The organism is Rhizobacter sp. Root1221 (genome assembly GCF_001425785.1).
Taxonomy (GTDB): domain Bacteria; phylum Pseudomonadota; class Gammaproteobacteria; order Burkholderiales; family Burkholderiaceae_C; genus Rhizobacter.
The window spans coordinates 230256-286770 of sequence record NZ_LMDI01000001.1 but is presented as its reverse complement, the minus strand read 5'-3'; the positions used below and the strand labels follow the sequence as shown (position 1 = coordinate 286770).

Below are 56515 nucleotides of genomic sequence, written 5' to 3'. Positions count from 1 at the left end.
AGCAACCCGGCGAGCAGGTCGCCGGACGCCTCGCCCGCGACCATCGCGAAACGCGGAGAGTCGGTCGACATGCCGCGCGGTCAGCGAACGATGCCACGGGTGGAGTCGGCGAGGAAACGGGCCATCAGGGCCACGTCTCCGTCGGCTTCCGGCACGGTGCCGGCCAGCGCGTCGATGCCTTCCCGGGCCGCGTCGAACGTCAGGCCCTGGCGGTACAGCACCTTGTGCATCTGCTTGATGACGGCCACCCGCTCGGGCGAGAAGCCGCGGCGGCGCAACCCTTCGGCGTTGAGGCCACGGATCTCGGCCGGCGCGCCGGTGGTGATCATGAACGGCGGCACGTCCTGCGCGATGGCCGAGCCCATGCCGGTCATCACGTGGTCGCCCACCTTGCAGAACTGGTGGATGTGCGTGAGGCCGCCCAGCGTGACCCAGTTGCCGATCTGGACGTGCCCGGCCAACTGCGTGCTGTTGGAGATGGTCACGTGGTTGCCGAGCTGGCAGTCGTGCGCGAGGTGCACGTACGCCATGATCCAGTTGTCATCGCCCAGGCGCGTGACGCCACCGTCCTGGACGGTGCCCAGGTTGAACGTGACGAACTCGCGGATCAGGTTGCGGTCGCCGATGACCAGCTGCGTGGGTTCACCGCCGTACTTCTTGTCCTGCGGCTCGGCCCCGAGGGAGGCGAACTGGAAGATGCGGTTGTCGCGGCCGATCGTGGTGTGGCCCTGGATGACCACGTGCGGACCGATCTGGCTGCCCTCGCCGATGCGCACGTTCGCACCGATCACGCTGTAGGGGCCGACCGAGACGTTGGCGCCCAGCTGGGCGCCCGGTTCGATGACGGCGGTAGGGTGGATCGTTGCCATCGCGGTTCTCCCGGTCAAGGCACCACGCGGCGCATCGTGCACATCAGGCCGGCTTCGACGGCCAGTTCGCCGTCGACGGACGCCCGGCCCGTGAACTTGAAGATGCCGGCCTTCGCGCGGTCAAGGGTGACGTCGAGGATCAGTTGGTCGCCCGGCTGCACGGGGCGCTTGAACCGCGCACCGTCGATGCCGGCGAAGTAGAACACCGAATTCTCGTCCTGCTGGACGCCGAAGGTGGCGAACGACAGCAGGCCGGCGGCTTGGGCGAGCGCTTCGACCATCAGCACACCCGGCATCACCGGGCGCGAGGGGAAGTGGCCGGTGAAGTAAGGCTCGTTCGCGCTGACGTTTTTCAGCGCCTTGATGTCCTTGCCGGGTTCGATGTGCAGCACGCGGTCCACCATCAGGATGGGGTAGCGGTGCGGCAGCTTCTTGAGAATTTCGTAGATGTCCATCATGGTGAGCTAGTTCTTCTTTTCCAGGGCACGCACGCGATCGCGCAAGGCATGCAGGTTGCGCAGGGTCGCGGCGTTCTTTTCCCAGGTTGCATTGTCGTCCATGGGGAACAGGCCGGTGTACACGCCCGGCTTCGAAATGGAGCGGGTCACGGCAGTGCAACCCGAGATGTTGACGTGGTCGGCGATCTTCAGGTGGCCCACGATCATCGCGGCACCGCCGATGGTGCAGTGCTTGCCGATGACCGTGCTGCCGGCCACGCCGGCACACCCGGCCATGGCGGTGAATGCACCCACCTTCACGTTGTGGGCGATCTGGATCAGGTTGTCGAGCTTGACGCCCTCTTCCAGCACCGTGTCGTCGAGCGCCCCGCGGTCCACGCAGGTGTTGGAGCCGATCTCGACGTCGTCGCCGATGCGCACGCCACCCAGTTGCTCGATTTTTTCCCACCGCCCCTGGTTGGGCGCGAAGCCGAAGCCGTCGCCACCCACCACCACCCCCGGGTGCAGCATGCCACGGGCGCCGATGTGGCAGCCGTGGTTGAACGTCACACGCGGGGCAAAACGGGTGTCGGCGCCGATGGTGGACCCGCGGCCCACGAAACCGTGCGCGCCGATCTGCGCGCCCTCGCCGATCACGGCGTCGGCCTCGATGACCACGAACGGGCCGACGCTGGCACTGGCCGCCACGCGGGCCGACGGGTCGACCACGGCGGTGGGGTGCACCCCGGGCGTGACGGGCGGGCGGTGCTGGGCCACCCACCACTGGGTGAGCCGGGCGAACGCGAGGTACGGATCGGGCAGCACGAGCGCGGCCCCGCGGGCGAGCGCCGCATCTCGCAACGCCGGACCCACGATCACGCAGCCGGCAGACGACGACGCCAGCTGGGCCTGGTAACGCGGATTGGAGATGAAGGAGATCGTGTGGGGCGTGGCGCTCTCGAGCGGGCCGACACGGTCGATCGTCAGGAGGGGGTCGCCGGTGAGCTCGCCGCCGAGATGGGCAGCGATGTCACCCAGGGTGATCGTGGCCACCGCGTTCACTTGCCCGATTGGGCGTCGAGGGCCTTGATCACCTTGTCGGTGATGTCGATGCGCTTGCTGCTGAACAGCACCTCCTGGATGACGAGGTCGTACTTCTCGTCTTCCGCGATCTTCTTGATCGCCTTCTGGGCACGCTCGACCACCGAGGCCAGCTCTTCGTTGCGGCGCTGGCTCAGGTCTTCCTGGTATTCACGGCGCTTGCGCTGGAACTCGCGGTCTTGCTCGATCAACTCGCGCTGGCGGCGGACCTTGTCGGACTCCAGCATGGTGGGCTGGTCGCGGTCGAAGCGGTCACCAGCGGCCTTGAGGCGCGCGCCCATGTCGGTGAGTTCCTTTTCCCGCTTGGTGAACTCGACCTGGAGCTTGTTGAGCGCGGCTTTCGCCGGCACCGCATCACGAAGCACGGCGTCGCTGTTGACGTAGCCGATCTTCAACTCCTGCGCTTGCGCCGCCGATGCCGTCCAAGCCAGGCTTGCGGCGGCCAGAACGCACTTCACCAGAGGGCTTTTCATTAGAACGCGGTCCCGATTTGGAATTGGAAACGGCTGATTCTATCGCTTGGCTTGGAGCGGATGGGCGAGCCGTAGCTGAGCTTCAGCGGCCCGATGGGCGACACCCAGCTCAACCCCAGGCCAGCGGACGCCCGCAGGCCGTCGACGTCGACCTTCTCGCGCTCGCCCCAGACGTTGCCCACGTCGGTGTACGCGAAGATGCGCAGCGTGCGGTCGTTGCCGGTGCCCGGCACCGGCAGGTACAACTCGCCGTTCAGGTTGATGCGCTTCGAACCACCCAGGTAGGCGCCGGCAAAGTCCACCTCGCCGAGCGAGCTCTGGTCGAAGGCACGCACCGTGCCCAGGCCGCCGCCGTAGAAGTTCTTGAAGATCGGGTACGGCCGGCCTTGCAGGCCCTTGCCGTAGCCGCCCTCGGCGTTGAACGCGAAGGTGTACTGCTTCGTGATGGGCCAGTAGTGCTGGAACTGCGCGTTCGTGCGCACGTAACGGGTGTCACCGGCGACGCCCCAGTCGATGTTGATGCGCTTGTACTGGCCTTCGTTGGGCACCAGCACGCTGTCGCGGCCGTCACGGGTCCAGCCGAGGGTCAGTGGCACCGATGTGCTTTTCTCGCCGAACTCGCTGCGGTAGCGGCGGTACTGCAACGGCATGCCGAAGTCGCCGCGGATGTCGGTCTGCTCGATGCCGAGACCGAAAAACACCGTGTCGTACTCCGTGAACGGCACGCCGAACCGCACCGACGCGCCAGGGGTCACGAGCTTGTAGTCCTCACCCTGGCTGTTGACCGGGCGGCTGGTGCGATAGAACAGGTCGTACGAACGCGAGATGCCGTCGATGGTGAAGTACGGGTCGGACGCGCTCAGCACCAGGTTGCGGTTCGACTTGCTGGTGTTGACCTCGATGCCGAGGTACGTGCCCGAGCCGAACACGTTGTCCTGCTTGATGGAGCCGCTCAGCGAGAAGCGGTCGGCGCTCGAGAAGCCGGCACCCAGCATCAGGTTGCCGGTGGGTTTCTCGACCACGTTCATGTTCAGGTCGACCTGGTCGGCCGTGCCCGGCACCTCGTTGGTCTCGACGTTGACTTCCTTGAAGTAACCGAGGCGGTCAACGCGGTCGCGCGAGAGCTTGATGCGGCGGCCGTCGTACCACGACGATTCGAACTGGCGGAATTCGCGGCGCACCACCTCGTCGCGCGTGCGGCTGTTGCCCGACACGTTGAAGCGGCGCACGTACACGCGGCGCGCCGGCTCGGCAAAGAGCGTGATGGCCACCTGGCCGCTCGCGCGGTCGATTTCCGGGCGCGAATCGATGCGGGCAAACGCGTAGCCGAAGTTGCCGAACTTCTCGGTGAAGGCCTTGGTGGTCTCGGCCACGGATTCCGCGCGGTAGGGTTCACCCGGGCGAATCTTCACGAGGGCCTTGAATTCCTCTTCCTTGCCCAGGTACTCGCCCTCGAGCTTGACGGCGGTGACGGTGTACTTCTGGCCTTCGACCACGTTGACCGTGATCGTGATGTCCTGCTTGTCCGGCGAAATGGCCACCTGGGTGGATTCGACGGCGAACTCGAGGTAGCCGCGGTTCAGGTAGTAGGACCGGAGGGTTTCCAGGTCGGCCGTGAGCTTGGAGCGCGAGTAGCGGTCGGCCTTGGTGTACCAGTTGAGCCATCCGCCGTCGTTGAGGTCCAGCTGGCCCTTCAGCGTGCTTTCCGAGAACACCTTGTTCCCGGTGATGCGGATTTCCTTGATCTTGGCGGCGGCGCCTTCGGTGACGGTGAACGTCACGTTGACCCGGTTGCGCTCCTGCGGGGTGACGGTGGTGACCACCTCGGCGCCGTAGAGGCTGCGCGTCAGGTACTGGCGCTTGAGTTCCTGCTCGGCGCGGTCGGCCAGCGCCTTGTCGAACGGCATGCCTTCCGAGATGCCGAAGTCTTTCAGGGATTTGCTGAGGGCGTCCTTGTCGAACTCCTTCAGGCCCACGAAGTCGATGTTCGCGATGACCGAACGTTCCTCGACGATCACGACGATCACGTCGCCATCGACCTCGATGCGCACGTCCTTGAAAAGGCCGGTGGCGAACAGCGCGCGCAGCGCGGCGGCGCCCTTGGAGTCGTTGTAGGTGTCGCCCACGCGGAACGGCAGCGCAGCGAACACCGTGCCGGCGTCGGAACGCTGCAGGCCTTCGACACGGATGTCCTTCAGCACGAACGGCTCGACGGCAAACGCCGGAGCGCTAGCCAAGGCGGCGGCCACCGCCATCGCAACGATGGTGGGGCGGGCAAGGTTCGGACAGGACACAGTGAAGGCGGGGGGAGTTCGCATGCGGTGGTCAGTGCTGGCCCAGGTAGCGGGCCACGTCGTTGTAGAAGGCGAGCGACATCATCATGATCATGATGGCGAGGCCGCCGCGTGTGAGCCGGTCGAGCCACACGTCTGAAGGGGGGCGTCCAGTCACTGCCTCGAAAAGATAATACATCAGGTGTCCGCCATCGAGCATCGGCAACGGCAGCAGGTTGAGCACGCCGAGGCTCACGCTCACCACGGCGAGGAAGCCGAGGTAGTACGACAGGCCCATCCGGGCAGACTGGCCAGCGTAGTCGGCGATGGTCAGCATGCCACTCAATTGTTTCCAGGATGCGTCGAAGGTGACCATGCGCCAGAGCATCTTCAGCGTGAGCACCGACATGCCCCAGGTGTGTGAGGCCGCGCGGGTGAGCCCCTCGGCAAAGCCGTAGCTGACCTTCTCCATCTGGGGCGGCTGCCCCAGCACCGCGTGGATGCGGCCGATGCGCTGGTTGCGGTCGAGCACGCTGTCGGGCTTGATGGTGAACGACAGCACCTGGCCGCCCCGTTCCACGCGCCACGCCATGGGCGTGCCGTTGGCATCGCCCCGGATCGTGGCGAACAGCTCGTTGGCGTCGCCCATGGCAACACCGTCGACCGACAGCACGCGGTCACCGGCCTTCAGGCCGGCGTCGAGGGCCGGGCCGGGACGCACTTCCCCCACCACGGGGTCACCCATCCACAGCGAGACCCCCACGCGGCGCATCACCGCTGCATCGACTTCCTTGGTGCCGAGGGTGTCCAGGTCGAGCACGACCGAACGGGCGCCCTGCCCGCGCGCATTGGCCACGTTCAGGTGCAGCGGTTCGGCGTTCAGCACGCCCTGGGTCAGCGCCCAGCGCAGGTCGGCCATCGAGCGCACGTCCTGCCAGGTCAGCCCGTCGGACGACGTGGCCTTGACCCAGTCGCCGGCGCGGAGCCCCGCCCGGTCGGCCAGCGTGGCCGCGACCGGCGTGCCCAAGCGGGCCTGGGGTTCATCGACCCCCATCCAGTTGGACGCGGCATAGAGCACGACGGCCAGCAGGAAGTTCGCGGCCGGGCCGGCCGCGACGATGGCGGTGCGCTGCCAGAGCGGCTTGAACTTGAACGCGACCGCGTGCTGCGCCGCCGGCACCGGCTCCGGGCCGTGCCCCAGCATGCGCACGTAACCGCCGAGCGGCAGCGCCGACAGCGTGAACTCGGTGCTGTCCGGCGTGCGCTGGTAGCGCCAGATGACGGGACCGAAACCGAGTGAGAACCGCTCCACCTTCACCCCACAGGCCCGGGCGACCCGGTAATGCCCGTACTCGTGGAACACCACGAGGACACTGATGGTGACGATGAAGGCGAGCAGCGTGATCATGGCGTCAGCGCCGCGACGATGGCGTCGGCCTGCCGGCGCGCCGTGGCGTCGAGGTCGAGCAGGCCGCCCACGCTGCGGGTGGCGGCGGGGTCGGGCGAAACGGCGTCGAGGCAGCGTGCATTGACACTGTGAATCTGGTCGAAGCGGATGGTTCCCGCCAGGAAGGCCGCCACGGCCACTTCGTTCGCCGCGTTCAGCACTGTGGTGCTGCCCTCGGGCGCGCGCAGCGTCTGCCAGGCCAGGTGCAGGCCCGGGTAGCGGTCGGCACCCGCGGGCCGGAACGTCAGCGCGGACAGCGACGTGAAGTCGAGCAGCGAGGCGCCCGATTCGATGCGCTCCGGGAACGACAGGCCATACGCGATGGGCACCCGCATGTCGGGCGTGCCCAGCTGGGCGAGCACCGAGCGGTCACGGCACACCACCATCGAATGGATGATGCTCTGCGGATGCACCACCACGCGGATCTGCTCAGGTTGCAGGTCGAAGAGCCAGCGGGCCTCGATCACCTCGAGCGCCTTGTTCATCATCGTGGCCGAGTCGACCGAGATCTTGCGGCCCATGACCCAGTTCGGGTGCGCGCAGGCTTCGTCGGGCGTGACGTTGGCCAGCGTGGCCGGATCACGGTCTCGGAACGGGCCGCCGGAGGCGGTGAGCACGATGTGGTCGATGCGCTGGGCCCAGGTGCTGCGGTCTTCGGGCAGGCACTGGAAGATGGCGGAGTGTTCGCTGTCGATGGGCAGCAGCGTGGCGCCACCGTCGCGCACGGCCTGCATGAACAGTGCCCCGCCCACCACGATGGCTTCCTTGTTGGCCAGTAGCAGGCGCTTGCCGGCGCGGGCCGCGGCGATGCACGGCTCGAGGCCGGCCGCCCCCACGATGGCGGCCATCACGACGTCCACGTCGGCATGGGCCGCCACGTCGGACAGCGCCCCGCTGCCGTGCAGCACCTCGGTGCGCAGGCCGGCGCTGCGCAGTTCGCGCTGCAGCGCCTGTGCCGGGCCGGCCTCGGCCACCACGGCAAACCGCGGTTTCCATTGCAGGCACTGGTCACGCAGCTCGGCCACACGGCCGTGGGCGGTGAGGGCCACCACCTCGTAGCGGTCCGGATGGCGCGCCAGCACGTCGAGCGTGTTGGTGCCGATGCTGCCAGTGGCACCGAGGACACAAACCCGCTGGCGGGCCGAGGACAACTTGGACATGGGGAACACCAGGGAAATGACGGCGCCGCGGCGGCTCTCGGGTCAGAGCGAACTGAGCGCCATCGCGATGGGGAAGACGGGCAGCAGCGCGTCGACCCGGTCGAGCACCCCGCCATGCCCCGGCAGCAGCTGGCTGCTGTCCTTGGCACCGGCCGAACGCTTGACGAGCGATTCGACCAGGTCGCCGAGCACACTCATCGCACAGAGGAACACAAGGGCGAGCATAAGCCCGAGCACGTCGAACCGCTGCCAGAGCAGGGTGAACACGCTGGCCGATCCGAGCGGCCAGGTCTTGTCGATCAGGATCCAGGCCGCGGCCAGCAGCATCACACCCACCATGCCGCTCCAGACCCCCTCCCAGCTCTTGCCGGGGCTGATCGTGGGTGCGAGCTTGCGCCGGCCGAAGGTGCGCCCGCCGAAGTAGGCGGAGATGTCGGCCACCCACACGAGGCAGAACACCGACAGCAGGTAGTTGAGGCCCACGACCTTGGCGCTGGCAAGCGCGAGCCAGGCGGTGAACAGCATCGCCACACCCAGCACCCAGCGGGCCGCCCTGGGCAGGCCCGGCCAAGCCGTGGGCCCGACCTTGATGGCGAGCGCGCCACCCAGCACCCAGACACCACAGGCCAGCCACCACGCCGGGCTGGCACCCACGCCGACCCAGCCGAGCTGCAGCGCGGCGGCGCACAGCCCCCCCACGAGCGCGCCCATGACCAGCGACCCCGTGGCACCCGCGCCGTTCAGGCGCCCCCACTCCCAACCGGCCGCGGTGATCATCACCAGCGTGAGCACCGCGAACGGCCACGACACGGGTGCAAACACCGCGGGCAGCAGGACGAGCAACAGGACCACCGCGGTGATGACGCGTTGCTTGAGCATGGATCAGGCCTTTTCGGCGAGGTTGTCGGTGGCCTTCACGCCGCCGAAACGGCGGTCGCGGTCGGCGTAGTCGGCCAGCGCGGCGTCGAGTTGGGCGTCGCCGAACTCGGGCCAGAGGCAGTCGCTGAAGACCAGTTCAGCATACGCCACCTGCCAGAGCAGGAAATTGCTGATGCGCACTTCCCCGCCGGTGCGGATGAACAGGTCGGGATCCGGGGCGAAGTTCATCGCCATGTAGCGCGAGAGCCGGGCCTCGTCGAGTTCGTGGGCCGGCACGCCGTCGCGGATGGCCTGCTGGCAGGCCTGCACGATGTCCCAGCGGCCGCCGTAGTTGAACGCGACCGACAGCGTGATGCGCCGGTTTTGTTCGGTGACACGCTCCGCCTGGTCCCAGGCGTTGCGCACCTTGTCGGATACCTGGGAGCGGTCGCCGACGATGCGGATGCGCACGCCTTCGCTCGCAAGCTTGGCCAGGTACTTGGACACGGCAACCAGCACCAGGTCCATCAGGCCCGACACCTCTTCGGTGGGGCGCTTCCAGTTTTCACTGGAAAACGCGAACACGGTGAGGTATTCGATGCCGCGGTCGGCGCACGCCGCCACGGTGCGCACCAGCGCATCGACGCCCTGCTTGTGGCCGAAGAACCGCGGCATGAACCGCTTCTTGGCCCACCGGCCGTTGCCGTCCATGACGATGGCCAGGTGGCGGGGAATACGAGACTGCGATTCCAAGGGTGGTTTCGAGAAAAACAAGCGGTCGACCCGGACGATGGCCGTCAGACGGCCATGATTTCGGCTTCCTTGGCGGCGATCAGCCGATCGACTTCGGCGATGTACCGGTCGGTCAGCTTCTGCACGTCGTCGAGCGAACGGCGCTCGTCGTCCTCGGAGATTTCCTTGTCCTTGGTGAGCTTCTTGGCCTGCTCGTTGGCGTCGCGGCGCAGGTTGCGGATGGCGACCTTGCTGTCTTCGCCGGCGTTGCGCACGACCTTCGTCAGTTCGCGGCGGCGCTCTTCCGTCAGCGCGGGCATCGGCACGCGCAGCAGGTCACCCTGGGACGACGGGTTCAGCCCCAGGTCGGATTCGCGGATGGCCTTCTCGATCTTCGGGCCCATGCCTTTTTCCCACGGCTGCACGGTGATGGTGCGGGCGTCGAGCAACGACACGTTGGCGACCTGGCTGATCGGCACCATCGAGCCGTAGTACTCGATCTGCACCTGGTCGAGGATGCCCGGGTGGGCGCGGCCGGTGCGGATCTTCTGGAGTTCGCCCTTGAAGGATTCGATCGAACGAATCATCTTCGCTTCGGCATTCTTGTGGATGTCTGCGGTGCTCATGGCTTTTTCCTCAACTCAAACGTGGACGAGGGTGCCCTCGTCTTCGCCCATCACCACACGCTTCAGCGCACCTTCCTTGAAGATGCTGAACACCTTGATCGGCAGCTTCTGGTCGCGGCAAAGGGCGAACGCCGTGGCGTCGAGCACCTGCAGGTTGCGGCTGATGGCTTCGTCGAAGCTGATCTTGCTGTAACGCGTGGCGGACGGGTCTTTTTTCGGGTCGGCGGTGTAGACGCCGTCGACTTTCGTGGCCTTCAGTACCACCTCGGCGCCGATCTCGGCACCTCGCAGCGCGGCCGCGGTGTCGGTGGTGAAGAACGGGTTGCCGGTGCCGGCGGCGAACACCACGATCTTGCCCTCTTCGAGGTACTGCAGCGCCTTGGGGCGCACGTACGGCTCGACGACCTGGTCGATCGCGATGGCGGACATCACGCGGGCGGTCATGCCTTCCTGGCGCATGGTGTCGGCCAGGGCCAGTGCGTTCATCACGGTGGCCAGCATGCCCATGTAGTCGGCGGTGGCGCGGTCCATGCCCACGGAACCACCGGCAACGCCGCGGAAAATGTTGCCGCCACCGATCACGACGGCGACTTCACACCCGAGCCGGGTCACTTCCTGGACTTCACGCACCATGCGCACGATGGTGGCGCGGTTGATGCCATAGGCGTCGTCGCCCATCAGGGCCTCGCCCGAAAGTTTCAGAAGGATGCGTTTGTACGCCGGCATGCGGGGATCTCCCTGTGGTCGATGAACATGGCACGTGGGTGGTGCCGCGTCGAAGTCTATCCGTCTGGATCGGACAAGGGGCATGCAAGCCCCCTGCCCGCGTGGGTCACCGGGAGGTCAGGCGCCCTTGGCGGCCGCCACTTGCGCAGCCACTTCGGCCGCGAAGTCGTCGACCTTCTTCTCGATGCCTTCGCCCACGACGTACAGCGTGAACGCCTTGACTTCGGTCTTGACGCCCTTCAGGTGCTGCTCGACCGTGGCCTTGCCGTCGGCGGCCTTCACGAAGACCTGGTTGTACAGGCTGACTTCCTTCAGGTACTTCTGGACCGAACCTTCGACCATCTTCGAGGCGATGTCGGCCGGCTTGCCGGATTCCACGGCCTTTGCCGTGGCAACCGAACGTTCCTTCTCGATCAGGTCGGCCGGCACGTCGGCGGACGTCAGCGAGACGGGCTTCATGGCGGCGATGTGCATCGCGACGTCCTTGGCGGCCGTGGCGTCACCGTTGAACTCGACGAGCACGCCGATGCGGGTGCCGTGCAGGTAGCTGGCCAGCTGGCCGCCATCCGCGTAGCGCTTGAAGCGGCGGATCGACATGTTTTCGCCGATCTTGCCGATGAGGCCCTTGCGCACGTCTTCGACGGTGGGGCCGAAGGTGGCTTGCGACAGCGGCAGCGCGCCCACGGCGGCCACGTCGGCCGGGTTGTTCTTGGCGATCAGTTCGGCGACGGCCTTCGAGAACGCCAGGAAGTCGTCGTTCTTGGACACGAAGTCGGTTTCGCAGTTCACTTCGACGAGGGCGCCCACGGTGCCGTCCACCGACGCGGCAACAACGCCTTCGGCCGTGACGCGGGAAGCGGCCTTGCCGGCCTTCGTGCCGAGCTTGACGCGCAGCAGTTCCTCGGCTTTTTCCATGTCGCCAGCGGCTTCGGTCAGTGCCTTCTTGCACTCCATCATCGGCGCATCGGTCTTGGCGCGCAGCTCGGCGACCATGCTTGCAGTGATTGCGGTCATCGTGAATCTCCGTGAGGTTTGGCACACACACCCGGGGGCGCGTGCCAGTGAATCATGTGTGAGGTTGAAAAAAAGGGGCTGAAGAGCCCCTTTTCATGCCCGCCCTTTCAGGCGAACCGGGGCCGGAGGCCTCAGGCCGTTTCGTTGACTTCCACGAACTCGTCGCCACCGGCGGACACGGCTTGCACGACCTCGTTCGTCGCGTTGGCCTTGCCTTCGAGCACGGCGTCGGCAACAGCCTTCGCGTACAGGGCCACGGCCTTCGACGAGTCGTCGTTGCCCGGGATCACGTAGTCGATGCCGTCCGGCGAGTGGTTGGAGTCGACCACGCCGATCACGGGGATGCCCAGCTTCTTGGCTTCGAGCACGGCGATCTTGTGGTAGCCGACGTCGATCACGAACATGGCATCAGGCAGCGCATTCATGTGCTGGATGCCGCCGATGTCTTTCTCGAGCTTGGCCAGGTCGCGCTGGAACAGCAGGGCTTCCTTCTTGATGCGGATTTCCGTGCCGGCTTCGATCTGGGCCTGCATGTCCTTCAGCTTCTTCAGCGAGCCCTTGACCGTCTTGAAGTTGGTCAGCATGCCGCCGAGCCAGCGCTGGTCGACGTAGGGCATGCCGGCGCGCTGGGCTTCGGCCGCGATCACTTCGCGGGCCTGGCGCTTCGTGCCGATCATGAGGATGGTGCCGCGGCGAGCTGCCAGCTGGCGGATGAACTTCATCGCGTCGTTGAAGAGCGGCTGCGTCTTCTCGAGGTTGATGATGTGGATCTTGTTGCGATGGCCGTAGATGTACGGGGCCATCTTCGGGTTCCAGAAGCGGGTTTGGTGGCCGAAATGGACGCCGGCTTCCAGCATTTCACGCATGGTGACAGACATGTGAACTCCAAAGGTTGGTTCTAGAATCCGGCTTGAATTGAAAGCCTCTGTTTCAGCAGCGTTTCGTTTGAAACAACCGCCTGGCAGGGTGCATTCAACACCTTTCAACAACCGGATTCGCGATTTCGCAGGATTGCGGTTTCACCGGGACCCCCGACATGGGCGCCCTCAGATAAACCCGTAGAGTGTAGCACGGCCTTCGACCCTTTCTCCATGACCCATGACCTGAGCGCTGCGCGCGAAGCCATCCTCCTCGGCCGCGAAAGCGCCACGGGTGCCCTGGCCCGCAGCACCCTGGCGGCCGATGCCGCCCCCAACACCCACACCTACCTCCAGCGCTTCACCGGTCACGCCGAAGCCACCGCCGCCGCCATCGACCTGCAACACCGCGCCGGCATCCCGCTGCCGCCGCTCGCCGGGCTCGCCGTCAGCATCAAGGCCCTGTTCGACGTGGCGGGTTTCGCCACCACGGCGGCCTCGCTCGCATTGCGCGGCCGCGCCCCCGCCACGGCCGACTGCCCCGCCGTGGCCCGCCTGCGCCGCGCCGGCGCGGCCCTGACCGGCCACACCCACATGACCGAGTTCGCGTTTTCGGGCGTGGGCATGAACCCGCACCACGGCACGCCGGCCAACCCGGCCACGGCACGCCTCGACGCCGAACCGCGCATCCCGGGTGGCTCCACGTCGGGCGGGGCCGTATCGGTAGCCACCGGCGCGGCCTGGGCGGCCCTCGGCTCCGACACCGGCGGGTCCATCCGCATCCCCGCCGCGCTGCAGGGCCTCGTGGGATTCAAGAACACCGCCCGGCTCACCCCCACCGATGGCACGGTGCCGCTGTCCCCTACCCTTGACACGGCCTGCGCCATCACCCGCTCCGTGCGCGACGCCGTGCTGCTGCACGAGGTGCTGGCGGGCCGCACCGTGCGCCTGGCCGGCCGCCCGGTGGCGTCGTTGCGCCTGGCGGTGCCGGCCACCACGATGCTCGACGGGCTCGACACCACCGTGGCCGCTGCGTTCACGCGCACGCTCGAGCGGCTTCGCGCGGCCGGGGCGCGCGTCGACGAGATCGCGCTGGCCGAACTCGCGGAACTGCGCGCGCTCAACGCAATGGGCGGCTTCCCGGCCGCCGAGGCATGGGCCTGGCACCGTCCGCTGCTGGCCCGGGCCGAAAACCAGTACGACCCGCGGGTGGTCTCCCGCATCCGCCGCGGCGAGACCATCTCCGCGGCCGACCACCTCGACCTGATCGCCGCCCGCCGCGACTGGATCAGCCGCGTGGGCACAAAACTCCAGGCGTTCGACGCGATGCTGTCGCCCACGGTGCCCGTCGTGGCACCGGCCATCGCGGCGCTGTCCACCGACGAGGCCTTTTTTGCCGCCAACGCGCTGCTGCTGCGCAACCCGTCGGTCGTGAACTTCCTCGACGGCTGCGCGCTGTCGCTGCCCTGCCATGCCCCGGACGAACTGCCCGTGGGCCTGATGGTGTGGGCGCCGGCGCTCGCCGACGACACCGTGCTCGACGTCTCGCGTGCCATCGCCGACACCCTGTCTGCCGGAGGGGCCGCCTGATGCGGGTCGCCGTGATCGGCGCGGGGGTGATCGGGGTCACCACCGCCTATGAACTGGCGGCCGACGGCCACGAGGTCGTCGTGTTCGAGCGCCGCGGCAGCGTGGCCGTGGAGGCCAGCTTCGCCCAGGCGGGGCTCGCGTCGCCGGGCGCCGTGGGCCCCTGGGCGGGGCCGGGGGCCGCCGGCCAACTGCTGCGCAGCCTGTTCGACCGCCACAACCCATGGCGCATGCCACCCAGCGCCTGGGGCTGGATGTGGCGCTGGTGGCGTGCCGGGCAGCCCGCGGCGCACCGCACGAACCAGCTGCGCATGCAGCGGCTGGCGGCGTACAGCCGGGAACGCCTGCACGGCCTGGCGGCCAACCTGCAACTCGACTACGAACGCAGCGACGGCCACCTCGTGCTGCTGCGCACCCGCAAGGAGCAGGAGCAGGTGCAGCCCGCCCTTGCCCTGCTGGCCGAACAGGGCATCCGCTTCGACACGCTCGACACCGCGCAGTGCCATGCCGTCGAGCCGGGCCTGAACACCGAAACACCCCTGCACGGCGGCATCCACCTGCCCGGTGACGAGGTGGGCAACTGCCGGCAGTTCGCGCTGCTGCTGCGCGCCGAGGCCGAGCGGCTGGGCGCGGAGTTCCGCTTCCACGCCACGGTGCAGGCCATCGAGCCCGGCAAACGCCCGCGCCTGACGGTCGTGCACTCGTCCCACGAGGAAACCACGAGCAGGCTGACCTCCCATGGCGACACCCCGGCCGTGCCGGCATTCCAGCCCACGGTGCCCATGAACGAACCCATCGACGAGACCTTCGACGCCGTGATCGTCTGCGCGGCGCTCGGCTCGAACGCCCTGCTGGCCCCGCACGGCCTGAAGCTGCCGATGGCCGCGGTATTCGGCCAGTCCGTCACCACCCCCATCCGCCACCACGAGGCCCACCCCGACATCGGCCCCCGCTCGGCCGTGACCGACCACCGCCACCGGGTCGTGATCAACCGGCTGGGCTCGCGGTTGCGGGTGTCCGGCGGCACCCGGATGGGTCATGCCGCGAAAGGCCGCCAGCAGGACGAACTCGCTCGCCTCTACAAGGTGCTCGACGACTGGTTCCCCGGCGCGGCGCGCCTGAGCCAGGCGCAACGCTGGAGCGGGGCCCGGCCCATGCTGCCCGACGGCCCGCCGGTGATCGGCACGAGCGGCATCGCCGGGGTGTGGCTGAACCTCGGCCACGGCGGGGCCGGCTGGGCCATGGCGTGCGGTTCCGCGCGCCTGGTCGCCGACACCCTCGGGGGCCGCCCGCCCGCGGTCGACACCGACGGGCTGGGCCTGGAGAGGCTGGCACGATGACCGGCCCGGCGCGCCTGCAGCCTCCGGTGCAGTGCGTGCCGCTGTTCGGGCGCGAGGCCACGCGGCGCATCGAACAGGCCGCCCAGGCCTCCCACCCGCCGTTTGCGCTCATGGCGAGGGCCGGCGAGTCGGTTGCCCGGCTGGCCCGGGCCATCGCGCCCCATGCCCATCGGGCCTGGATCGCCTGCGGGCCGGGCAACAACGGTGGCGACGGCCTGGAGGCCGCGGTACACCTCCATGCCCAAGGCCTCGACGTGAGCGTCACGCTGGCCGCAGACCCCGCCAACCTGCCCGCCGACGCCCGCATCGCACACCAGCGGGCCCTCGCCGCCGGCGTGCGGGTGTCGGTCTCGCTGCCCGCCCATCCCCTGGCCCCCGGCGACCTGGCCATCGACGCCGTGCTGGGCGTCGGCAGCACCCGCGCACCCGGCGGCGCACTCGCCGCGTTGATCGCCCGGCTGAACGCCGCCCCGTGCCCGGTGCTGGCCATCGACCTGCCGTCCGGCCTCGACGCCGACACCGGCCAGCCGTTCGGCCCGGCGTGCGTCGAGGCCACGCACACACTGAGCCTGCTGACGCTCAAGCCGGGTCTTTTCACCGGCGCAGGCCGCGATCACGCGGGTGACGTGTGGTTCGACGACCTGGAGGTGCCAGCCGGCGCCGAACCACCCACGGCCTGGCGCCCCGCACCACCCCAAGGGCGGCTCCGCCGGCATGCCCAGCACAAAGGCAGCTTCGGCGACGTGCTGGTGGTGGGGGGCGGGCCCGGCATGACCGGTGCCGCGGTGCTGGCGGCCCGAGCGGCCCACGCTGCCGGCGCCGGGCGGGTCCACGTGGACTTGCTCGACCCGTCAGCCCTCACCCACGACCTGGTGCGCCCGGAACTGATGTTCCGGCCGGCCGCCCGCCAGCACGACCTGCCGGCCCACGCCACGGTGGTGGCCGGCTGCGGCGGCGGCAGTGCCATCCTGCGGGCGCTGCCCCGCCTGCTCAGCCAGGCTGAACGGCTGGTGCTCGACGCCGACGCCCTCAACACCATCGCCGCCGACACCGCATTGCAGGCCCTCCTCGCGGCCCGTGGCCCGCGCGGGCACGGCACGGTGCTCACGCCCCACCCGCTCGAGGCCGCCCGGCTGCTCGGCACGGACACGGCCACCGTGCAGCACGACCGCCTGGCAGCCGCCCGGCTGCTGGCCCGGCGGTTCCAGGCCGTGGTGGTGCTGAAAGGATCCGGCAGCGTGGTGGCCGCCCCGGGCGAGGCGCCGTTCATCAACCCCACCGGCAACGCCGCGCTCGCCACGGCCGGCACCGGCGACGTGCTGGCCGGCTGGATCGGTGGCCTCTGGGCCCTGGCCGGCGGAGAACCCCTGGCACCCGCGTGCCACGGCACGTGGCAGCACGGCGAGGCGGCCGACCGGTGCCTCACGACACCGTTGCGGGCGGCGGACCTCGTCGAGGCCCTGCACGCCCTGTCGCGCCGTTGAGGCTCAGCGCCGGCGTGGCGCCTTGCTGGGTGCCCCCTTGCGGGCGGCCGACTTCGCCGCCTTCACCGGGTGGCCCGCCACGGACGCCTTGCGGGCCCGCGTGGCGGCCTTCACGGCACGATCGGTCTCCTTGACGTTCGCCAGCTCTTCAGCCGCGCTGGCGGCCTTCTCCACCCCTTTCTCGCGGCCGCGCGCACGCGGGGCCGGTGTCGTGTCCTCACCCTCCTTGACCATGCGGAAGTCGATCTTGCGTCCATCGAGGTCGACGCGGATCACCTGCACCCGCACGCGTGCGCCCACGGTGTAGCGCACGCCGGAGCGATCGCCGCGCAGCTCCTGGCGCACTTCGTCGAACCGGTAGTACTCACCGCCGAGTTCGGTGATGTGGATCAGCCCCTCGACGTACAGCGCGTCGAGTGTCACGAAGAGCCCGAAGCTGGTCACCGCCGTGACCGTGCCCCCGTACTCCTCGCCGAGGTGCTCGCGCATGAAACGGCACTTGAGCCACGCCTCGACGTCACGCGAGGCCTCGTCGGCGCGGCGTTCGTTGGCGCTGCAGTGCGCGCCCGTCACTTCCCATTGTTCGGCCTCGGCGCCGGCGCCCTTCCTGGCCTTGGCCGGCGTCTCGATCGCGCCGGTCAGCAGGCTGTACCGCTTGCTGTGGAGCAGCGCCTTGATCACGCGGTGCACCAGCAGGTCGGGGTAGCGCCGGATGGGGCTCGTGAAGTGCGTGTAGGCCTCGTACGCGAGGCCGAAGTGGCCGCTGTTGGTGCCGGTGTAGATGGCCTGCTGCATGGACCGCAGCAGCATGGTGTGGATCTGCTGCGCGTCGACCCGGTCCTTCGTGGCCGCGGCAATGGCCTGGTACTCGCCGGGTTTCGGGTCGTCGCCGATGGACAGCCCCAGGCCGAGTGCCTTCAGGTAGTTCTGCAGCAGCGTCTTTTTCTCGGGCGTGGGACCCTCGTGCACCCGGTACAGCGACGGGTGCTTGCTGGTGGCGATGAAGTCGGCCGAGCAGACGTTCGCCGCCAGCATCGCTTCCTCGATCAGCTTGTGGGCCTCGGTGCGGGTGCGCGGCACGATCTTCTCGATGCGGCCGTTTTCGTCGCAGACGATCTGGGTCTCGGTGGTCTCGAAGTCGACCGCGCCGCGGCGCGCCCGCTCTTTCAGCAGGGCCCGGTACACCTCGTGCAGGTTCAGCAGGTCGGGCACCAGGTCCTTGCGGCGCGCGGCCTCGGGGCCCCGCGTGTTGCCCAGGATGGCCGCCACCTCGGTGTACGTGAACCGCGCGTGCGAGCAGATCACGGCCGGGAAGAACTGGTAGGCCTGGATCTCACCCGCCTGCGTGATGAGCATGTCGCACACCATCGCCAGCCGGTCCTCGTTCGGGTTGAGCGAACACAGGCCGTTGGAGAGCTTCTCGGGCAGCATCGGGATCACGCGGCGCGGGAAGTACACCGAGGTGGCCCGCTCGTACGCGTCCTCGTCGATGGGCTCACCCGATTTCACGTAGTGGCTCACGTCGGCGATGGCCACCACGAGGCGCCAGCCTTCGAACGCCGACTTGCCGCGCCCAGTCTTGATGGGTTCGCAGTACACCGCGTCGTCGAAGTCGCGTGCGTCTTCGCCGTCGATGGTGACCAGCGGCACGTCGGTGAGGTCGATGCGGTCCTTGCGGTCGGCCGGGCGGATCTTGTCGGGCAGGCCGGCGGCCTGCGACAGCGTCTCGGCCGAGAACTGGTGCGGCACCTCGTACTTGCGCACGGCGATCTCGATCTCCATGCCCGGGTCGTCGATCTCACCCAGCACCTCGGTCACGCGGCCCATGGGCTGCGAGTACAGCGACGGCGGTTCGGTGAGCTCGATGGCCACCACCTGCCCTGCCGTCGCGTTCGCGATGGCGTTCTTCGGCACCATGATGTCCTGGCCGTAGCGCTTGTCTTCGGGTGCCACGAGCCAGATGCCGCTTTCGTGCAGCAGCCGGCCGATGATGGGCGACTTGCGGCGCTCGATGATCTCGACCACCCGCCCCTCCGGCCTGCCCTTGCGGTCGTAGCGGACGATGCGCGCCTTCACGCGGTCGCGGTGAAGCACCGCGCGCATCTCCTGCGGCGAAAGATAGAGGTCGGGCTGGCGGTCGTCGCGGACCAGGAACCCATGTCCGTCGCGGTGACCTTGCACCGTGCCTTCGACTTCATTCATCAGCTCCGTGCCGATTGTTGAAGAAGATTGTTGCGTGGTAGATTTTTTGATGATAGAATCCAAGACTTCCTGAAATGCCCAGGTGGCGGAATTGGTAGACGCACTAGTTTCAGGTACTAGCGGGTAACACCGTGGAGGTTCGAGTCCTCTCCTGGGCACCAAAGCATTGCAAGCCCTGCGCGAAAGCGCAGGGCTTTTTGCTTTGTGCGGCGGCCTTGTCACACAAGAGCGGCAACAAAGGCGCACACAAGAGCGCACGACGCAGCAATGCCGCAGGCGTGTTCGTGTGAAGACCAGGGAGAAGCACCGAACCCGATGCGCGCGCACCGAGGGCGAAGCGGCGCGCGAACGCGCGCCGGGCGAAACAAGGCCGCGACGAGGCGCCTTGCAGAACGGGTGAAACGAAACACAAGCGGGCCGGCAGGCTGCCGGACCGCGGACGAAGCAGCCCGTCTCGGGGCTGCCCAACGAGGCGATCAGCGCGAAACGTGACCGGTCCCTCTTCGTTGTTCATCGTGAAGGCCTGCAGAGTGCGGGCCTTCATTATTTCTGCGTTTGCTCAAATCGCAAACTTCTTGGCCAGGCCGTCGGGCCGGAGTTCGTCGTATTCCTCGAACGGCTGGTGGATCCACGGGCTGGTGGGCAGCAGTTCGACGTAGTAGTCCGGCGTGTACGTGGACACTCCCTTGGTCCAGATCACCGCCGAGCGCAGCTCGGAGATGGCGGGCATGCCCCGCAGGCGATCCACCACGGCCCGCAGCGTCACGCCCGAGTCGGCCAGGTCGTCGACCAGCAGCACGCGGCCGGCCAGCTCGCCCTTGGGCAGGGTGATGTACTTGGCCATGTCGAGCCGGCCCTGGATGGTGCCCGCCTCGGCGCGGTACGAGCTGGTGGACATGATGCCCAGCGGCTTGTCGAACACCCGGGAAAGCACATCGCCCGGGCGCAGGCCACCGCGGGCCAGGCACAGGATCTGGTCGAACTGCCAGCCGGACGCGTCGACCTTGAGGGCCAGGCGTTCGATCAGCATGTGGTATTCGTCCCAGGAGACGTAGAGGTGTTTGCCGTCGTCGGTGAGCATACTGCGGGGTCCTTGGGGTTCAGCTCTGGTACGGATGGCGCAACAGGATGGTGTGGTCGCGGTCGGGGCCGGTGCTCACCATGTCGATCGGCGCGCCGATCAGCTCCTGCACACGCTCGAGGTAGCGGCGCGCGTTGAGCGGCAGCGCATCCCACGACGTGATGCCGAACGTCTTTTCCGTCCAGCCCGCGTACACCTCGTAGATGGGCTTGCAGGCCTCGATGTCGTCGGCATCGAGCGGCAGGATGTCGAGGCGCTTGCCGTTGAGCTCATAGCCCACGCACACGTTGATCTCGTCCAGGCCGTCCAGCACGTCGAGCTTGGTGATGCACAGGCCCGAGATGCCGTTGATGATGACCGAGCGCTTGAGCAGCGCGGCATCGAGCCAGCCGCAGCGGCGCGGGCGGCCGGTCACGGTGCCCCGTTCCTGGCCCACGGTGGACAGGTGGTAACCCACGGTGCCCGGCGTGTTCCAGTCGAGTTCCGTGGGAAACGGGCCGCTGCCCACGCGCGTGGTGTACGCCTTCGTGATGCCCAGGATGTAGTGCAGCAGGTCCGGGCCCACGCCGGCACCGGCGGCGGCGTTGCCGGCCACGCAATTGCTGGACGTGACGTACGGGTATGTGCCGTGGTCGATGTCGAGCAACGTGCCCTGTGCACCCTCGAACAGGATGTTGGCGCCCTGCTTGTGCGCGTTGTGCAGCGCGTAGCCCACGTCGGCCAGCATGGGCTTGATCTGCTCGGCCACCTTCATGGCGTGGTCGAAGATGGGCTGGAACTCGAGCGCCTCGGACTTCAGGTAGCCAGTCAGCGCGAAATTGTGCAGCTCGAGCAACTCGCGCAGCTTCCTGGCGAAACGCTCGGGGTGCTTCAGGTCCTGCACGCGCAGGGCGCGGCGGGCCACCTTGTCTTCGTAGGCGGGGCCGATGCCCTTGCCCGTGGTGCCGATCTTGCCGGCGCCGCTGTCTTCGCGGAGCGCCTCACGGGCCTTGTCGACGGCCACGTGGAACGGCAGGATCAGCGGGCAAGATTCGCTGACGAACAGGCGCGAGCGCACTTCGAGGCCGATGGCCTCCAGGCGTTCGATTTCGCCGAGCAGGTGGGTGGGATCGACCACCACGCCGTTGCCGATGTAGCAGTTGACACCGTCGCGCATGATGCCCGAGGGGATCAGCTGCAGCGCGGTCTTCACGCCCTTGATGACCAGCGTATGGCCGGCGTTGTGACCGCCCTGGAAGCGCACGACGGCCTGCGCGTGGTCGGTCAGCCAGTCGACGACCTTGCCCTTGCCTTCGTCACCCCACTGGGTGCCGACCACGACCACGTTGTGGCCGCTGCGTTTTTGATGCATGACTTTGATTCCGGTTCGAGAAATGGAATGCGAGGACCCGTGGCGCGCTCAGAGGGTGACTCAGAGCGCGCGCACGAGCCATTGACCGTTCGAGGCGACCAGTTCGCGGTCGCAATCGAATTCCTGGCCTTCGTGTTCGTGGCCCGGCAGCACGCAGACGACGGACTCGCCCTGCTCCCTGAGCTGGCGGATCGCCTGGCGCAGCGCGGCGTCTTCGCCCCACGGCGCGCGGATGGCCGGGCGCAGCGGGTGCACCGACGCCAGCACCACCAGTTGCTTGAGGTCGGTGCTGAATCCGACCGCCGGCCGGTTGCGGCCGAAGATGGCGCCAACCTCGTCGTAGCGGCCGCCACGCACCAGCGCATCGCTGGAGCCGGCCGCGAAGATCGCGAAGCGGGCGCCGCTGTAGTACGCGTAGCCGCTCAGGTCGGCCAGGTCGAAGCCGATGCGCACGTCGGGGTAGGCGGCGCGCAGGTGCTGGGTGAGCCATTGCAGGTCGTCCAGCGCGGCCTGGATGAGCGGGCGGGCCGGCAATTCGCGGCGGGCGGCGGCCAGCACGTCGTCGCCACCGTACAGGCGCAGCAGGGCCAGCACCGCGGCGCGCGACTCGGCCGGGAAACCCGTGGTCAGTGCGTCGAGTGCGGGTTGATCCTTGGCGGCCAGCGCGGCGTAGACGGCGTCGCGCGTGGTGGCGTCGAGTGTCACGTCGGCCAGGGCGCCACGCACGATGCGGGCGTCACCCAGGTCGAGCGTGAGCTTCTTGACGCCAGCGCGCTGCAGCGCATCCAGCGCGATTTCCTGGACTTCCAGGTCGGCCTCGAGGCCGGCATGGCCGTAGATCTCGGCGCCGAACTGCAGCGGCTCACGGGTGCCGTGCAGGCCTTCAGGCCGCGTGTGGAGCACCGGGCCGCAGTAGCACAGGCGCGTCACGCCCTGGCGGTTCAGCAGGTGGGCGTCGATGCGCGCCACCTGGGGCGTGGTGTCGGCGCGGACACCGAGGGTGCGGCCGCTGAGCTGATCGACCAGCTTGAAGGTCTTCAGGTCGAGCGCACTGCCCGTGCCCGACAACAATGAATCCAGATGCTCCAGCAGCGGGGGCATCACGAGTTCGAAACCATAAGCCCGCGCCCCGTCCAGCAGATCGCGGCGGAGTTCTTCGATGCGCCGCGCCTGGGAAGGCAGGACGTCAGCGATGTGCTCGGGCAGCAGCCAAGCAGACGACATGTGAAATGACCGGGGGATTAAAAAACAGATTGTACAGGGTGGATGCCGGCCCCCCAGTCGCTTTCGCTCCTGCCCCCGAGGGGCGACCCCGGGTCGGCCGGCGGAGCCGGTCCTCGCGGGTGGCTGGATCTGGCGCTTCGCTTCGCTTGCTTCGGGGTTAGCGCCAAAGGGCCAGCAGGAGGATGCCGGCGACCATGCTGCCCAGGCCGAGGAAGCGGATCTGGCCGTCGGACAGGCGGGTCGCCATCTCGAAGATGCGGCGCCACAGCTTCGGGTTGACGAAGGGCATGAGCCCTTCGAACACGAGCATCAGCGCGAAGGCGCCGATGAGCAGGTCGCTCAGCGAACCGTCCATCGGGCCTGCGGCTTTACTTGCGGCTGCCGGAGGCGCCTCGCAGGGCGCTGAAGAAGTCGGTGTCGGGGTCGATCACCATCACATCCGACTTGCTGCGGAACGTGGCCTTGTAGGCATCGAGGCGGCGGTAGAACTGGGCAAACTGCGGGTCGCGGCCGAACGAGTCGGCGTACAGCGCCGAGGCCTTGGCATCGCCATCGCCCATCACCTTCTGGGCGTCGCGGAAGGCTTCGGCCAGGATCACGTCGCGCTGGCGTTCGGCGTCGGCCTTGATGCGTTCACCCTCGGCCTGGCCGGTAGCGCGCACCTCGGCCGCCACACGCTTGCGTTCCGAGTCCATGCGCTGGTACACGGCCGTCGTGATGTTGGCGGAGAAGTCGACACGCTTGATGCGCACGTCGACGATCTCGATGCCGAACGACTTGGCTTCGTCGGACAACCGGCTCTTCACGCCCTGCATCACCAGCTCGCGATCGGTGGCCAGCATGGCTTGCACCGTGCGCTTGGTCACCTCTTCGTTGAACGCAGCCTGCACGATGGGGCTCAGGCGGCTCTCGAAGTTGCGCATGTCGGCCGCGCCATTGCTCAGGATGAATTCCTTCGGGTTGATCAGGCGCCACTTGATCAGCCAATCCACCACCAGGCTCTTCTTCTCGGCGGTGAAGATGGGCCGGGTCTCGGGGCTGTCGAGCGTCTGCACGCGGCGGTCGAGGAACACCACGTTCTGCACGGGCGGCGGCAGCTTGAACTTCAGGCCCGGCTCGCTGATGACTTCCTTGAACTCACCCAGCGCGTAGATCACGGCGAACTGCCGCTGGTCCACGATGAACAGGCACGACGATGCCACCATCAGCGCCACCAGGGCGCTGGCCACATAAAAACCGATGCGATTCATGAGTCTTGTTCTCCCGTCCGCTCAGCGGCTTTCCCGGTCACGGCTGCGCTGGTTGTCACGCGAGCGGCTGTCGATGTTGTTGCCGAGCACGCTCGGTGCCGGATCAGGCACCGGCGCGGCCGGTGCGGCACCAGCGGCTGCCGGGACGGCGGCCGTCTGGGCAATCAGCTTGTCCAGCGGGAGGTACAGCAGGTTCGAGTTGCTCTTGGTGTCGATCATCACCTTGGTGACGTTCGAGTACACGGAACGCATGGCGTCCACGTACAGGCGGTCACGCGTGACGGCCGGCGCCTTCTGGTACTCGGTCAGCACCTGGTTGAAACGTTCGACCTCACCCTCGGCCTCCGCGATCACGCGCGACCGGTAGCCTTCGGCCTGCTCCTTCAGGCGCGCGGCATTGCCCTTGGCGCCCGGGATCACGTTGTTGGCGTACGCCTCGGCATCGTTCTTGGAACGTTCACGGTCGGCGTTGGCCTTGGTGACGTCTTCGAATGCGCCTTGCACCTGTTCCGGCGGCTGCACGCTGCCCACGTTGACGTTGACGATCAGGATGCCGGTGTTGAGGCGGTCGAGCTGGGCCTGCAGGGACTTCATCAGGTCGGTGGCGATGGCGTCGCGCTTCTCGTAGAGCACGTCGTTCATCAGGCTGCGGCCCACGATCTCGCGCACGGCCGACTCGGCGGCCTGCACGACAGCCGGTTCCGGATCGCGGTTCTCGTAGAGGAACGCGCGGGCATCCTTCAGCCGGTATTGCACCGTGAAGCGGATGTCGATGATGTTTTCATCCTGCGTGAGCATCGACGATTCGCGCAGCCCCGTGCTTTGAGCCACGCTGTTGCGGCCGATCTCGACGGTGCGCACCTGCGTGAACGCGACGATCTCGTGCGCCTGGAACGGGTACGGGAAACGCCACGTGAAGCCGGCGTTGGCCGTGTGGTCGTACTTGCCGAATGACGTGACGACGGCCTGCTGGCCTTCCTGCACGATGAAGAAGCCGCTGCCGGCCCAGATCAGCACCACGACACCGGCGATCAGGCCGATGCCGACCCCCGCGTTGCGCATGTCGGGCTGGAAGTTGTTGCCGCCGTTGCCCGGGCCCGTGGGCCGCGGGCCGCCGCCCTTGCCGCCAAAGAGGCCGCTCAGGCGACGGTTGAAGTCGCGCCACATTTCTTCCATGTCGGGCGGGCCGTCGCCGCGGTTGCCGTTGTTCAGGATCGGCTCGGCGCGCCCGCTCAGGCGCCAGCGTGCTTGGGTCGCCAGGCCGGCAATCAGCGCCTTCAGCGCCGTTGCCACACCGGTGGCCCGGGCCGTGAGGCGGTCAGGCGATGAGGAAGATCGGCTCATGGTCATTGTGGTTGTGATGGGTGATGTTCCCCGGACGGCTCGATGAGCTCATCCGAAGGCGCCGAAGACGGTGCAGTTTGCACCGCCGCTTGTTCCGCCGCTTGCGCCGCAGGGTCCCAGATGGAGGACGTATGCATCGAGTTCAAGTGGGCCGGCAAGGTTCCCGCCGCCGCTGAAGCAAGCAGCCCGCGCAGTTCCGCCATGCCCCGCCCCTGCAGCGCGCTGACGAACACACGCGGCACGCGCACACCCCCCTCGAGCTCGAGGACGTCGGTGAGCTCGTGGGGCTGGCGGGACGGATCGAGGTTGTCGAGCTTGTTGTAGACGAGCACCTGCGGGATGTCACCCGCACCGATGTCGCGCAACACACGCTCGACCTCGGCGATCTGTTCGCCGATCACCGGGCTCGACGCATCGATCACGTGCAGCAGCAGGTCGGCGTCGGCCGCTTCCTGCAACGTGGCCTCGAACGCGTCGACGAGCTTGTGCGGCAGGTCGCGGATGAAACCCACGGTGTCGGACAGCGAGACCGACCGTGCCGCCTCTTCGATGTAGAGCTGGCGCGTGGTGGTGTCGAGCGTGGCGAAGAGCTGGTCGGCCGCGTACGCGCGGGCCTTCACCAACACATTGAACAGGGTGGACTTGCCCGCGTTGGTGTACCCGACGAGCGAGATGCGGAACGTGCCGCTGCGCTCGCGCGCGCGCCGCTGCGTGCCACGCTGCTTCTTGACGCGGACCAGCCGCTCCTTGACCGACTTGATGCGCTCGCCGATCATGCGGCGGTCGAGTTCGATCTGGGCTTCACCCGGGCCACCACGGTTGCCGATGCCGCCGCGCTGGCGCTCCAGGTGGCTCCAGCGGCGCACGAGGCGGGTGGACAGGTACTGGAGCCGGGCCAGCTCGACCTGCAGCTTGCCCTCGTGGCTCTGCGCCCGCGCCGCGAAGATCTCGAGGATCAGCATGGTGCGGTCGGCCACGGCCACGCCGAGGTGCCGTTCCAGATTGCGCTGCTGGGCAGGCGACAGCGCCTGGTCGAACAGCACCGCTTCGGCGCGGTGCCCCTCGACGAGGGCCTTGATTTCATCGGCCTTGCCCGAGCCCACGAAAAACGCGGGGTCGGGTGCCTTGCGGCGGGCGGTGATGCGCGCCACGGGCAGGTCGCCGGCCGATTCGGCCAGCAGGGCCAACTCGTCGAGGCTGGCGTCGAACGGCGAATCGCCGCCGAAGTCGACCCCGACCAGGATTGCCCGAGGAAGGTCAGCCGCAGCAGTCAAGGTGCGATGGTTCCCGGCGGAGGCGGCCTGGGCGTCAGGCCTGTTCAGGGGCGTCCGCCGTGCTGAAGTTGACCGCACGGCCCGGCACGACCGTGGAGATGGCGTGCTTGTAGACCATCTGGGTCACGGTGTTGCGCAGGAGAACGACGTACTGGTCGAAGGATTCGATGTGGCCCTGCAACTTGATGCCATTGACGAGGTAGATCGAGACCGGTACGTGTTCCTTGCGGAGAAGGTTCAGGAACGGGTCTTGGAGGAGTTGGCCTTTGTTGCTCACGATATGCTCCGTGTTTGAGAGAACGAGCGATGAGAGAGGGAGGAGACTGCACGTTAACACAGTGATGCGCTGCACCAACCCGGTTTGCGCAATGGACCTCAGTCTTTGTCGGTGAACGGGTTCTGCGACGACTTCATTTCGATGCGCAACGGGGTACCGCTGAGCTTGAAGTGTTCGCGGAAGCGCCCTTCCAGGTACCGCTTGTACACCGCCGTGACGTGTTCCAGCGAGTTGCCGTGGATCACGATCACCGGCGGGTTCATGCCCCCCTGGTGCGCGTAACGCAGCTTCGGACGGAACGCGCCGGCCCGCTTGGGCGTCTGGGCCTCCACCGCCTCGTGCAGCAGGCGGGTGAGCACCGGGGTGGTCATCTTGCGGAACGCCGAGGCATGGGCGTCGGCGATGGATTGCCACACGGGACCCAGGCCCTGGCGGCGAATGGCTGAGATGCGCAGCACCGGGGCGAACTTCAGGAACGCCAGCCGCTGGGCGATGGAGCGCTCGAGCACTTCGCGCTGGTAGTCGTCGATGGCATCCCACTTGTTGACGGCCAGCACCACGGCGCGGCCGCTTTCCAGGATGTACCCGGCGATGTGGGCGTCCTGCTCCGACACACCCTGCGTGGCGTCGAGCAACAGCAGCACCACGTTGGCGTCGGCAATGGCCTGCAGCGTCTTGACCACCGAGAACTTCTCGATGGCCTCGAACACCTTGCCCTTGCGGCGCAGCCCGGCGGTGTCGATCAGCTCGAATTTCTGGCCGTTGCGCTCGAACGGCACCGTGATGGCGTCGCGCGTGGTGCCCGGCATGTCGAAGGCCACCAGCCGTTCTTCACCGAGCCAGGTGTTGATCAGCGTGGACTTGCCCACGTTCGGGCGGCCGGCCACGGCCAGGCGGATGGGCTTGTCTTCTTGCGGGGCGGGTTCCTCGCCCTCATCCTCGTCTTCGTCGAAGAAGAAGTCGGCCAGCACCACGTCCAGCAGGCTTCGGATGCCCTGCCCGTGCGCCGCGGAGATGGGGTGCGGCTCGCCCATGCCGAGCTCGTAGAACTCACCGAGCAGCGGCGATTCGGCCATGCCCTCGGCCTTGTTCACGGCCAGGAACACCCGCTTGTTCACCGAGCGCAGGTAGCGCGAGATGTCGTGGTCCTGGGCGGACAGCCCACTGCGCACATCGACGACAAACACCACCGCATCGGCCTCGGCCACGGCCTGGCGCGTCTGCTTGGCCATTTCCTTGACGATGCCGGTGGAGCTGTCTGGCTCGAAACCGCCGGTGTCGACCACGATGAATTCGCGGTCCCCCAGGCGGCCGTCGCCATAGTGGCGATCGCGGGTGAGGCCGGAAAAGTCCGCGACGATGGCGTCGCGGCTCTTGGTCATCCGGTTGAACAGCGTGGACTTGCCGACGTTGGGTCGACCGACCACGGCAATGACGGGTTTCATCAGATCAGGCTCCGGTTCATTCGGACCGGAAAGCGTACAAACCGCCGCCGCTGGTCACCACGAGCGTGACATTGCCCGCCCGTGTGGGGGCCACGACGATGGCGCTGCCATCGGTGGCCTGGCGTGCCACGGCCGTGCCGCTGTCGCGGCCGAACCAGTGCACGTACCCTTCGCTGTCGCCGAAGACAACGGACAGGCCCGCCATCACCGGGGACGACAGCCCACGGTACAGCAGGCTGTCACCTGACCACGCGACGGAACCGTCGACGGTGCGCCAGGCAGTGATGCGGTCGATGTTGTCGGCGCCCACCACCATGCGGTCGTCGCCGGCCACGCCATCGCTGCCGGAGGCATTGCGGCTCCACATCGAGGTGCCACGTTCAGCGTTCACGCAACCCACGGCCACCTGGAACGCGCGCACGCAGACCTGTTCGCCGAAGCGTGCGCCCGGCCCAACGAGGTCGGCAAGGCGCTCCACTTCGTTCGTGCCCCGCGGCGACGCCACGGTGGACTCCCAGCGGACCTGTCCGTTCAGCGGATCGAGCCCGGCGAGCTTGCCGCCCTGCCCCACGAGCAAGGTGTCCCGGAACGGCTGCAGCACACTGGCTTGCGACAGCGTCAGCGCGTCGCCCGGCTTCTGGTACGTCCACAGCTTGCGGCCGTCGAAGGCATCGAACGCGTTCACGGTGCGGTCCACCGACACGACAAAGACACGCTCGCCGGCCACGAGCGGCGACGTCACCACACGCGACGGCAGGGTCTTGCGCCAGGTGACCACGCCCTTGTCGAGCACGACAAGCTCGTTGTCGCGCGTGACCACGGCCGCGATGCGGCCGTCGCTGCCAACACCGGCGGACAGCTTGGCGTCCACGTCGGCGCGCCACACCTGCGCGCCATTGGCGGCGTTCAGCGCGAGGACGGTGCCGTCATCACTGGCCACCGTGTAGGTGCCATCGTTCACGGCCACGGCCAGCGGGAAGCTCACCGAACCGATGCTCTGGTTCCAGGCCTGGGCCACCACCAGCTTGGCCTCGAGCGGCGCGAGCGGCGTGGGATCGGGTTTCGTGGGGCCACCCCAGCAGCCAGCCAGCGCCATGGCCACCAGACCGGCCAGGCTCCATGCGCCCGCCTGGCGGCCCGTGCGGGAAACAGCCGCCATCATGTGGCCGCCTTCGCAGGGGCTTCCGGCGCCGCACCCAGGGCGGTCAGCTTGGCCTCGACGAGGCGGCGGTACTCGAGGCGGGAGTCCATGCCCTTCCAGGCCTGCTGGTACGCAGCCTTGGCTTCCTCGGTCTTGCCTTGAGCGGCGAGGATGTCGCCACGGCGATCGGCCACCAGGGCCACGAACGACGGGGCGTCGGCGCTGGCGAGCTGCTTCAGCGCCTCATCGGGCTTCTTCTGGTCGAGCAGCACGCCGGCCAGGCGCAGGCGGGCGATGGTCTTGTACTCGGCCTCGGTGGCGTGTTCGGCGGCCCAGGTCAGCGTGGCGACGGCCGCGTCGGGCTGGGCCTTCTCCACCTGCACCTTCGCGGCCAGCAGCGCGCCCTGCTGGGCGAAACCCGTGGCCGGGAAGTGCTCCTTCAGGTCGCTGAAGACACGGCTGGTTTTCTCGACGTCACCGGCGTTGGCGGCACGGTCCAGTTCGTCGTACAGCAGGCCGGCCTTGCCGGCTTGCTCACGCTGGCGGTTCTCCCAGAGCTGGTAGGCGGCAAACGCGCCCAGCACCGCGATCAGCACCCAGGTGATGAGGTTGCCGTACTTCTTCCAGAATGATTTGAGCTGGTCGAGCTGTTCTTGTTCTTCGAGGTCGAGTTGCGTGGCCATGGTGGGAGCTTTCAGACGAAGGCGAGATTATGCGTCGAGCCGCGAGGGCCGCTGCAGGTGTTGGGCGGGCAGCCGGTGCAAGACCGGCCTGCCAGCAGGTCAGGCCGGTTGACCCTCGGATCGGGTCGCCGTTCCGTAGCGTTTTTCGATGTAGTTTTCGACGAGGGCCTGGAACTCCTCGGCGATGCGCTCGCCGCGCAGCGTCAGGGCCTTCTCGCCGTCGATGAACACCGGCGCGGCCGGGGCCTCGCCGTTGCCGGGCAGGCTGATGCCGATGTCGGCGTGTTTGCTTTCGCCCGGCCCGTTGACGATGCAGCCCATCACGGCGACCTTCATCTTCTCGACGCCGGGGTAACGCGCGCGCCACACAGGCATCTGCGCGCGCAGGTAGTCGTCGATGGACTTGGCCATCTCCTGGAACGTGGTGCTGGTGGTGCGGCCGCATCCGGGGCAGGCCGTGACACTCGGGTTGAACGAGCGCAGGCCGAGCGACTGGAGGATCTCCAGCGCCACGACCACCTCCTGCGTGCGGGCCTCGCCCGGCTGGGGCGTGAGCGACACGCGGATGGTGTCGCCGATGCCATCCTGGAGCAGCAGCGCGAGGGCCGTGGCCGACGCCACGGTGCCCTTGGTGCCCATGCCGGCCTCGGTGAGCCCGAGGTGCAGCGCATGGTCGCAGCGGCGCGCCAGCGCGCGGTACACGGTGACCAGGTCCTGCACTGCCGACATCTTGCACGACAGGATGATGTTGTCGGGGTTCAAGCCGAGCTCGACCGCACGCCGGGCCGACTCGATGGCCGACGTGACGATGGCGCGGTACATGATCTGCTGCGGCTCGAACGGCTCGGCACGCCGGCCGTTCTCGTCCATCATGCGCGCGAGCAGTTCCTGGTCGAGGCTGCCCCAGTTCACGCCGATGCGCACGGCCTTGTCGTGCCTGGCCGCGATCTCGATCATCTGCGCGAACTGGCGGTCGCCCTTGTCGCCCTTGCCCACGTTGCCCGGGTTGATGCGGTACTTCGACAGCGCTTCGGCACAGGCCGGGAAGTCGGTGAGCAGCCGGTGGCCGTTGTAGTGGAAATCGCCCACGAGCGGCACGTCGACGCCCATGCGGTCGAGCTGCTCGCGGATGTGCGGCACGGCGGCGGCGGCCTCGGGCGTGTTGACCGTGATGCGCACCATCTCCGAGCCGGCCACAGCCAGCTCCTTGACCTGGATGGCGGTCTCGATGGCATCGACCGTGTCGGTGTTGGTCATGGACTGCACGCGGACCGGGGCACCACCCCCGAGCGTGACGATGCGGGAGCCCCAGCGCACAGTGGCCTGGCGCGAGGCGCGCTGGGCCGGGCGGGCGGGTTCGATGAAATCGTCGAGGGCGGATGCTGCGTCTGACATGGTGCGTGCTGCCGTGAAGGGGCGCGAGGCCGGCTTACTTGAGTTCCAGTTTGGCCACGTTGTCACGCGAGGTGACCGGGGCGAGATCAACCCCTTCGCCCTTGTACGTGACCCGCGTGGCGCTGGCGTTGCCGATTTTGAGCCGGAGCGGTGAAGTCCCGTCGAGGCCGACGGTTTCTCCGGGTTGGAGCATGCGCGAGAACAGCACCACGCCGCGACGGTCGATCACTTCCACCCAAGATTCCGAGGTGGTGCGCAGCTGCAGCGCGCCGGCCACCGGTGCCGTGGCCGCGCCCGACGGCGCGGACGCGGCGGGTTCGGCGCCCGCTTCGGCCGGCGCGGAATGCACCGTCACGACGGCGGCGGAGGCGCTCGCGTCGGGGCTGACCACGGGCACGGTGGCATCGCCCACGGTTTCGGTGACGGTAGTGGACGCCGGTTCGCTGGCGGCAGGGGCTGACGCCGACGGCGCAAACCGCAGCCGCTCGCCGATCCAGCTGCCCGGCAGCACGTACACCACCACCGCGAGCACGACGAGCGCGATCGCGCCCAGGCGCACCGGGTTCTTCAGGAACGAAAAATCGGCGGGGAGCTGGCGGCCGGGACGGTCACGGAACGGCTCATTGAGGCCGCGGCTCATGCGCTCGAGGCCCTTGTCGACCGACGCCGGCAGCAGCGCGAGCACCGGCGCCGGGTCGATCTTCAGCGTGCGGCACACCGTCTGGGCCAGCGCCCGGGTGAACGTGGCGCCGGGCAGTTCGTCGAACCGGTCGGCCTCCAGCAGTTCGAGCTTGCGAGGCGTGACCTTGATGGACGTGGCGAGTGCCGCGATATGCAGGCCGCGGGCCTGGCGCGCCTGGCGCAGCAGGCCGCCGGCCGTGGCGGGCGCTGTGCCCGGGGCCGGTTCCGGCGAGATGTCCGGTTGGGACAGCGGCTCACTCATCGAAGGCGCCCCTGTCGAAAGCCAGCGATTCGCGGGACTTGGGGAAACGGTTGCGCAAGCGCAGGCCGAACTCGTTGACGCCCTGGTCGTTGCCGAGCTTGCGCTCGATGCGCGCAGCGAGCCACAGGGTCTGCGCGTTGGAGGTGTCGTCGGTCTGGTTCACGCGGCGGATGTAGAAGCGGGCACGCTCGAAGTCGCCCCGGCGAAGCAGCACTTCGGCCAGGTTCACGGCAACCACCGGGTTGCTCGGGTCGAAGTCGTAGGTACGCTTCAGCGTGGCCTCGGCCTCGGCCAGATTGCCCGAACGGGCCTCGCACACGCCCTGGGCGAGCATGGTGCGCAACGAGCCGAGGTACTGCGGCAAGGCGAGCGCCTGGCCGAACTGCGTGGCCGCTTCTGGGAATCGGCCGCGCTGGCACAGGTGCCAGCCGTAGTTGTGCATCGCATCGCCATCGCGCGGGTTGATGGCGAGGGCCCGGCGGAAACTTTCTTCCGCCAGGTCGTTGTCGTTCATGCGGGCGTAGATCAGGCCACGCAGGTTGTAGGCCTCGGCGAAGTTCGGGTCGATCACCAGCACCTGCTTGACCTCGTCGAGGGCCGTGGGCAACTGGCCGCGGGAGAAGTACGCGGTGGCGAGTTCCATGCGCACGCGAGCGCGGCGCGAGGTGCTCGTTTCGTCGGACGCCGTGGCGCGGTCCTTGGACGGTTCACCGAGCGGCGGCGGGGTGCCCGGAGCGGGAGGCACCTGCACGCATCCGGCGGCAAGGGCCGCCAGGAACACCCAGCAGGCTGCGAGAGAGAAGGACCTCGGGCGCTCACACGTCATGGGCGATTTTCCTTGGGGGGAACGAACGGGGCGGGATCGGCATCGCTCGGCGAGCGGTGCACGCGGATCGGCGCACGGGTCATGCGCTTGCTGGCATTGGTACGATCCTGCACCTCGCCGGCGAGCTGCCCGCACGCAGCATCGATGTCGTCGCCGCGCGTCTTGCGCACGGTGGTGACCACGCCAGCGTCGAGCAGTACCTGGGCGAACGCCGTCACCCGCTCGCGCGGCGAACGGGTGAGACCGGATTCGGGGAACGGGTTGAACGGGATCAGGTTGAACTTGCAGGACACCTGCTGGCTGATCTTCACGAGCGCGCGGGCGTGTTCGGGCAGGTCATTGACGCCGTCGAGCATGCAGTACTCGAACGTGATGAAGTCGCGCGGCGCGGCGTCGAGGTAACGCTCGCAGGCCTCGAGCAGTTCGGCGATGGGGTACTTGCGGTTGAGCGGCACCAGGTCGTCGCGCAGCGCGTCGGTGGGTGCGTGCAACGACACCGCGAGGGCCACGGGGCAATCGTCGCGCAACCGGTCGATCATGGGCACGACACCCGAGGTGGACACCGTGACGCGGCGGCGCGACAGGCCGTAGCCGTGGTCGTCGAGCATGGTGCGCAGCGCCGGCACGAGTGCCGAGTAGTTCTGGAGCGGCTCGCCCATGCCCATCATCACCACGTTGTCGATGGCGCGCTCGCCGGGGGCGAGCTTCAGGCGCTGGCGCAGGTGGTGTTCGGCGAACCACAGCTGGGCGATGATCTCGCCGGTGGTGAGGTTGCGGCTGAACCCCTGGTGACCGGTGGAGCAGAAGCGGCAGCCCACGGCACAGCCGGCCTGGGACGACACGCACAGGGTGCCGCGGTCGGTCTCGGGGATGAACACGGTTTCCACCGCGTTGCCGCCGCCCACGTCGAACAGCCACTTGATGGTGCCGTCGGTGGAGGCCTGTTCACTCAAGATGTCGAGGGGCTTGACCTGGGCCACGCCCGCGAGCTTGTCGCGCAGCGATTTGGCGAGGTCGGACATGGCGGCAAAGTCGGCCGCGCCCTTCTGGTGGATCCAGCGGAAAAGCTGGGTGGCGCGGAAGCGCTTTTCCCCGAGCTTTTCGCAATACGCGGCCAAGCCGTCGAGGTCGTAATCGAGGAGGTTGGCCGGGGTCATGATCATGGGGTCCTCGCGCAAGACATCAGCAACGCCGGAGCCCGGCGCGAGGTCAACCGCATCAGCGGCTGTAGACGTTGGCGCCCGGGAAGAAGAAGGCGATTTCGGCAGCGGCCGTTTCCGGGGCATCCGAACCGTGCACGGCGTTGGCGTCGATGCTGTCGGCGAAGTCGGCGCGGATGGTGCCCTTCTCGGCCTTCTTCGGGTCGGTGGCGCCCATCAGGTCGCGGTTCTTCAGGATGGCGCCTTCGCCTTCGAGGGCGGAGATCACCACGGGGCCGGAGATCATGAAGTCGACCAGGTCCTTGAAGAACGGACGTGCCTTGTGCACAGCGTAGAAGGCTTCGGCTTCGTTGCGCGACAGGTGGGCCATGCGGGCCGCGACGATCTTCAGGCCAGCGCCTTCGAAGCGCGACAGGATCTGACCGACCACGTTCTTCGCAACGGCGTCGGGTTTGATGATGGAAAGGGTACGTTCGATCGCCATGATTTTTTCTCCTGAATCAAGCACTTGGCAAAGCCTTGGATTCTAACGCTTGAAGCTGGGTTCCCTGATGAAGGAACCCGCAACGATTTTCAAAAGAGGCCCCCGAAAGGGCCTCGATGCACCGGGTCAGCGGCCGCCGCGGCGACCACCGCCGCCACCACCACCACCGCGGTTGCCTCCGCCGCCCCCGCCACCACCACCGCCGCCGTAGCCGCCCCCCCCACCACCGCCGCCGCCGCGGTTGCCACCACGCCCACCACCGCCCTTGCGGCCGTGGTACGCATCGGCACCCAGGTAGCCCATCGAGGTCTGGAGCGGATCGGGTTCGCGGGGAGCACCCTTCTTGGGCTGCGGCGAGCGCGGCGGCGCACTGCCACCGGCGCCAAAACCACCACCGCCCCGGCCGAAGCCGGCGCCGCCGACCTGGCCGCGCGGCTTGTTCACGAACCGCTTGTCGAACGTCTGTTCAAGCGGGTTCGGGATCTTGCTCGGGTCGAAGTCGAGGTCGTCGTCGTCGCGGTCGCGATCGAAGTCGGGTTCGGCGCGCTCGCGGGCCTGGGCCTGTGCCGGCGCCACGTTCTGCTGCGGGCCATTGCCGCGGTTGTTGCCACGCGGGCCTCGATCGTTGCGGTCATTCCGGTCGTTGCGATTCTGCGGGCCATTTCGGCCACCTTGCCCACCGCCCTGCCCGCCTTGGCGGTCGTTGCGATTCTGCGGAGCGTTGCCCCCTCGGTCATTGCCACGCTGCTGCGGCTGCTGCTGGTCGTTGCCACGGCCTTCGCGGCGCGGCTGCTGGTTGTCACCGCCACCGGCCAGCCGGCGGATGGTCTTGACGTCGTTGTCGCTCAGGTCGACCCACACGCCACGCTTCAGGCCACGTGGCAGCACCACGGTGCCATAGCGGATGCGGATCAGGCGGCTGACCGTGAGGCCCACGGTGTCGAACAGCTTGCGCACTTCGCGGTTGCGGCCTTCGGTGATGACCACGCGGTACCAGTGGTTCGCACCCTCGCCGCCACCATCCTCGATGGACTTGAAGCTGGCCGTCTGCCCTTCGACCGGCACACCTTCGAGCAGCTTGGCCTTGGCATGCGGCTCGAGCGTGCCGAGCACGCGCACGGCGTACTCGCGCTCCACGCCGAAGCGCGGGTGCATCAACTGGTTGGCCAGTTCGCCGGAGTTCGTGAACAGCAGCAGGCCTTCGGTGTTCAGGTCGAGGCGCCCCACCGACTGCCACTTGCCCTGTTGCAGGCGCGGCAGGCGGCGGAACACGGTGGGACGGTGTTCGGGGTCATCGTGCGTGACGACCTCACCCACCGGCTTGTGGTACGCGATGATGCGCGGCGGCGGCGGCACGATGCGCACGCGCACCGGCTTGCCCTTGACCTGGATGCGGTCACCGAACGAGATGCGTTGACCGATGTGGGCCGGTTCGCCGTTCACGGTGATCTGGCCATCCAGGATCAGCTCCTCCATGTCGCGGCGCGAACCGATGCCAGCCTGGGCCAGCACCTTGTGCAGCTTGGGCGCATCGGCGTCCGGCTGAAGCACGCGCTTCGGCGCGCCTGGCGCTTCGGATTCGCCCTCGCCCTCGCCCTCCTCGTCAGCGGTCGCCTCGTCGTCGCCGGCGCCCTCTTCGAGCACGGTCTCGTCGGCGGACCCCTCGACGTCGAAGTCACCCGACAACACCTGGGCGAACAGCTCACCGGCCTCCGCCGCGGCGGGCGCCACCAGGGCGGCCACCTCGGCACGCGGCTCGTCGCCTTCGCGGCCCTCACCCCGTGCGCGGTCCTTGCGGTTGCGGCGGCGGTTGCGCGACGGACGGCCTTCGCCCTCGGCACGACCGGATTCGCCGTCACCGTCACCCTCGGCCGACTCGCCACCGTCACCGGACACTTCCGCAGCGGCAGGAACCGGCTCGGCCACGACGGGCGCCGGCTCACGCACGACAGGCGCCTCGGCGGGCGCAGCCGCTTCGGCCTCCGGGGCCTCTTCGGCCTTGGCCGCCTTGGCGGGCGCGCGGCGCTTGCGCACCGGCTTGGCCTCGGCGTCTGCCGGTGCGTCCGGGGCCGCGACGGCCTCAGGCGCCGGCTCGGCCGCCACCGTCACCGCGGGTGCATCACCCTCGGCCGCGGCCGCGGCGGCCTTCGTGGTGCGGCGCTTGCGCACGGGCTTCGCATCGGCGGCCGGCGCTTCGGCGTGGGCTTCCGGCGCGTTTGCCGTGGTGTCTTCGGGTTGTTTCATGCTTCGGGATCCATCGGGGCGGCATTGGCCGCAGGCTCGGGGAAATCGGGCGCCGGGGCGTCGCGCCGGTCGTCGGGTTCGGGGGTGTCCGGCGGCGTGTCCGCGGGGACGGGGGTGTCGGCGGGGACTGCTTCGGCAGCCGGTTCGGCCGCAGCGTCGACGGACTGCGGTTCGGTGTGGATGTTTTCGGCCTGCGGTTCCGGGGCCATCTCGGCGGGCTGGCCCGCCACCATGGCCTCGAGGCCCAATGCCGCCTGGTCAGGCTCCAGCAGCGAAACCTGGTCAGCCTGGTCTGCGGCCGCCGCCGCTTCGGCCAGCGCGGCAGCTGCACCGAACGACGTGCTTTCGAGCGCCGGCAGTTGTTCGAGGCTCGCCAGGCCCAGGTCGTCCAGGAACTGGCGCGTGGTGGCATACAGCGCCGGTCGGCCGGGGGCCTCCCGGTAGCCGATGGCCTCGATCCAGCCGCGGTCCTCGAGCTGCTTGATGATCTGCGAACTGACCGTCACGCCGCGAATATCTTCGATGTCACCCCGGGTCACGGGCTGGCGGTAGGCCATGATGGCCAGCGTCTCCATGACCGCGCGGGAGTACTTGGGCGGCTTCTCGGGGTTCAGCCGGTCCAGGTAATCGCGCATCTCCGGGCGGCTCTGGAACCGCCAGCCGGTGGACAACGCGACGAGTTCCACACCTCGGTCTTCCCAGTCGCGCGTGAGTTCATCGAGCAGGGACCGAAGGGTATCGGCACCGAGCTCGTCGGCGAACAGCGTGCGCATGTCCCTCAACGGCAGGGGCTGCTGCGCGCAGATGAGCGCGGTTTCAAGGACGCGCTTTGCATCCTGTGTGTTCATGGGCGTTCGTACAAATTCTCGGCCGGGGCTGCCGGCAAGCTGGAACGGGGGCGGTTTCTTTCAAACCAGCGGGTTCTTTCAAACCAGCGTCGCAGGCCGGGCCCGGTTTCGTGGGCCCGAAGAACGGCAGGAAGTGGTGCCGCGACACGGGCTCCAGGCACTCGGGTCGCAGCCGGCGGACGAAGCCTCATCCACCGATCTTCTACTTCCGTTCTTTCATGGGGGCTCGCACCCGGATGCCATCCTCGTCGGTGCGAACGTTTCCCTGGGCAGTGGCGCTGTCACACACAGGACATCGTGTGCAGCCAAGGGAAAATCGTGGCCTATTGTATAGCCAATGGCAACGACGTGCTCGGGGCGGCCATCCGGGCTTTCACGCAGCCGCGTCGTCGCCCGTCATCACGGTGTCCCACGCCCCGGCGAGATCGGGCGGCGGCGGCGCGTCGAACCAAAGCCATTCTCCGGTATCGGGGTGCGTGAGGCCCAGGCGTGCAGCATGCAGCGCCTGGCGCGCGAGGCCCAGCGCGGGCCGGCCACCGTAGAGCGGATCGGACACCAGCGGGTGCCCGCGCGAGGCCATGTGCACGCGGATCTGGTGCGTGCGGCCGGTGTGCAGCTTGCAGCGCACGGCGGTGAGCCCGGCGCCCTCGTCGGGGTGGTAGATGGTGAGCGGTGTGACGTCGGTGCGCGCCGGACGCCCCTGCGACAGCACCGCCATCTTGATACGCGACTGCGGGTCGCGGCCAAGCGGTGCGTCGACCGTGAACGGTTCGCCGTACAGGGTGCCGTTGACGATGGCGATGTACTCCCGGTGCACCTCGCGTGCGGAGATGGACCGCACGAGCGCAGTCACGGCCGGCAGCGTCTTGCCCACCACCATCAGGCCCGAGGTGTCCTTGTCGAGGCGGTGCACGATGCCGGCCCGCGGCAACGTGGCCGCCGCCGGGTGCCGGTGCAGCACGGCGTTGAGCAGCGTGCCCGACCAGTTGCCCGCGGCCGGATGGACCACCATGCCGGGCGCCTTGTTCACCACGAGGAGGTGCTCGTCCTCGAACACGACGTTCAGGGCGATGTCCTCGGGGCGGAAGGCGCGGCTCTCGGGCGTGGGCACGATCTCGACGACGAGTTGCTGGCCCGCGTGCACCTTGGCCGACGGCTTGTCGACGGCACGGCCCTCGACGTGGACATGCCCCTGCTCGATCAGTGTCTGCAGGTAGTTGCGCGAAAACTCGGGCGCCATGGACACGACGGCCTTGTCGAGCCGCTGGCCATGGAACGTGCGATCGAGGATGACGGTGCGACGCTCGTTGGCATCGCCGGCGGGCGCGTCGACCCCTTCGTCATCGGGGTCGGCAAGCGCATCCACGGCGGCCTGCGTCATTGGGTGAACCATATAATCGTTGCTCTTCTCTTCTGACGGACGCGCCATCGCGGCGCCACATGCTGATGATCCGGATTTTCTCGCTTCGCCGCCCCGGCCGTCCCTGGCGCGCAGTCGCCATCGCGATGACGGCTTCTGTTCTGGTGGCGTGCGGCTCGACCCCGAAGGACGACACCGCGGGCATGAGCCCCGAGAAATTGTATTCAGAGGCCCGGGACGAAGTCGAAGCTGGCTCTTTCGAACGGGCCATCAAACTTTACGAACGGCTGGAAGGCCGTGCGTCGGGCACGTTGCTGGGTCAACAGGCCCAGCTTGAACGCGCCCATCTGCTGTACCGCACCGGCGAAAAGGCGCAAGCCCTGTCGGCGGTGGAGCGCTTCATGAAGCTGCACCCCACCAGCCCGGCATTCGACTACGCACTGTACCTGCAGGGTGTCATCAACTTCAACGACAACCTCGGCATTTTCGGCCGCATCTCGCAGCAGGACCTGTCCGAACGCGACCAGCAGGCCTCGCGTGACTCGTACCAGTCGTTCAAGCAGCTCGTCGAGCAGTTCCCGCAATCGAAGTACGCGGACGACGCCGTGGTGCGCATGCGCTACATCGTGAACGCGCTCGCCGCGTACGAAGTGCACGTGGCGCGCTACTACTTCCGCCGCTCCGCCTTCGTGGCCTCGGCCAACCGCGCACAGCAGGCCATCCAGGAATTCCAGACCTCGCCGTCCACGGAAGAGGCCCTGTCGATCATGGCCCAGAGCTACGACCGCCTGGGCCTGGTGCAGCTGCGCGACGACGCCGCACGCGTGCTGCGCCAGAACTTCCCGCAAAGCCGCTACCTGGCCCAGCTGCCGAAACAGGCCGCCACGGCGCAGTAAGTCATCTCTCAAGGAAACGCCGGGCCGCCCCAAGTTCATTGACCCCCGCGGGGGGACGGGCTGGGCGCAGCCCTGCCCTGGCGGCCTCAGAACGGCATCGCCTCGGCAGACAGCCCTGCCAGCCACTCGAGCGCCTCGGCCTCGGTGGCGAGGCGGGTCATGGGTGGCAGCGCCTCGCGCAACCGCCGGCCGTAGTTCATGCCCGCCATGCGCGGGTCACACACCACCAGCAGGCCGCGGTCCGTCTCGCTGCGGATCAACCGGCCGGCGCCCTGCTTCAACGACACCGCGGCCTCGGCCACGAAGTAGTCGGCAAACGGGTTGCGCCCTTCGTTCTCCAGCCGCTTGACCCGCGCCTCGACCAAGGGGTCGTTGGGCGGAGGGAACGGCAACTTGTCGATCAGCACGCACTGCAGGGCATCGCCCGGCACGTCGATGCCTTCCCAGAAACTCTGCGAGCCCACCAGCACCGACCGCGGCTGCGCCATGAACTGCTGCAGCAGCTGGCGCTTCGGCGCACTGCCCTGCAGCAGCACCTGGATCGAATCGCCTTCAGCATCGAACGCGGCACTGAGCGCCTCGCCGATGGCCTGCAGCGCGCGCAGCGTGGTGGTGAGCACGAAGGTTCGGCCACCGAGCGCCCGCGCGCAACGCGCGGCCAGTTGGGCCACGGCGGCCGGGTGGCCGGGTTCGTTGGGCTTGGGGAAGCCCGCAGGAATGTAGAGCCGCGCGTGCGCCGGGTAGTCGAACGGGCTGCCCACGCGCAAGGTATCGGCGTCGTCCAGGCCCGCCGATTCGGTGAACCAGCTCAGCCGGTCGTCGTCGCCGAGCGTGGCGGACGTGAAGATCCACGCCTTGTTGGCCAGCTCCATCTGCTCGCGCAGCGCCTCGCGCACGTCGAGCGGCGACTCGATGAGGCGCGCCTGGTGCGGCGTGAGGTCGATGAACCGCACGCGGCCGGGCGTGACCGGCGCCGCGAACAGTTCGGCCTGCTGCACGAAGTGCATCGCACGTTCGGCCAGCTTCGGAAAGTCGACGGCCGCCTCGGCCACCTTGTCAATGCCGTGGCGTGCCGCCGTGCAGGCTTCTCCCACCGCATTGAGCGCCGCCAGGAAATCGGCGTTGGCGGCACGTTCGTCCCAGCGCAGCTTGAGCGACCCTCGCACCTCGCGCAGACGCCCCGCGGCGGCCAGGCGCAGGTCACGCGCGGCGTGGTCGCAGGCCGCAGCCAGCTCCTGCCACGGCACGAGGCCGCGCGCGTGCTGCAATCCGGCACCCAGCATGTCACGGGCGAAGTCGATCACCTGCGCGGTGCCGAGCAGCGTGCCCAGGAACTGGACGCCTGCCTCCGACAACTGGTGGGCTTCGTCGAACACCGCCACCTCGACGCTCGGCAGCAGTTCGGCGACACCGCTGTCGCGCAATGCCATGTCGGCGAAAAACAGGTGATGGTTGACGACCACGATGTCAGCCGCCATGGCCTCGCGGCGCGCCTTCATCACGTAGCACTGCCGGTAGTCGGGGCATTCGCTGCCGAGGCAGTTGTCGCGTGACGATGTGACCAGCGGGATCACGCTGGATCGTTCGTCGAGGCCGTCGAGTTCGGCCAGGTCGCCCGCGCGGGTGCTCTGCGCCCATTTCTCGATCTTGGCGAGCGTGCGCACGGCCCAGCGGTCGGGCAGCTGAGCCGATTCGCGCGCCAGGCGCATGCGGTGCAGGCACAGGTAGCTGGCGCGCCCCTTCAGCAATGCGAGCGACGTGGGCAGGTTGAGCGATTCCACCAGGCGCGGCAGGTCGCGCAGGAACAGCTGGTCCTGCAGGCTTTTCGTGGCGGTGCTGACCAGCGCCCGCTTGCCCGACAGCAGCGTGGGCACCAGGTAGGCGAAGGTCTTGCCCACGCCGGTGCCGGCCTCGGCCACCAGCGCCCGCTGTTCGTCGATGGCGAGGGCCACGTGGTCGGCCATGCGCTGCTGCACTTCGCGCTCGATGTAGCGCGGATCGGCCTCGGACAGGGCTCCGCCGGCCATGAACGCCTGGCTCACCGCCTCGCGCAATGGGCTGGTCATGCGGGCTCGGGGGGCTCGAGTTCGGCGTGGAGCCGGGCGATCTCGTCGCGCAGCACCAGGCGACGCTTCTTGAGGCGGCGCAGCGTCAGGTCGTCGAGCGGACGCGACAGGACGGCCTGGTCGATCAGGCTGTCGAGGTCGGCGTGTTCGATCCGGAGTTCGATCAGGCGCCGCTCGGGGGAGTGGAGGTTGTCATCCATCACGGCGGCAGTGTGTTTCCATCGGTACAAAGCGATTATAGTTTTCGACCATGAGCACCTCACCCGGTTATCGTTTGTCCGCAGCCACCGGTATCCACCGTGGCGACCGAGCCTACCAGCAGGACCAGGTCGAGATCCTCCCCCACCATCGCGTGCCCGGGTGTGCGTTGGCGGTGCTGGCCGACGGCATGGGTGGCAAGAGCGGCGGCCGCAAGGCGGCCGACCAGGTGATCCTCACGGCACGCCAGTTGTTCGAACGCCACGGCGCCCTGCAGGACGATCCCGGCGAACTGCTCAAGCAGCTGGTGCTGGAAGCGCACCTGATGATCAAGCTCACGGCCATCACCGCCGAGGAAGAACCCCACAGCACCGTCACGGCCTATTTGATCAGCCCGTCCCGCGCGTGCGACATCATCCACGCCGGAGATTCGCGCGTGTACCACTTCCGGGGCCCCGATCTCGTCAAGCGCACGGTGGACCACTCGTTCGTGCAGCGCCTCGTGGATGAAGGCCAGATCGCAGAGGAAGAAGCCAATAACCACCCGCAGTCGAACCTGCTGACCGGTTGCCTCGGCACCTTCCAGGACCCGCCCCTCACGCTGCACCACATCGACCGCCTCGAGATCGGCGATTCGCTGTTGGCCTGCAGTGACGGCCTGTGGCACTACTTCACGCCGAAGGAACTGGGCGCCATCGTGCACACCCTGCCCCCGCGCGAAGCCAGCGAGATGCTGGTGAGCAAGGCGCGCCAACGCGCCCGGGGCGCCGGCGACAACCTGTCGCTGGCCCTCGTGCGCATCGAGGCGCTGACCTGACGCGTCAGGTCAAAGACGTATCGACATCCCGGCGCGCCAGCGCCAGGAATTCCGCCGACCGCATCTCGTTCAGGCGCGACACGGTGCGCGGAAACTCATGCGCCAGCGGCCCCTCGGTGTACAGCTGCTCGGCCGGCACCTCGGCCGACATCACGAGCTTGACGCGGCGGTCGTAGAGCACGTCCACGAGCCACGTGAAACGCCGGGCCTGCGACGCCAGGCGCACCGGCATGTACGGCACGCCGGACAGCAACACCGTGTGGAACTGCGAGGCGATCTCGAGGTAGTCGTTCTGTGAACGCGGCCCGCCGCACAGTTCCGCGAAATCGAACCACACCACCCCACCGGCCTTGCGGCGTGCGCGGATCTGGCGGTGTTCGATGTTCAGCACCGGCTCCTCGTCGCGTGCCTCCGCCAGGCTGTCGAAGGCAGCCGTCATGGCCGCGTCCGCGTGGTCATCGAGAGGCGTGTGATACAGGTCGAGCTGCTCGAGGGACCGCTGGCGGTAGTCGGTGCCGTTGTCGACACTCAGCACCTCCATCTTGTCCTTCAAGAGCGCGATGGCCGGCAGGATGCGGTCGCGGTGCAGCCCGTTCGGGTACAGGTCGTCGGGCTTGAAGTTGGACGTGGTGACGATGCTCACGCGGTGCTCGAACAAGGAGTCGAGCAACCGGTGCAGGATCATCGCGTCGGTGACGTCGGCGACGTGGAATTCATCGAAGCAGATGAGCCGGTAGCGGCGCGCCATGCGCCGCCCCAGTTCGTGCAGTGGGTTGACCGTGCCTTGCAGCTCGCCCAGTTCCCGGTGCACTTCGCGCATGAACTCGTGGAAGTGCAGGCGTGTCTTGCGCGTGAGCGGCACGGACGTGAAAAAGCAATCCATCAGGAAGCTTTTCCCCCGCCCGACCCCGCCGTGCATGTAGACCCCGCGCGGAATGGGCGGGTGGCGCAACATCTTGGTCAGCGCATTGCTGCGCCGGGCCTTGTAGTCGAGCCACTCGTTCTCGCAGCGCTCCAGGGCGTCCACCGCGCGCATTTGCGCGGGGTCCGCCTTGAAGCCGCGTTCCACGAGGGTCTGGGCGTAGAGCTCGCGGACTCCCACCGGACGCTCAGAAGTTCAGCGTGCGCTTGTCGACCGCCAGGGCGGCTTCCTTCGTCGCTTCGCTCAGGGACGGATGCGCGTGGCAGATGCGGGCGATGTCCTCGGCCGAGGCCTTGAACTCCATCGCCACCACCGCCTCGGCGATCAGCTCCGACGCGTACGGGCCCACGATGTGGACGCCGAGGATTTCGTCGGTCTTCGCGTCGGCGAGCATCTTGACCATGCCCGTGGTGTCACCCAGTGCACGTGCACGGCCGTTGGCCATGAACGGGAAGCTGCCGGCCTTGTAGGCACGGCCTTCGGCCTTGAGCTGCTGCTCGGTCTGGCCCACCCAGGCGATTTCCGGCGAGGTGTAGATGACCCACGGCACCGTGTTGAAGTTGACGTGCCCGTGCTGGCCGGCAATGCGCTCGGCCACGGCAACACCCTCTTCCTCGGCCTTGTGCGCGAGCATCGGGCCACGCACCACGTCACCCACCGCCCACACGTTCGGCAGGTTGGTCTTGCAGTCGTCGTCCACCGTGATGGCGCCACGTTCGTCGAGCTTCAGGCCCACCGCTTCGGCGTTCAGGCCGATGGTGTTGGGCACACGGCCGATGGAGACGATCAGCTTGTCCACCGCCAGGGTCTGGGCCTCGCCCTTCGCGTTCGCGTAGGAGACGGTGACGCCCTTCTTGTCGGTCTTGACGTCGGAGATCTTGACGCCCACCTCGATGTTGAGGCCCTGCTTCTTCAGCGCCTTCTGGGCTTCCTTGGCGATGGTTTCATCCACCACGCCGAGGAACACCGGCAGCGCTTCCAGCACGGTCACTTCCGCGCCGAGGCGGCGCCACACGGAGCCCATCTCGAGGCCGATCACGCCGGCACCGATCACGCCCAGTTTCTTCGGCACCGCGGGGATGCGCAGCGCGCCGTCGTTCGACAGCACGTTGACCTCGTCGAAGGCCGCGCCCGGCAACGCGCGCGGGTTCGAGCCCGTGGCGATCACCACGTGCTTGGCCGAGATGGTTTCCTCGGTGGCACCCGCCACCTTGATCTCGTAGCCGGCGTCACCGCCCTTCACGAACGAACCGCGGCCGTGGAAGAACGTGACCTTGTTCTTCTTGAACAGGTACAGGATGCCGTCGTTGTTCTGCTTCACGACGGAGTCCTTGCGGCCCAGCATCTTCGCGACGTCGATGCTCAGGTTGGACAGCCCGATGCCGTGGTCGGCAAAGTGGTGGCCGGCCTGCTCGAAGTGCTCGCTGGATTGCAGCAACGCCTTCGAGGGAATGCAGCCCACGTTCGTGCAGGTACCGCCCGGGGCGGGGCCGCCCTTCTCGTTTTTCCACTCGTCGATGCAGGCGGTGTTGAAACCGAGTTGCGCCGCGCGGATGGCCGCGATGTAACCACCGGGGCCGCCACCGATGACGACCACGTCGAATTGCTTGCTCATGGGATTCCTCAGATGTCGAACAGCAGGCGGGCCGGATCTTCCAGCGCTTCCTTCATGGCCACGAGCGCCAGGACGGCTTCACGGCCGTCAATGATGCGGTGGTCATAGCTCATCGCGAGGTAGTTCATCGGACGCACGACCACTTGCCCGTTCTCGACCACTGCACGGTCCTTCGTGGCGTGAACGCCGAGGATGGCCGACTGGGGCGGGTTGATGATGGGCGTGGACAGCATGGAGCCGAACGTGCCGCCGTTGGAGATCGAGAACGTGCCGCCGGTCAGGTCGTCGAGCGACAGCTTGCCGTCACGGGCCTTGGCGCCGAATTCGGCGATCTTCTTCTCGATGTCGGCGAACGTCATCTGGTCGACGTTGCGCAGCACCGGCACCACGAGGCCGCGCGGCGAACCCACGGCAATGCCGATGTCGAAGTAGCCGTGGTACACGATGTCGTTGCCGTCGACCGAGGCATTGACGATCGGGTACTTCTTCAGCGCATGCACCGCGGCCTTCACGAAGAAGCTCATGAAGCCCAGCTTGACGCCGTGTTCCTTCTCGAACTTTTCCTGGAACTTCTTGCGCATGTCCATCACCGGGGCCATGTTCACTTCGTTGAACGTGGTCAGGATGGCGTTGGTGGCTTGCGACTGCAGCAGGCGCTCGGCGATGCGGGCGCGCAGGCGGCTCATCGGCACACGCTGCTCCGGGCGGTCGCCCAGTTGCTGGATGGTGGGGGCGGCCACGGCGGGCAGCGGCTTGGCCACGGCAGGTGCTGCCGGCGCCGACACGGCCTTGGGAGCCGCCGGTGCGGCAGCCGCCTTGGCGCCACCTTCCAGCGCGCCGAGCACATCACCCTTGGTCACGCGGCCATCCTTGCCGGTGCCCGGCACGCTGCTGGCCGACAGGTTGTTCTCGGCGAGCAGCTTGGCGGCAGCGGGCATGGCCACGTCACCTTTGCCAGCCGCGGCGGGGGCCGCTGCGGGCGACGGCGCCGGCACCGGCTTGATCTCGAGCGGGCTCACCTGGGCCGACGCTTCGGTGTCGATCTTCGCGATGACTTCGTCGCTGGTGCAGCTGTCGCCGTCGTTCTTGACGAGCTGGGCCATCACGCCGGCGGCCGGTGCCGGCACTTCCAGCACGACCTTGTCGGTTTCGATTTCGACGAGGATTTCATCGAGGGCGACGGCTTCGCCCGGCTTTTTCTTCCACTGCAGCAGGGTGGCTTCGGCCACGGATTCAGACAGCTGCGGGACCTTGACTTCTACGATTGCCATGTTGTTCTTCCAGAGAATGAGGGGATCGAAGCGAGACGGCGCGGCAGGTGGGGGCCACCCGGCCCCACACCCTGCCAACGCGATGCGTCACATCACTTCGTGAGCACGAAGCCCTTGAGCTTGCCGAACGCCTGGTCGAGGAGCGCCTTTTGCTGCTCCTGGTGCAGGTCGGCATAACCCACGGCCGGCGACGCCGAGGCCGGGCGGCCTGCGTAACCGAGCTTCTGGCCTTCGACCATGTTTTCGTGGATGTAGTGCTGCACGAAGAACCAGGCACCCTGGTTCTGCGGCTCGTCCTGCGCCCAGATCACATCGGTCGCGTTGGGGAAACGCTTCATCTCGGCGGCGAACGCCTTGTGCGGGAACGGGTACAGCTGTTCCACGCGGACGATCACCGTGTCCCACGCCTTCTTCTCGTCGCGGCGCTTGATGAGGTCGTACGCGACCTTGCCCGAGCAGGCAATGATGCGCTTGACCTTTTCGGGTTCGATCTCCGCACGGCCCGGACCGATGACGGTGCGGAACTCGCCCTTCGTGAACTCGGACAGCGGCGAACCGGCATCCTTGGCACGCAGCAGCGACTTCGGCGACATCACGACGAGCGGCTTGCGGAACATGCGCACCATCTGGCGGCGCAACACGTGGAAGATCTGGCTGGCCGTGGTGGGCTGCACGATCTGCATGTTGTTGTCCGCGGCCAGCTGCATGAAGCGCTCGAGGCGGGCCGACGAGTGCTCCGGACCCTGGCCTTCGTAGCCGTGCGGCAGCAGCATGGTCAGGCCGTTCGCACGGCCCCACTTCACTTCGCCGGACGCGATGAACTGGTCGATCACGACCTGGGCGCCGTTGGCGAAGTCACCGAACTGGGCTTCCCAGATCACGAGCGTGTTCGGGTCGGCGCTGGCGTAGCCGTATTCGAAGCCGAGCACGGCCTCTTCGGACAGCAGCGAGTCGATCACGACGAACGGGGCCTGGTTGTCGGCGATGTGCTGCAGCGGCGTCCAGGTGCCTTCGTCCCACTTCTCGCGGTTCTGGTCGTGCAGCACCGAGTGGCGGTGCGTGAACGTGCCGCGGCCGCAGTCTTCACCGGACAGGCGCACCGGGTAGCCACTGGCCACCAGCGACGCGTAGGCCATGGATTCGGCCATGCCCCAGTCGACGTTGATCTCGCCCCGGCCCATGGCGGCGCGGTCGGCCAGCACCTTCTCGACGAGTGCGTGCGGCTTGAAGCCGGTCGGCACGTGCGTGAGGCGTTCGGCCAGGCGCTTGATTTCCGAGGAAGGCAGCGCGGTGTCGGCGGAGTCGGTCCACTTCTTGTTCAGGAACGGCGACCAGTCGACGGCGTACTTGCTCTTGTAGTTGGTCAGCACCGGGTCGACCGTGTGCTTGCCGGCGTCGAGCGCGGCACGGCATGCCTTGACCAGTTCGTCCGGACCTTCGGCCTTGAGCGTGCCGTTGGCGACGAGCTTCTCACCGTACAGCTTGCGCGTGCCCGGGTGCTTGGCGATCGTCTTGTACATCAGCGGCTGCGTGAGCGCCGGGGTGTCCTGCTCGTTGTGGCCGAGCTTGCGGAAGCAGACGATGTCGACGACGACGTCCTTGTTGAATTCCTGGCGGTAGTCGAGCGCCATGCGCGTGCACAGCACCACGGCTTCCGGGTCATCGCCGTTCACGTGCAGCACCGGGGCCTCGATCATCTTGACGACGTCGGTGCAGTACAGCGTGGAGCGCGTGTCGCGCGGGTCGCTGGTGGTGAAGCCGATCTGGTTGTTGATGACCAGGTGGACCGTGCCACCGGTGTAGTAACCGCGGGTCTGGGCCAGCGCCAGCGTTTCCATCACGACACCCTGGCCGGCGAAGGCCGCGTCGCCGTGCACGAGCACCGGCAACACCGTGTCGCCTTCCTCGTCACCGCGGCGGTCCAGGCGGGCCTTCACGGAACCCTCGACCACCGGGTTCACGATCTCCAGGTGGGACGGGTTGAACGACAGGCTCAGGTGGACCGGGCCACCGCGCGTGGACACGTCGCTCGAGAAGCCCTGGTGGTACTTCACGTCGCCGGACGGGAGGTTTTCGGGGGCGGTGTGGTCGAACTCGGAGAACAGGTCCTTCGGCGCCTTGCCGAGCGTGTTCACGAGCACGTTCAGGCGGCCGCGGTGGGCCATGCCGATCACGATTTCCTGCACGCCCACTTCACCGGAGCGCTGCACCACTTCGTCGAGCGAGGCGATGAAGCTTTCGCCGCCTTCGAGCGAGAAGCGCTTCTGGCCGACGTACTTCGTGTGGAGGTAGCGTTCGAGGCCTTCGGCAGCCGTCAGGCGCTCGAGGATGTTGACCTTCTCTTCCGGCTTGAATGAGGGCTTCGAGCGGATCGATTCGAGCCGCTGCTGCCACCAGCGCTTCTCGGCCGGATCGGTGATGTGCATGTACTCGGCACCGATGGAGCCGCAGTAGGTTTCGCGCAGCGCCTGCACGATCTCGCGGAGCGTCATCTGCTCGGCGGTCGTGAAGTAGGTGTTCGTGGCGCTGAACGGGAGGTCCATGTCGGCCTCGGTCAGGTCGTAGAACGCCGGCTCGAGTTCGGGGATCTTCGGACGTTCCTGGCGCTTGAGCGGGTCGAGGTCGGCCCAGCGCGAACCGAGGAACCGGTAGGCGGCGATCAGGGACTGGACGTGGACTTGCTTGCGGGCGACCGCGAGGTCGGCGCCGCTGGCCTTGTTGCCGAAGGCGTTGGCCTTGGCACGCTGGGCGAAGGATTCGACGACCGGGGCGTGGGCGACGTCGCGCGAAGCGGTGCCGTCGGCGGCCGGAACGTTCTGGAGGGCGTCGAAGTAGGCGCGCCAGTTGTCGGGCACGGAGCCCGGGTTGTCGAGGTAGGCCTCGTACATCTCTTCGACGTAGGGCGCGTTACCACCGAACAGGTACGAATTCGACCTGTATTCTTGCATCATTTTCGCTCACCTTTCACACCGGTTTCCGGCGTTGTAGTGGGTTGATAAACCTTCCGCGTTACGGCTGCACCGGTTTGCGGATTGCGACCCGCCTCGCTTTTGAAGGCAAGGGGACGGGAAGGACCTGTAGAGTCTGGCCGATTACTGTAACACCGTTGCGGAATCAACAGCTGATTCGTCGACCGCAAGCGTCGCACATCTGCACAATGGGCGGGCTTTTGCCGCTCCGATGTCCGCCCGAACCATCCACATCCACCCCGACGCGCCGGCCAAACCGGCGGTGGGATCTGCCTGCAATGGCTGCGGGGTGTGCTGCCTGGCCGAGCCCTGCCCGGCCGGCGTGCTGGTGAGCCGGCGGCGCCAGGGGGCGTGTGCGGCGCTGGTGTGGGACGAGCGCCTGGCGCTCTACCGCTGCGGCGTCGTCACCGATCCGGCGCGGTTCATCGGGCCGGCGTGGCTGGCCCGGGTGGCGGCGATGTTCGCGCCGCGCTGGATTGCCGCCGGCCAGGGGTGCGATTGCGACCTGGAGCCGCAACCCGCCACCTGACCTGACGGGTCATCACTGGGTCACTTCAAGGCCAGGCGCTCGCGCGCCGCCCGGTACTCCCTGGCCAGGCGCTCGACGAGCTCACGCGCCGGCACCACCTCCTTGATGTGGCCGATGCCCTGGCCGCAACCCCAGATGTCCTTCCAGGCCTTCTTCGATTCACCGCCCGAGAAGTTCATCTTGCTGGCGTCGCTGACGGCCAGGTTCTCCGGGTCGAGCCCGGCGGCCACGATGGACCCCTTCAGGTAGTTGCCGTGCACGCCGGTGAAGAGGTTGCTGTAGATGATGTCGTCGCTGGAACTCTCGACGATCATCTGCTTGTACCCCTCGACCGCACGCGCCTCCTCGGTGGCGATGAAGGCCGAGCCGATGTAGGCGAAGTCGGCACCCATGGCCTGGGCCGCCAGCACCGCCCCGCCGCTGGCGATGGAACCGCTCAGCGCGATGGGGCCGTCGAACCACTCGCGGATTTCCTGGATCAGCGCGAACGGGCTCTTCACCCCCGCGTGGCCGCCGGCACCGGCCGCCACCGCGATCAGGCCATCGGCGCCCTTCTCGATCGCCTTCTTGGCGAACGTGTTGTTGATGATGTCGTGCAGCACCACCCCACCCCACGCGTGCACCGCATCGTTCACGTCGGTGCGGGCACCGAGCGACGTGATGATGATGGGCACCTTGTACTTCGCGCACACCGCCAGGTCGTGTTCGAGCCGGTCGTTGCTCTTGTGGACGATCTGGTTGATGGCAAACGGCGCGGCCGGCCTGTCCGGGTGGGCACGGTTGTGGGCCGCCAGGGCCTCGGTGATCTCGGCGAGCCACTCTTCCAGCAACTCGGCCGGGCGGGCGTTCAGCGAGGGCATGGCCCCCACGACACCCGCCTTGCACTGGGCAATCACGAGTTTCGGGTTGCTGATGATGAACAGCGGCGAACCGATGATGGGCAGCGGCAGGTTTTGAAGAACGGGAGGCAGGGACACGGGGAAGCTCCAGGTCAGAACGAGTCGAGTGCGAGTGCGGTGACGCTGTCGGCGCCGTCGAGGATCGCGGCGCGCAGGCCGCCGGCGCGGGTCAGGATGTGCTCGGCGTAGAAACGCGCCGTGGTCACCTTGGCCGTCAGGAACGGGGCATCGCCCTCGCCCTTGCCGAGCTGGTCTTCGGCCACCAGCAGTGCACGGGCCAGTTGCCAGCCCGCCACCACGTTGCCGGCCAGCATGAGGTACGGCACGGAGCCGGCAAACACCGCGTTCGGCTTCGTCTTGCCGTTGGCCACGACGAAATCGACCACGTCGACGAACGCGGCGCGCCCTTCGGAAAGCGCCTTGAGAACGGCCCGCGCGGCCACGCTGCCCCGCTTCGCGAGTTCGGCCTCGGTGGCTTCGATCTGCTTCGCGATGGCCCTGGCCGTCTGGCCGCCATCACGCGCGGTCTTGCGGCCCACGAGGTCGTTCGCCTGGATGGCGGTGGTGCCCTCGTAGATCGTCAGGATCTTGGCATCGCGGTAATACTGCGCCGCGCCAGTCTCTTCAATGAACCCCATGCCGCCGTGCACCTGCACGCCGAGGTCGGTGACCTCGAGGCTCATCTCGGTGCTGTAGCCCTTGACCAGCGGCACCATGAATTCGTAGAACGCCTGGTTCTGCTTGCGCGCATCGGCGTCCGGGTGGGCGTGTTGCGCGTCGTACGCTGCGGCGGCGGTGATGGCCATCGCGCGGCACCCTTCGGTGAGGGCACGCATCGTCATCAGCATGCGGCGCACGTCGGGGTGGTGGATGATGGGCGCGCTGCCCGGCATCGACCCGTCCACGGGGCGCGACTGCACGCGGTCGCGGGCGTACTGCACGGCCTTCTGGTAGGCGCGCTCGGCCACCGCGATGCCTTGCATGCCCACCGCGTAGCGGGCCGCGTTCATCATGATGAACATGTACTCGAGGCCCCGATTTTCCTGGCCGATGAGTTCACCGATGGCGCCGCCATGGTCGCCGAACTGCAGCACGGCGGTGGGGCTCGCCTTGATGCCCATCTTGTGCTCGATGCTCACGCAGTGCGCGTCGTTGCGCTCGCCCGGCGTGCCGTCGGCGTTCAGGCGGAACTTCGGCACGAGGAACAGGCTGATGCCCTTCACCCCTTCCGGCGCACCGGCCACACGGGCCAGCACCAGGTGCAGGATGTTCGGCGCCATGTCGTGTTCGCCGTACGTGATGAAGATCTTCGTGCCGAAGATCTTGTACGTGCCGTCACCCTGGGGCTCGGCGCGGGTGCGCACGAGGGCCAGGTCCGAACCGGCCTGCGGCTCGGTCAGGTTCATCGTGCCGGTCCACTCGCCGGAGATCATCTTCGGCAGGTACTTGGCCTGCTGCTCCGGCGTACCGGCCGTCAGCAGCGCCTCGATGGCGCCGTCGGTCAGCAGCGGGCACAGCGCGAAGCTCATGTTGGCGCTGTTGAGCATCTCGATGCACGCCGCGCCGATGGTCTTCGGCAGGCCCTGGCCGCCGAAGTCTGCCGGATGTTGCAGGCCCTGCCAGCCGCCTTCGCCGAACTGCCGGAAGGCTTCCTTGAAACCCGGCGTGGTGGTGACGGTGCCGTCCTTCCAGAACGACGGGTTCTTGTCGCCCTCGAAGTTCAGCGGCGCGAGCACGCCTTCGTTGAACTTGGCGCACTCCTCGAGCACGGCCTGGGCCGTCTCGAGGCCCGCATCCTCGAACCCCGGGAGTTGGGCAACGGCCTCCAGGCCGGCGAGTTCCTGCATGCAGAACAGCATGTCCTTGACGGGGGCGACGTAGCTCATGGCAACTCCTGGGATCGTGATTCGGGCATAAAAAAGCCCGTCGGCCTTCGTGATCGGCGAACGGGCTGGGTGCGGAACGGGCTTACAGGGCCTTGACCAGTTCGGGCACCGCGGTGAAGAGGTCGGCTTCGAGACCGTAGTCGGCCACGCTGAAGATGGGCGCCTCGGGGTCCTTGTTGATGGCCACGATGACCTTGGAGTCCTTCATGCCGGCCAGGTGCTGGAGACCGTAGTCGGCCACGCTGAAGATGGGCGCCTCGGGGTCCTTGTTGATGGCCACGATGACCTTGGAGTCCTTCATGCCGGCCAGGTGCTGGATGGCSCCCGAGATGCCCGCGGCGATGTACAGCTGCGGGGCCACGATCTTGCCGGTCTGGCCCACTTGCCAGTCGTTSGGYGCGTAGCCTGCGTCCACCGCCGCGCGGCTGGCGCCCAGGGCCGCRCCGAGCTTGTCGGCCAGCGGCGTGAGCACCTCGTTGAACTTGTCGCTGCTGCCCAGCGCCCGGCCGCCCGAGACGATGATCTTCGCGGCGGTGAGTTCCNCCGAGCTTGTCGGCCAGCGGCGTGAGCACCTCGTTGAACTTGTCGCTGCTGCCCAGCGCCCGGCCGCCCGAGACGATGATCTTCGCGGCGGTGAGTTCCGGGCGGTCGTTCCGGGCGATCTCGCTGCCCGCGAACTTGCTGCTGCCGTTGTCGGCCGTGGCCTGGGCGGTTTCAACCGCGGCGCTGCCGCCGGTGGCCGCGGCGCCGTCGAAGCCCGTGGCGCGCACGGTGAGGACCTTCACCTTGTCGCTCGACTGCACCGTGGCGATGGCGTTGCCGGCGTAGATGGGGCGCTCGAACGTGTCGNAGCGTTTCAGGAAGGTGCGCAGCGTGTTGCGGGTGCGACTGCACCGTGGCGATGGCGTTGCCGGCGTAGATGGGGCGCTCGAACGTGTCGGGGCTCAGCACCTTCGTGATGTCGCTGACCTGGCCCACGTCGAGGAGCGCTGCCACCCGCGGGGCCACGTTCTTGCCCGCGGCCGTGGCCGGGAACACGAGGTGGCTGTAGGCACCTGCGAGAGCGATCACYTGCGCGGCGACGTTTTCGGCGAGGCCGTGTTCGAAGCCGGCGGCGTCGGCGTGGATCACCTTCGTGAYACCCGCGATCTGWGCRGCGGCCTTGGCCGCTTCGGCGGCGTTGAAGCCTGCGACCAGCACGTGCACGTCACCACCCAGTTGGGCRGCGGCGGTGACGGTGTTGAGCGTGGCGCCCTTGATGGACTTGTTGTCGTGTTCTGCGATGACGAGAGCGGTCATGGATGTTTCCTWGTTCGCACCAGCCTGTCATCCCGGCGCAAGCCGGGACCCACAGGAGGCGAGATGTGTGGCGGTGGAGGCGTCTGGCGTGCAGTGGGTCCCGGCGTTCGCCGGGATGACACATGGGGTCAGATGACCTTCGCGTCGTTCTTGAGCTTGCTCACSAGCGTGGCCACGTCCGGCACCTTGATGCCCGCGCTGCGCTTSGGSGGCTCGCTGACCTTCAGCGTCTTGATGCGCGGGGCCACGTCCACACCCAGGTCGGCGGGCTTSACCACYTCCAGCGTCTTCTTCTTCGCCTTCATGATGTTGGGCAGCGTCACGTARCGCGGCTCGTTCAGGCGCAGGTCGGTGGTGATCACCGCCGGCAGCGTGAGCTTCAAGGTCTCCAGGCCGCCGTCGACCTCGCGCGTGACCGACGCGCCNCGCGGCTCGTTCAGGCGCAGGTCGGTGGTGATCACCGCCGGCAGCGTGAGCTTCAAGGTCTCCAGGCCGCCGTCGACCTCGCGCGTGACCGACGCGCCGTCGGCCGAGAGTTCCACCTTGCTGGCAAACGTCGCCTGCGGCAGGCCGGCGAGTGCGGCCAGCATCTGGCCCGTCTGGTTGTTGTCGTCGTCGATGGCCTGCTTGCCCAGGATCACCAGCGACGGTTGTTCCTTGTCCACCAGCGCCTTGAGCAGCTTGGCCACCGCCAGCGGCTGCAGTTCGTCGGTGYTCTCCACCAGGATGGCCCGGTCGGCGCCGATGGCCATCGCGGTGCGCAGCGTTTCCTGGCACTGCGTGGGGCCGCACGACACCGCGATCACTTCCGTGACCAAGCCCTTTTCCTTCAACCGCACCGCCTCTTCCACCGCGATCTCGTCGAACGGGTTCATGCTCATCTTCACGTTCGCGATGTCCACCCCCGTGCCGTCGCTCTTCACGCGAACCTTCACGTTGTAGTCCACCACCCGTTTGACTGCCACCAAGACTTTCATGTCGACGGTTGTTCCTTGTCCACCAGCGCCTTGAGCAGCTTGGCCACCGCCAGCGGCTGCAGTTCGTCGGTGTTCTCCACCAGGATGGCCCGGTCGGCGCCGATGGCCATCGCGGTGCGCAGCGTTTCCTGGCACTGCGTGGGGCCGCACGACACCGCGATCACTTCCGTGACCAAGCCCTTCTCCTTCAACCGCACCGCCTCTTCCACCGCGATCTCGTCGAACGGGTTCATGCTCATCTTCACGTTCGCGATGTCCACCCCCGTGCCGTCGCTCTTCACGCGAACCTTCACGTTGTAGTCCACCACCCGTTTGACTGCCACCAAGACTTTCATGCCGAAGCTCCTCAGATGTCGCTGTTGAAGTTGCACGGATTCTAGGATTGCCCAACGCCCACACCGCAGCAGGGGCGGAAGAAGGAAACGAACGATCGTGCTATTTTTTGATTGTGCCACGAACCGGATCTGAAGTGCGCATTTTTTTGCTCCGGTAGACTGCGCGCCGCATGCATCCCCTCGCCTCGCCCCCGTCACCCGCTGACCCCGCCCTGGTGGGCGTGTTCGACTCCGGGCTCGGTGGCCTCTCGGTGCTGAGTGTGCTGCACCGCACGCTGCCCGGCCACCCGATGTTGTACGTGGCCGACTCCGGGAACGCC

The 56515-nt window shown here is 67.7% G+C and carries 50 protein-coding genes, 1 tRNA gene and 5 pseudogenes (2 of these 56 only partly in view); 8 read left to right on the top strand and 48 right to left on the bottom strand.

From position 1 onward, the window contains the following. The 14 genes from lpxB to rpsB form a co-directional block, all read right to left on the bottom strand. Positions 1-71, bottom strand: partial view of a lipid-A-disaccharide synthase gene (gene lpxB, locus ASC87_RS01155; protein ID WP_082568283.1) — the beginning only. The gene continues 1075 nt to the left of window position 1, outside the view; 71 of the gene's 1146 nt are visible here — the first part of the coding sequence; its start codon is at positions 69-71; its stop codon lies beyond the left edge, outside the window. 9 nt (positions 72-80) lie between these two features. Continuing rightward, the gene (gene lpxA, locus ASC87_RS01150) at positions 81-869 is read right to left on the bottom strand and encodes an acyl-ACP--UDP-N-acetylglucosamine O-acyltransferase (protein ID WP_056655288.1); all 789 of its coding nucleotides are present in this window, start codon (positions 867-869) and stop codon (positions 81-83) included. A 14-nt stretch (positions 870-883) separates the two neighbouring features. Continuing rightward, entirely contained in the window at positions 884-1327 is a 444-nt protein-coding gene (gene fabZ / locus ASC87_RS01145) for a 3-hydroxyacyl-ACP dehydratase FabZ (RefSeq protein ID WP_056655285.1), read from the bottom strand. A gap of 6 nt (positions 1328-1333) precedes the next feature. Beyond that, positions 1334-2359: a UDP-3-O-(3-hydroxymyristoyl)glucosamine N-acyltransferase gene (lpxD, locus tag ASC87_RS01140; RefSeq protein WP_056655866.1), complete on the bottom strand. Its 1026-nt coding sequence runs from the start codon at positions 2357-2359 to the stop codon at positions 1334-1336. A 5-nt stretch (positions 2360-2364) separates the two neighbouring features. Next, positions 2365-2880 (bottom strand): OmpH family outer membrane protein, encoded by a 516-nt coding sequence (locus ASC87_RS01135; protein WP_056655282.1) that lies wholly within the window; start codon positions 2878-2880, stop codon positions 2365-2367. Next, positions 2880-5135, bottom strand: a complete 2256-nt coding sequence (gene bamA, locus ASC87_RS01130) for an outer membrane protein assembly factor BamA (protein WP_082568282.1) — start codon at positions 5133-5135, stop codon at positions 2880-2882. Before bamA ends, ASC87_RS01135 begins: the two co-directional genes overlap by 1 nt. A gap of 70 nt (positions 5136-5205) precedes the next feature. Beyond that, the gene (rseP, locus tag ASC87_RS01125) at positions 5206-6561 is read right to left on the bottom strand and encodes an RIP metalloprotease RseP (protein ID WP_056655275.1); all 1356 of its coding nucleotides are present in this window, start codon (positions 6559-6561) and stop codon (positions 5206-5208) included. Then, positions 6558-7760, bottom strand: a complete 1203-nt coding sequence (locus ASC87_RS01120) for a 1-deoxy-D-xylulose-5-phosphate reductoisomerase (RefSeq protein ID WP_056655270.1) — start codon at positions 7758-7760, stop codon at positions 6558-6560. Before ASC87_RS01120 ends, rseP begins: the two co-directional genes overlap by 4 nt. 42 nt (positions 7761-7802) lie before the next feature. Further along, complete coding sequence (locus tag ASC87_RS01115) at positions 7803-8639, bottom strand: phosphatidate cytidylyltransferase (protein WP_056655267.1); 837 nt, start codon at positions 8637-8639, stop codon at positions 7803-7805. 3 nt (positions 8640-8642) lie between these two features. Next, complete coding sequence (gene uppS, locus ASC87_RS01110; RefSeq protein ID WP_255358865.1) at positions 8643-9371, bottom strand: polyprenyl diphosphate synthase; 729 nt, start codon at positions 9369-9371, stop codon at positions 8643-8645. Between the two features lie 44 nt (positions 9372-9415). After that, positions 9416-9976: a ribosome recycling factor gene (frr, locus tag ASC87_RS01105; protein ID WP_056655264.1), complete on the bottom strand. Its 561-nt coding sequence runs from the start codon at positions 9974-9976 to the stop codon at positions 9416-9418. Between the two features lie 15 nt (positions 9977-9991). Next, complete coding sequence (gene pyrH, locus ASC87_RS01100) at positions 9992-10702, bottom strand: UMP kinase (RefSeq protein WP_056655261.1); 711 nt, start codon at positions 10700-10702, stop codon at positions 9992-9994. A 117-nt stretch (positions 10703-10819) separates the two neighbouring features. Continuing rightward, positions 10820-11716, bottom strand: a complete 897-nt coding sequence (gene tsf, locus ASC87_RS01095; protein ID WP_056655258.1) for a translation elongation factor Ts — start codon at positions 11714-11716, stop codon at positions 10820-10822. A gap of 131 nt (positions 11717-11847) precedes the next feature. Beyond that, entirely contained in the window at positions 11848-12594 is a 747-nt protein-coding gene (gene rpsB / locus ASC87_RS01090; RefSeq protein ID WP_056655255.1) for a 30S ribosomal protein S2, read from the bottom strand. A 213-nt stretch (positions 12595-12807) separates the two neighbouring features. Between rpsB and ASC87_RS01085 the strand changes: the two genes are divergently transcribed. The 3 genes from ASC87_RS01085 to ASC87_RS01075 are packed head-to-tail and all read left to right on the top strand — an operon-like array spanning position 12808 to position 16984. Further along, positions 12808-14163, top strand: a complete 1356-nt coding sequence (locus tag ASC87_RS01085) for an amidase (RefSeq protein ID WP_056655252.1) — start codon at positions 12808-12810, stop codon at positions 14161-14163. After that, positions 14163-15500 carry an FAD-dependent oxidoreductase gene (locus ASC87_RS01080; protein ID WP_056655247.1) on the top strand — a complete coding sequence of 446 codons (1338 nt, stop codon included), beginning with the start codon at positions 14163-14165 and terminating at the stop codon, positions 15498-15500. Before ASC87_RS01085 ends, ASC87_RS01080 begins: the two co-directional genes overlap by 1 nt. Then, on the top strand, positions 15497-16984 hold the full coding sequence (locus ASC87_RS01075) for a bifunctional ADP-dependent NAD(P)H-hydrate dehydratase/NAD(P)H-hydrate epimerase (protein ID WP_056655244.1): 1488 nt from the start codon (positions 15497-15499) through the stop codon (positions 16982-16984). The genes ASC87_RS01080 and ASC87_RS01075 overlap by 4 nt, the downstream gene beginning before the upstream one ends. Positions 16985-16987: 3 nt before the next feature. Here the strand turns inward: ASC87_RS01075 and rnr are convergent, their stop codons facing one another. Beyond that, entirely contained in the window at positions 16988-19237 is a 2250-nt protein-coding gene (rnr, locus tag ASC87_RS01070) for a ribonuclease R (RefSeq protein ID WP_235582009.1), read from the bottom strand. A gap of 25 nt (positions 19238-19262) precedes the next feature. Here rnr and ASC87_RS01065 point away from each other — a divergent pair. Beyond that, positions 19263-19347, top strand: a tRNA-Leu gene (locus ASC87_RS01065). A 398-nt stretch (positions 19348-19745) separates the two neighbouring features. Here ASC87_RS01065 and ASC87_RS01060 read toward each other — a convergent pair. The 19 genes from ASC87_RS01060 to ASC87_RS00970 all read right to left on the bottom strand — a co-directional run bounded on the left by ASC87_RS01060 (position 19746) and on the right by ASC87_RS00970 (position 39537). Next, complete coding sequence (locus ASC87_RS01060; RefSeq protein ID WP_056655237.1) at positions 19746-20267, bottom strand: phosphoribosyltransferase; 522 nt, start codon at positions 20265-20267, stop codon at positions 19746-19748. A gap of 19 nt (positions 20268-20286) precedes the next feature. Further along, the gene (locus ASC87_RS01055; protein WP_056655233.1) at positions 20287-21618 is read right to left on the bottom strand and encodes an adenylosuccinate synthase; all 1332 of its coding nucleotides are present in this window, start codon (positions 21616-21618) and stop codon (positions 20287-20289) included. Positions 21619-21678: 60 nt separating this feature from the next. Then, positions 21679-22842 (bottom strand): ATP phosphoribosyltransferase regulatory subunit, encoded by a 1164-nt coding sequence (locus ASC87_RS01050; RefSeq protein ID WP_056655230.1) that lies wholly within the window; start codon positions 22840-22842, stop codon positions 21679-21681. A gap of 157 nt (positions 22843-22999) precedes the next feature. Next, positions 23000-23197 carry a DUF2065 domain-containing protein gene (locus tag ASC87_RS01045; protein WP_200954275.1) on the bottom strand — a complete coding sequence of 66 codons (198 nt, stop codon included), beginning with the start codon at positions 23195-23197 and terminating at the stop codon, positions 23000-23002. 13 nt (positions 23198-23210) lie between these two features. Continuing rightward, positions 23211-24092 (bottom strand): protease modulator HflC, encoded by an 882-nt coding sequence (hflC, locus tag ASC87_RS01040; RefSeq protein ID WP_056655226.1) that lies wholly within the window; start codon positions 24090-24092, stop codon positions 23211-23213. 21 nt (positions 24093-24113) lie between these two features. Beyond that, on the bottom strand, positions 24114-25436 hold the full coding sequence (gene hflK, locus ASC87_RS01035) for an FtsH protease activity modulator HflK (RefSeq protein WP_082568280.1): 1323 nt from the start codon (positions 25434-25436) through the stop codon (positions 24114-24116). Between the two features lie 2 nt (positions 25437-25438). Next, positions 25439-26710, bottom strand: coding sequence for a GTPase HflX (gene hflX, locus ASC87_RS01030; RefSeq protein WP_235581997.1), 1272 nt, complete (start codon positions 26708-26710; stop codon positions 25439-25441). A gap of 34 nt (positions 26711-26744) precedes the next feature. After that, entirely contained in the window at positions 26745-26987 is a 243-nt protein-coding gene (gene hfq, locus ASC87_RS01025; protein ID WP_056655222.1) for an RNA chaperone Hfq, read from the bottom strand. 98 nt (positions 26988-27085) lie between these two features. Continuing rightward, positions 27086-28432 carry a ribosome biogenesis GTPase Der gene (gene der, locus ASC87_RS01020; RefSeq protein WP_056655218.1) on the bottom strand — a complete coding sequence of 449 codons (1347 nt, stop codon included), beginning with the start codon at positions 28430-28432 and terminating at the stop codon, positions 27086-27088. Positions 28433-28448: 16 nt separating this feature from the next. Then, positions 28449-29591: an outer membrane protein assembly factor BamB gene (gene bamB, locus ASC87_RS01015; protein WP_056655215.1), complete on the bottom strand. Its 1143-nt coding sequence runs from the start codon at positions 29589-29591 to the stop codon at positions 28449-28451. Then, on the bottom strand, positions 29591-30256 hold the full coding sequence (locus ASC87_RS01010) for a tetratricopeptide repeat protein (protein ID WP_056655212.1): 666 nt from the start codon (positions 30254-30256) through the stop codon (positions 29591-29593). The genes bamB and ASC87_RS01010 overlap by 1 nt, the downstream gene beginning before the upstream one ends. Positions 30257-30355: 99 nt before the next feature. Further along, positions 30356-31651, bottom strand: coding sequence for a flavodoxin-dependent (E)-4-hydroxy-3-methylbut-2-enyl-diphosphate synthase (gene ispG / locus ASC87_RS01005; RefSeq protein ID WP_056655209.1), 1296 nt, complete (start codon positions 31649-31651; stop codon positions 30356-30358). A gap of 34 nt (positions 31652-31685) precedes the next feature. After that, positions 31686-32594 carry a helix-turn-helix domain-containing protein gene (locus tag ASC87_RS01000; RefSeq protein WP_056655205.1) on the bottom strand — a complete coding sequence of 303 codons (909 nt, stop codon included), beginning with the start codon at positions 32592-32594 and terminating at the stop codon, positions 31686-31688. Further along, positions 32587-33420, bottom strand: coding sequence for a type IV pilus biogenesis/stability protein PilW (gene pilW / locus ASC87_RS00995; RefSeq protein ID WP_056655202.1), 834 nt, complete (start codon positions 33418-33420; stop codon positions 32587-32589). Before pilW ends, ASC87_RS01000 begins: the two co-directional genes overlap by 8 nt. Then, on the bottom strand, positions 33417-34577 hold the full coding sequence (gene rlmN, locus ASC87_RS00990) for a 23S rRNA (adenine(2503)-C(2))-methyltransferase RlmN (RefSeq protein ID WP_056655854.1): 1161 nt from the start codon (positions 34575-34577) through the stop codon (positions 33417-33419). Before rlmN ends, pilW begins: the two co-directional genes overlap by 4 nt. A 61-nt stretch (positions 34578-34638) precedes the next feature. Next, a complete protein-coding gene (ndk, locus tag ASC87_RS00985) occupies positions 34639-35064 on the bottom strand; it encodes a nucleoside-diphosphate kinase (RefSeq protein WP_056655199.1) in 426 nt (141 codons plus the stop codon). Positions 35065-35190: 126 nt separating this feature from the next. Next, the gene (locus ASC87_RS00980; protein ID WP_082568279.1) at positions 35191-37308 is read right to left on the bottom strand and encodes a pseudouridine synthase; all 2118 of its coding nucleotides are present in this window, start codon (positions 37306-37308) and stop codon (positions 35191-35193) included. Beyond that, positions 37305-38156: an SMC-Scp complex subunit ScpB gene (gene scpB, locus ASC87_RS00975; RefSeq protein WP_056655196.1), complete on the bottom strand. Its 852-nt coding sequence runs from the start codon at positions 38154-38156 to the stop codon at positions 37305-37307. Before scpB ends, ASC87_RS00980 begins: the two co-directional genes overlap by 4 nt. Before the next feature lie 373 nt (positions 38157-38529). Then, complete coding sequence (locus ASC87_RS00970; RefSeq protein WP_056655193.1) at positions 38530-39537, bottom strand: RluA family pseudouridine synthase; 1008 nt, start codon at positions 39535-39537, stop codon at positions 38530-38532. 65 nt (positions 39538-39602) lie between these two features. Between ASC87_RS00970 and ASC87_RS00965 the strand changes: the two genes are divergently transcribed. Next, positions 39603-40412, top strand: a complete 810-nt coding sequence (locus ASC87_RS00965; RefSeq protein ID WP_056655852.1) for an outer membrane protein assembly factor BamD — start codon at positions 39603-39605, stop codon at positions 40410-40412. A gap of 86 nt (positions 40413-40498) precedes the next feature. Here the strand turns inward: ASC87_RS00965 and ASC87_RS00960 are convergent, their stop codons facing one another. Both ASC87_RS00960 and ASC87_RS00955 read right to left on the bottom strand, forming a co-directional pair. Further along, positions 40499-42478: an ATP-dependent DNA helicase gene (locus ASC87_RS00960; RefSeq protein ID WP_056655190.1), complete on the bottom strand. Its 1980-nt coding sequence runs from the start codon at positions 42476-42478 to the stop codon at positions 40499-40501. Next, positions 42475-42678 (bottom strand): YdcH family protein, encoded by a 204-nt coding sequence (locus ASC87_RS00955; RefSeq protein ID WP_056655187.1) that lies wholly within the window; start codon positions 42676-42678, stop codon positions 42475-42477. Before ASC87_RS00955 ends, ASC87_RS00960 begins: the two co-directional genes overlap by 4 nt. Before the next feature lie 50 nt (positions 42679-42728). Here ASC87_RS00955 and ASC87_RS00950 point away from each other — a divergent pair, with 50 nt between their 5' ends. Further along, a complete protein-coding gene (locus tag ASC87_RS00950) occupies positions 42729-43493 on the top strand; it encodes a PP2C family serine/threonine-protein phosphatase (RefSeq protein ID WP_056655183.1) in 765 nt (254 codons plus the stop codon). Positions 43494-43497: 4 nt separating this feature from the next. On the opposite strand, the gene zapE is transcribed toward ASC87_RS00950, so the two are convergent. The 4 genes from zapE to ASC87_RS00930 all read right to left on the bottom strand — a co-directional run bounded on the left by zapE (position 43498) and on the right by ASC87_RS00930 (position 50252). Then, a complete protein-coding gene (zapE, locus tag ASC87_RS00945; protein WP_056655180.1) occupies positions 43498-44595 on the bottom strand; it encodes a cell division protein ZapE in 1098 nt (365 codons plus the stop codon). 7 nt (positions 44596-44602) lie between these two features. Then, a complete protein-coding gene (lpdA, locus tag ASC87_RS00940) occupies positions 44603-46030 on the bottom strand; it encodes a dihydrolipoyl dehydrogenase (protein WP_056655177.1) in 1428 nt (475 codons plus the stop codon). A gap of 8 nt (positions 46031-46038) precedes the next feature. Next, positions 46039-47301, bottom strand: coding sequence for a 2-oxoglutarate dehydrogenase complex dihydrolipoyllysine-residue succinyltransferase (odhB, locus tag ASC87_RS00935; protein WP_056655174.1), 1263 nt, complete (start codon positions 47299-47301; stop codon positions 46039-46041). A 92-nt stretch (positions 47302-47393) separates the two neighbouring features. Then, the gene (locus ASC87_RS00930; protein WP_056655172.1) at positions 47394-50252 is read right to left on the bottom strand and encodes a 2-oxoglutarate dehydrogenase E1 component; all 2859 of its coding nucleotides are present in this window, start codon (positions 50250-50252) and stop codon (positions 47394-47396) included. 229 nt (positions 50253-50481) lie between these two features. Here ASC87_RS00930 and ASC87_RS00925 point away from each other — a divergent pair, with 229 nt between their 5' ends. Next, positions 50482-50799: a hypothetical protein gene (locus tag ASC87_RS00925; protein ID WP_056655169.1), complete on the top strand. Its 318-nt coding sequence runs from the start codon at positions 50482-50484 to the stop codon at positions 50797-50799. A 20-nt stretch (positions 50800-50819) separates the two neighbouring features. Here the strand turns inward: ASC87_RS00925 and ASC87_RS00920 are convergent, their stop codons facing one another. The 8 genes and pseudogenes from ASC87_RS00920 to ASC87_RS00900 form a co-directional block, all read right to left on the bottom strand. Then, positions 50820-51776, bottom strand: coding sequence for a nitronate monooxygenase family protein (locus ASC87_RS00920; RefSeq protein WP_056655164.1), 957 nt, complete (start codon positions 51774-51776; stop codon positions 50820-50822). 14 nt (positions 51777-51790) lie between these two features. Then, positions 51791-53584 carry an acyl-CoA dehydrogenase gene (locus ASC87_RS00915; RefSeq protein ID WP_056655161.1) on the bottom strand — a complete coding sequence of 598 codons (1794 nt, stop codon included), beginning with the start codon at positions 53582-53584 and terminating at the stop codon, positions 51791-51793. Positions 53585-53666: 82 nt separating this feature from the next. Next, positions 53667-54126 (bottom strand): annotated as a pseudogene (locus ASC87_RS32960) (electron transfer flavoprotein subunit alpha/FixB family protein); the annotation flags it as partial. A 1-nt stretch (position 54127) separates the two neighbouring features. Then, positions 54128-54433 (bottom strand): annotated as a pseudogene (locus tag ASC87_RS32955) (electron transfer flavoprotein subunit alpha/FixB family protein); the annotation flags it as partial. Between the two features lies 1 nt (position 54434). Beyond that, positions 54435-54883: pseudogene (locus tag ASC87_RS32950) on the bottom strand (electron transfer flavoprotein subunit alpha/FixB family protein); the annotation flags it as partial. Positions 54884-55011: 128 nt separating this feature from the next. After that, positions 55012-55308, bottom strand: a pseudogene (locus tag ASC87_RS32945) (electron transfer flavoprotein subunit beta/FixA family protein); the annotation flags it as partial. Position 55309: 1 nt separating this feature from the next. Further along, a partial coding sequence (locus tag ASC87_RS32940; RefSeq protein WP_235581996.1) for an electron transfer flavoprotein subunit beta/FixA family protein occupies positions 55310-55860 on the bottom strand: 551 nt, incomplete at its 3' end. Between the two features lie 17 nt (positions 55861-55877). Continuing rightward, positions 55878-56195: pseudogene (locus ASC87_RS00900) on the bottom strand (electron transfer flavoprotein subunit beta/FixA family protein); the annotation flags it as partial. A gap of 170 nt (positions 56196-56365) precedes the next feature. Between ASC87_RS00900 and murI the strand changes: the two are divergent. Continuing rightward, positions 56366-56515: the 5' end (the start) of a glutamate racemase gene (murI, locus tag ASC87_RS00895; protein ID WP_056655156.1), read on the top strand. The gene runs 672 nt beyond the window's last position; the window shows 150 of its 822 coding nt (coding positions 1-150); the start codon lies at positions 56366-56368; its stop codon lies off the right edge, out of view.

What these genes read in the sequence shown, in the direction of transcription:
- bamB (WP_056655215.1), bottom strand. Translation starts at nt 29,591, where the DNA reads ATGGCGGCTGTTTCCCGCACGGGCCGCCAGGCGGGCGCATGGAGCCTG.
- ASC87_RS01080 (WP_056655247.1), top strand. Translation starts at nt 14,163, where the DNA reads ATGCGGGTCGCCGTGATCGGCGCGGGGGTGATCGGGGTCACCACCGCC.
- ASC87_RS01135 (WP_056655282.1), bottom strand. Translation starts at nt 2,880, where the DNA reads ATGAAAAGCCCTCTGGTGAAGTGCGTTCTGGCCGCCGCAAGCCTGGCT.
- ASC87_RS00965 (WP_056655852.1), top strand. Translation starts at nt 39,603, where the DNA reads ATGATCCGGATTTTCTCGCTTCGCCGCCCCGGCCGTCCCTGGCGCGCA.
- rpsB (WP_056655255.1), bottom strand. Translation starts at nt 12,594, where the DNA reads ATGTCTGTCACCATGCGTGAAATGCTGGAAGCCGGCGTCCATTTCGGC.
- lpdA (WP_056655177.1), bottom strand. Translation starts at nt 46,030, where the DNA reads ATGAGCAAGCAATTCGACGTGGTCGTCATCGGTGGCGGCCCCGGTGGT.
- ndk (WP_056655199.1), bottom strand. Translation starts at nt 35,064, where the DNA reads ATGGCGATCGAACGTACCCTTTCCATCATCAAACCCGACGCCGTTGCG.
- tsf (WP_056655258.1), bottom strand. Translation starts at nt 11,716, where the DNA reads ATGACCGCAATCACTGCAAGCATGGTCGCCGAGCTGCGCGCCAAGACC.
- scpB (WP_056655196.1), bottom strand. Translation starts at nt 38,156, where the DNA reads ATGAACACACAGGATGCAAAGCGCGTCCTTGAAACCGCGCTCATCTGC.
- odhB (WP_056655174.1), bottom strand. Translation starts at nt 47,301, where the DNA reads ATGGCAATCGTAGAAGTCAAGGTCCCGCAGCTGTCTGAATCCGTGGCC.
- ASC87_RS00915 (WP_056655161.1), bottom strand. Translation starts at nt 53,584, where the DNA reads ATGAGCTACGTCGCCCCCGTCAAGGACATGCTGTTCTGCATGCAGGAA.
- ASC87_RS01010 (WP_056655212.1), bottom strand. Translation starts at nt 30,256, where the DNA reads ATGGCCACGCAACTCGACCTCGAAGAACAAGAACAGCTCGACCAGCTC.
- ASC87_RS01085 (WP_056655252.1), top strand. Translation starts at nt 12,808, where the DNA reads ATGACCCATGACCTGAGCGCTGCGCGCGAAGCCATCCTCCTCGGCCGC.
- ASC87_RS00930 (WP_056655172.1), bottom strand. Translation starts at nt 50,252, where the DNA reads ATGATGCAAGAATACAGGTCGAATTCGTACCTGTTCGGTGGTAACGCG.
- ASC87_RS00960 (WP_056655190.1), bottom strand. Translation starts at nt 42,478, where the DNA reads ATGACCAGCCCATTGCGCGAGGCGGTGAGCCAGGCGTTCATGGCCGGC.
- ASC87_RS00925 (WP_056655169.1), top strand. Translation starts at nt 50,482, where the DNA reads ATGTCCGCCCGAACCATCCACATCCACCCCGACGCGCCGGCCAAACCG.
- lpxA (WP_056655288.1), bottom strand. Translation starts at nt 869, where the DNA reads ATGGCAACGATCCACCCTACCGCCGTCATCGAACCGGGCGCCCAGCTG.
- pyrH (WP_056655261.1), bottom strand. Translation starts at nt 10,702, where the DNA reads ATGCCGGCGTACAAACGCATCCTTCTGAAACTTTCGGGCGAGGCCCTG.
- ASC87_RS01045 (WP_200954275.1), bottom strand. Translation starts at nt 23,197, where the DNA reads ATGGACGGTTCGCTGAGCGACCTGCTCATCGGCGCCTTCGCGCTGATG.
- frr (WP_056655264.1), bottom strand. Translation starts at nt 9,976, where the DNA reads ATGAGCACCGCAGACATCCACAAGAATGCCGAAGCGAAGATGATTCGT.
- ASC87_RS01075 (WP_056655244.1), top strand. Translation starts at nt 15,497, where the DNA reads ATGACCGGCCCGGCGCGCCTGCAGCCTCCGGTGCAGTGCGTGCCGCTG.
- hflC (WP_056655226.1), bottom strand. Translation starts at nt 24,092, where the DNA reads ATGAATCGCATCGGTTTTTATGTGGCCAGCGCCCTGGTGGCGCTGATG.
- ASC87_RS01050 (WP_056655230.1), bottom strand. Translation starts at nt 22,842, where the DNA reads ATGTCGTCTGCTTGGCTGCTGCCCGAGCACATCGCTGACGTCCTGCCT.
- pilW (WP_056655202.1), bottom strand. Translation starts at nt 33,420, where the DNA reads ATGACGTGTGAGCGCCCGAGGTCCTTCTCTCTCGCAGCCTGCTGGGTG.
- der (WP_056655218.1), bottom strand. Translation starts at nt 28,432, where the DNA reads ATGAAACCCGTCATTGCCGTGGTCGGTCGACCCAACGTCGGCAAGTCC.
- ASC87_RS00950 (WP_056655183.1), top strand. Translation starts at nt 42,729, where the DNA reads ATGAGCACCTCACCCGGTTATCGTTTGTCCGCAGCCACCGGTATCCAC.
- ASC87_RS01055 (WP_056655233.1), bottom strand. Translation starts at nt 21,618, where the DNA reads ATGCATCAAAAACGCAGCGGCCACAACGTGGTCGTGGTCGGCACCCAG.
- ASC87_RS01120 (WP_056655270.1), bottom strand. Translation starts at nt 7,760, where the DNA reads ATGTCCAAGTTGTCCTCGGCCCGCCAGCGGGTTTGTGTCCTCGGTGCC.
- ASC87_RS00980 (WP_082568279.1), bottom strand. Translation starts at nt 37,308, where the DNA reads ATGAAACAACCCGAAGACACCACGGCAAACGCGCCGGAAGCCCACGCC.
- ispG (WP_056655209.1), bottom strand. Translation starts at nt 31,651, where the DNA reads ATGTCAGACGCAGCATCCGCCCTCGACGATTTCATCGAACCCGCCCGC.
- ASC87_RS01000 (WP_056655205.1), bottom strand. Translation starts at nt 32,594, where the DNA reads ATGAGTGAGCCGCTGTCCCAACCGGACATCTCGCCGGAACCGGCCCCG.
- rseP (WP_056655275.1), bottom strand. Translation starts at nt 6,561, where the DNA reads ATGATCACGCTGCTCGCCTTCATCGTCACCATCAGTGTCCTCGTGGTG.
- bamA (WP_082568282.1), bottom strand. Translation starts at nt 5,135, where the DNA reads ATGGCGGTGGCCGCCGCCTTGGCTAGCGCTCCGGCGTTTGCCGTCGAG.
- rlmN (WP_056655854.1), bottom strand. Translation starts at nt 34,577, where the DNA reads ATGACCCCGGCCAACCTCCTCGATTACGACCTCGACGGCTTGGCCGCG.
- ASC87_RS01060 (WP_056655237.1), bottom strand. Translation starts at nt 20,267, where the DNA reads ATGCTCACCGACGACGGCAAACACCTCTACGTCTCCTGGGACGAATAC.
- hflK (WP_082568280.1), bottom strand. Translation starts at nt 25,436, where the DNA reads ATGAGCCGATCTTCCTCATCGCCTGACCGCCTCACGGCCCGGGCCACC.
- ASC87_RS01115 (WP_056655267.1), bottom strand. Translation starts at nt 8,639, where the DNA reads ATGCTCAAGCAACGCGTCATCACCGCGGTGGTCCTGTTGCTCGTCCTG.
- fabZ (WP_056655285.1), bottom strand. Translation starts at nt 1,327, where the DNA reads ATGATGGACATCTACGAAATTCTCAAGAAGCTGCCGCACCGCTACCCC.
- ASC87_RS00970 (WP_056655193.1), bottom strand. Translation starts at nt 39,537, where the DNA reads ATGACGCAGGCCGCCGTGGATGCGCTTGCCGACCCCGATGACGAAGGG.
- ASC87_RS00955 (WP_056655187.1), bottom strand. Translation starts at nt 42,678, where the DNA reads ATGGATGACAACCTCCACTCCCCCGAGCGGCGCCTGATCGAACTCCGG.